The organism is Streptomyces sp. NPDC007205, from assembly GCF_040634095.1.
In the GTDB taxonomy this organism is placed as follows: domain Bacteria; phylum Actinomycetota; class Actinomycetes; order Streptomycetales; family Streptomycetaceae; genus Streptomyces.
Genome location: NZ_JBEYEW010000004.1, coordinates 1 through 57,671, shown reverse-complemented (window position 1 = coordinate 57,671; position 57,671 = coordinate 1). Strand labels below are relative to the sequence as shown.

The window sequence follows — 57,671 nt, the reverse complement described above, 5'->3', positions numbered from 1 at the left end:
CAGGAGGTGCGACCGCCACCGGTCGGAGCCCCGAGAGCGTCCTGTGGGACGACGACGGGCTGCCCCTGTTCCCGCTGCAGCCTCCGCGCACCGCTCGCGACCTGCTCACCGACCACGTCACGGCGATGGTGTGCTGCGCGGCCGTCGACACCGCCGGCGCGGTCCCCGCCCTGGACTGGCTGGACGGCCCCTCCCTGCTGCTGGGCGGCGAGCGGGCCGCCGATCTCACGCCCAGGGTGCTCAGCCTCGTCGAGGAGGGAGACCCGGGTCCGCTGCGCGACTGGCTGGCCGCGTCCGGGATACGCCCCGAGAAGCCCGTACGGCTCGTTTAACGGGAGCCTTGTCTTCCAGTTCAGGTCAATTCGCAACGAGTAGTGACCGAGCCCGTGCGTTATGTGATGTGCTGGGAGCGACCACGCACCTGGCAAAGGCGTGCGACATACGACAGCACGGCCGAGTCCGGTGCGTACAACCGAGCACGTCGAGCACCACCGAGACAGGACGACACGGGGGCATGAGGGAGGGGACGGCCATGGCCTCGGACCACATTCGCCGCTGGGAGTCCGGAGCTCTCGCGCACGCCGTCACGGATCCTTTCGGCCAGGGTCCGGTGCCCTGGCTGCGCGGAAGTGAGAGCTACTTCGACGACACCGGTCATGTCGTGCCCTGGTACGTCGACCCGGGCCCGCAGCAGCTCACCGACGGCAGGCCCCGGGTGCCCGCGCCGCGTGCGGGCGGAACCGGCCCCCGCGCGGCCGACGACGTGCACCGCCAGATCAAGGGCTTCACCTCCACCGGCGCGGTCAGGCCCGGCGAGGCGATCGACTTCCATGTCACGGTCGACCCGCCCCAGGAGTTCAGCGTCGACGTCTACCGGATCGGCCACTACGGCGGCGACGGCGCCTCCAAGATCACCACCAGCCCTCGGCTGTCCGGCATCGTCCAGCTCCCGCCGCTGGCCGCCGACCGCACGGTCTCCTGCCACCACTGGTGGCTGTCCTGGCGGCTCCAGGTGCCCTCCCACTGGCGCATCGGCGCCTATGTGGCCGTCCTCACCACCGCCGACGGCTACCGCTCCCACGTGCCGTTCACGGTCCGCGACGACCACCCCGCCGACCTGCTCCTGCTGCTGCCGGACATCACCTGGCAGGCGTACAACCTGTATCCGGAGGACGGCCGCACCGGCGCCAGCCTCTACCACGCCTGGGACGAGAAGGGCCGGCTGCTCGGCGAGGCCGACGCGGCGACCACCGTCTCCTTCGACCGCCCCTACGCGGGCGCGGGCCTGCCGCTGCACGTCGGGCACGCCTACGACTTCATCCGCTGGGCCGAGCGCTACGGCTACGACCTCGCCTACGCCGAAGCCCGTGATCTGCACGCCGGCCGCGTCGATCCCACCCGCTACCGGGGCCTGGTCTTCCCCGGCCACGACGAGTACTGGTCGGTGCCGATGCGCCGGGCCGTCGAGGACGCCCGCGACCGGGGCACGTCGCTGGTGTTCCTCTCCGCCAACACCATGTACTGGCAGGTGGAGCTGGGCCCGTCCCCGTCCGGCGTGCCGAACCGGCTGCTGACCTGCCGCAAGCGCAAGGGCCCCGGAAAGCCGGTGCTGTGGCGCGAGGTCGACCGGCCCGAGCAGCAACTGGTCGGCATCCAGTACGCGGGCCGCGTGCCCGAGCCGCACCCGCTGATCGTCCGCAACGCCGGCCACTGGCTGTGGGAGGCGACGGGCGCGCACGAGGGCGACGAGATCGAGGGCCTGGTCGCGGGCGAGGCCGACCGGTACTTCCCGCGCACCCCGCTGCCCGAGCACGACGAGCGCATCCTGCTCGCCCACTCCCCGTACACCGACAGCGAGGGCGCCCTGCGCCACCAGGAGACCTCCCTCTACCGCGCCCCCTCCGGCGCCTGGGTCTTCGCCTCCGGCACCTTCGCCTGGTCCCCGGCCCTGGACCGCCCCGGCCATGTGGACCCCCGTATCCAGCGCGCCACCGCGAACCTGCTGGACCGCATCTGCAAACGCGACTGACGACCCCCCGGCCGCGGCGGACCAGCGCATACGGGAGAATCGAGGCACTTGCACGAAACCACGGGGAGGAACCGTGTCCGGATTCGTAGAAAAGCCCGAGCCGATCCAGGTTCCGGGCCTGGTGCACCTGCACACCGGGAAGGTGCGCGAGCTGTACCAGAACGAGGCGGGCGACCTCGTGATGGTCGCCAGCGACCGCATGTCCGCCTTCGACTGGGTGCTGCCCACGGAGATCCCCGACAAGGGCCGGGTCCTCACCCAGCTCTCCCTGTGGTGGTTCGACCAGCTGCGCGACCTGGCCCCCAACCACGTCATCAGCACCGAGCTGCCCGAAGGCGCCCCCGCCGACTGGGCGGGCCGCACGCTGGTCTGCAAGTCCCTGAGGATGGTCCCGGTCGAGTGCGTGGCCCGCGGCTACCTCACCGGCTCGGGCCTGGTCGAGTACGACGAGTCCCGTACGGTCTGCGGCCTCGCCCTCCCCGAAGGCCTCGTCGACGGCTCCGAACTCCCCGCCCCGATCTTCACCCCGGCCACCAAGGCCGAGGTCGGCGAGCACGACGAGAACGTCTCCTACGAGGAGGTCGCCCGTCAGGTCGGCGCCGAGACCGCCGCCCAGCTGCGCCAGGCCACGCTCGCCGTGTACTCCCGCGCCCGGGACATCGCCCGCGAGCGGGGCATCATCCTGGCCGACACCAAGTTCGAGTTCGGCTTCGACGGGGGCTCCCTCGTCCTCGCCGACGAGGTCCTCACCCCGGACTCCTCCCGCTTCTGGCCGGCCGACCAGTGGCAGCCGGGCCGCGCCCAGCCGTCGTACGACAAGCAGTTCGTCCGGAACTGGCTGACCTCCGCCGCGTCCGGCTGGGACCGCAAGAGCGAGCAGCCCCCGCCGGCGCTGCCGCAGGAGGTCGTGGCGGCGACCCGGCAGAAGTACGTGGAGGCGTACGAGCGCCTCACGGGCATGAGCTGGAGCTAGAGACACGAAAAGACCCCGGTCCAGTGGACCGGGGTCTTTCTCCCGAGCGGACGACGAGGCTCGAACTCGCGACCTCAACCTTGGCAAGGTTGCGCTCTACCAACTGAGCTACGTCCGCGTTGCGCCGTGGCGCGAGAGCAACTATACCCAACCTCGCTCCCGTGCGAGACGCACCGCCGCATGACGGTTTTCCGCACCGAGCTTGGTGACGGCCGAGGAGAGGTAGTTCCGCACGGTCCCCGGGGACAGCGCGGCCCGCTCGGCGACCTCCGCGACCGGTGCTCCGTCGGCCGCCAGTTCCAGCACCTCGGCCTCCCGCGCGGTCAGCGGGGAATCCCCGGCGGAGATCGCGTCGGCGGCCAACTCCGGGTCGACGTAACGGCTTCCGGCGTGCACGGTCCGGATGATCTCGGCGAGCCGCCGCGCGCTGACCGTCTTCGGGACGAACCCCCGCACACCGGCCGCGAGCGCCCGTTTCAGATGGCCGGGCCGCCCGTGCCCGGTGACGATCAGCACCCGGCAGCCGGGCAGTTCGGCCCGCAGGGATGTGGCGACCTTCACACCGTCGGCGCCCGGCATCTGGAGATCCAGCACGGCGACATCGGGTGTGTGGGCCCGCGCCATCGCCAGCGCCTCGGGTCCGCTGGCCGCCTCCGCGACGACGAGGAGATCGTCCTCCAGCGACAGCAGCGCGGCCAGCGCGCCGCGGATCAGATGCTCGTCGTCGGCGAGCAGCAGCCGTACCGGGGTGCTCATGACGTGATCACGTGTTCGTGTTCGTCGTAGTGCATGAAGCCAGCGTCCCGGCGCCAGGGCCGGGTCGGCAGTGCGCGCTGTCATCGCTCGGCATGACAAATGTCAGAGGCGTGCAGGAACATGTCAGAGCCGCACGGGGAACGTGTCAGCGGCATACAGGGAACGTGTCAGCGGCACACGCAAAAAACCCCGGTCGCGATGACCGGGGCTTTCCCTGGAGCGGACGACGAGGCTCGAACTCGCGACCTCAACCTTGGCAAGGTTGCGCTCTACCAACTGAGCTACGTCCGCACTGCTCCCGACCGGCTCCCACCGATCGGTGCGAGCACCAGCCTACCTGATCCACCAGAGTGGTTGTGACCGGTGCCAGAGCGGGTGACAGGAATCGCACACTGCGCCTTCCCCCTGGAAGGGGGATGTTCTACTACTGAACTACACCCGCACGATCCTCGGGGTTTCGGCCCTTTCGGCCTCGCCCCTCGGCGTGCTCCAGACATTAGCTGATCAACAGGGGGGTCGCGCAAGTCGGCTCCCCTTGTTGCCCGGTATGCCCAAGTGCACAGCCCTCAGGGTCCGCTGACGGGCCCTGAGGACTGCCCCTTCGCGGGCTTCACTGCGCGGCGCTGAAGGCCTCGTAGACCTTCTTGGGGATGCGTCCGCGGGCCGGGACGTCCATCTTGTTGGCCTGGGCCCAGGCGCGGACGGCCGCCGGGTCGGGGGCGACCTCCGTCTGCTTGTACGCCTTGCCGGAGCGCGACCGCTTGCGGCCGGCCTCGACGTAGGGCGCGAGCGCCTTGCGCAGTTTCTTGGCGTTGGTTTCGTTCAGGTCGATCTCGTACGACTTGCCGTCGAGTCCGAAGGCGATCGTTTCCGCCGCTTCCGAGCCGTCGATGTCGTCAAAGAGCGTGACCACGACCTTTTGCGCCACGAATATCGGTCCCTTCGTGCGGCACGTCGATACAGCTCAACGGCGATGACGTGCCGAGTATCGGCTATTGCCAATTCATTTGTACAGTGCCCGGCAATGCAAAGTGAAGCCCGACTAAATCCGCCCGCGTGTCCGGACACAATAGGCGGACGGCGCGGACTGTCGAACTTTCCCAGAACTTTTCACGGCGGTACGGCTTCGACACCCGATCGTGATGCGCCTCACGTAGTTTCCTACAACTCTACTCGCGTAGAAATTTTGTGCGGGTAGTCTGAAGGAACCTGCTCAGCACCACACACCGGGAGTGCCAGTGGCACGCGTCGTAGTCGACGTCATGCTCAAGCCGGAGATCCTCGACCCCCAGGGCCAGGCGGTCCAGCGTGCGCTGCCGCGTCTGGGTTTCGAAGGGATCTCGGACGTACGTCAGGGAAAGCGTTTCGAACTGGAAGTTGACGGGCCCGTTGACGAGGCCGCGCTCGCCCGCATCCACGCTCTTGCGGAATCCTTCCTCGCCAACACGGTGATCGAGGACTTCACCGTCAAGGTGGAAGAAGTCGCGGAGGCGGCCAAGTGACCGCTCGTATTGGCGTCGTCACTTTCCCGGGCAGCCTCGACGACCGGGACACCCAGCGCGCGGTCCGCCTCGCGGGCGCCGAACCGGTCGCCCTGTGGCACAAGGACAAGGACCTCAAGCAGGTCGACGCCGTGGTTCTTCCCGGCGGTTTCTCCTACGGCGACTATCTGCGGGCCGGTGCCATCTCCCGGTTCTCGCCGGTGATGGAGACGGTCATCGAGCAGGCGAAGGCCGGCCTGCCGGTCCTCGGCATCTGCAACGGCTTCCAGGTCCTCACCGAGGCCCACCTCCTCCCGGGTGCGATGCTCGGCAACGACCACCTCCACTTCATCTGCCGCGACCAGAAGCTGCGGGTGGAGAACGCGGGTACCTCCTGGACCGGTGACTACCGCCAGGGCCAGGAGATCCACATCCCGCTGAAGAACATGGACGGCCGGTACGTCGCCGACGAGTACACGCTCGACAAGCTGGAGGCGGAGGGCCGCGTCGTCTTCCGGTACCTCGACCACAACCCCAACGGCTCGCTGCGGGACATCGCCGGCATCACCAACGAGGCCGGGAACGTCGTCGGCCTCATGCCGCACCCCGAGCACGCCGTCGAGCCGCTGATCGGTACGGGCCGTACCGACGGCCTCCCCTTCTTCACCTCGATCCTCAAGAAGCTGGTCAACGCATGAGCCGGACGCCTCTGGACACGGTCGAGCACGCGGCCGCGACCCCCGACGTCGAGCTGCCCTGGGCCGAACTCGGCCTGAAGAAGGACGAGTACGAGCGCGTGGTCGAGATCCTCGGCCGCCGGCCCACCGGTGCCGAGCTTGCCATGTACTCCGTCATGTGGTCCGAGCACTGCTCGTACAAGTCCTCCAAGGTCCATCTGCGCCAGTTCGGCGAGAAGGCACCGCAGAGCGACGCGCTGCTGGTGGGCATCGGTGAGAACGCGGGTGTCGTCGACGTCGGCCAGGGTTACGCGGTCACCTTCAAGGTCGAGTCGCACAACCACCCGTCGTACGTCGAGCCCTACCAGGGCGCGGCCACCGGCGTCGGCGGCATCGTCCGCGACATCATCGCGATGGGCGCCCGCCCGGTCGCGGTGGTCGACCCCCTGCGCTTCGGCGCCGCGGACCACCCGGACACCAAGCGGGTGCTCCCGGGCGTGGTCGCGGGCATCGGCGGCTACGGCAACTGCCTGGGCCTGCCCAACATCGGCGGTGAGGTCGTCTTCGACTCCTGCTACCAGGGGAACCCGCTGGTCAACGCCGGTGCGATCGGCGTGATGCGGCACGAGGACATCCACCTCGCCAAGGCCTCCGGCGCGGGCAACAAGGTCATCCTCTACGGCGCCCGTACGGGCGGCGACGGCATCGGCGGCGCGTCGATCCTGGCCTCGGAGACCTTCGACGACGCGAAGCCGTCCAAGCGTCCCGCGGTCCAGGTCGGCGACCCCTTCCAGGAGAAGCTCCTCATCGAGTGCACCCTGGAGGCCTTCCGGGAGAAGCTGGTCGTCGGCATCCAGGACCTGGGCGCGGCGGGTCTGTCCTGCGCCACGTCCGAGCTGGCGTCGAACGGCTCCGGCGGTATGCGCGTGACGCTGGACGACGTCCCGCTGCGCGACTCGACCCTGTCTCCTGAGGAGATCCTCATGAGCGAGTCGCAGGAGCGCATGTGCGCGGTGGTCGAGCCGGAGAAGGTCGACCGCTTCCTGGAGATCTGCGCCAAGTGGGACGTGATCGCCACGGTCATCGGTGAGGTGACGGACGGCGACCGCCTGGAGATCTACTGGCACGGCGGCAAGATCGTCGACGTCGACCCGCGCACGGTCGCCCACGAGGGCCCGGTGTACGAGCGCCCGTTCGCCCGCCCGTCCTGGCAGGACGCCCTCCAGGCCGACGACGCGAACAAGCTGCCGCGTCCCTCGTCGAGCGAGGAGCTCAAGGCCCAGGTCCTGAAGCTGGTCGGCTCCCCCAACCAGGCGTCGAAGAAGTGGATCACGTCCCAGTACGACCACTTCGTGCAGGGCAACACCGTTCTGGCCCAGCCGGAGGACTCCGGCATGATCCGCATCGACGACGAGACCGGCCTCGGCGTCGCCATCGCGACCGACGGCAACGGCCGCTACGCCAAGCTGGACCCGTACACGGGCGCGCAGCTGGCCCTGGCGGAGGCGTACCGGAACGTGGCGACGACGGGCGCGAAGCCGCTCGCGGTGTCGGACTGCCTGAACTTCGGCTCGCCGGAGGACCCGGCGGTCATGTGGCAGTTCGCGGAGGCGGTGCGCGGTCTGGCGGACGCCTGTCAGCAGCTGGGCACCCCGGTGACCGGCGGCAATGTGTCCTTGTACAACCAGACGGGCGAGGCGGCGATCCACCCGACGCCGGTCGTGGCGGTCCTGGGCGTGATCGACGACGTCGCCCGCCGCACGCCGGTCGCCTTCCAGGAGGAGGGCCAGCTGATCTACCTCCTCGGCGACACCCGTGAGGAGTTCGGCGGCTCGGCCTGGTCCCAGGTGGTCCACGACCACCTCGGCGGCCTGCCCCCGGCCGTGGACCTGGAGCGGGAACGCCTGCTGGCCGAGATCCTGGTCTCCGCCTCCCGCGACGGCATGATCGACTCCGCGCACGACCTGTCCGACGGCGGTCTGGTCCAGGCGGTCGTGGAGTCGGCGTTGCTCGGCGGCAAGGGCGCGCGTCTGGTCGTACCCGACGGCCTCGACGCCTTCACCTTCCTCCTCTCCGAGTCGGCCGGCCGGGCGATCGTCGCCGTGCCGCGCTCGGAGGAGGTCCGCTTCAACGACATGTGCGGCGCGCGGGGCCTGCCGGCCACCCGGATCGGTGTCGTGGACGGTGAGGCCGTGGAGGTCCAGGGCGAGTTCACGCTCACGCTGGAGGAGCTGCGCAAGGCGCACGAGGAGACGATCCCGGCGCTGCTGGCGTAGTCGTAGTACGCCGGTGAAGGCCCCGTCCGGGACGCCGGGCGGGGCCTGTCTCATGCGGTGACGGGTTCCTTCGCCGGTTCCGCCTCGGCCGGGCCGGCCGTCGGCAGGCGCAGGGCGAGCAGCAGGCACAGCGCCATCACCCCGGCGCCGCACAGGAACACCGTGTCCATCGCGGAGACGTACGCCTCCACCCCGGCGGAGTGCGCCGCGCCCCGCAGTGCGGCCAGCGAGCCGATGTCGCCGGGGCCGTCGTACAGGCGGTCGAGGAGGGTGCCGAAGAGCGAGGCGCCCACGGCCGTCCCGAGGGCCTGGAAGAAGCGATGGCGGTGGTGGCGACGCCGAGCTGGCGGCGGGGTGCGGCCTCCTGCACCAGTTGGATCAGCTGGCCGAGGAGCCGCTGTGGCCACGGAGGCGCCGCTGATCACAAAGGTGCGCTCGGACCAGCCGCGTTCGGTGTGAGTCGGCCGGTGGCGACACCGACCGCCATGATCCGGATGGCCACCGGGATGAGGAACAGCCTGGCGGAGGAGCTGGTGATGCCGCGCGCGACCTGAAGGTGGAGCACCACCGCCGGATCGATGCCGGTGAAACCGTCGACCAGGTGGTCGCCGACGCCGCCGAACGCGCCCGGCAGGCCTTTGCCCTGGTCGAAAACGGCCTGAAGGACTACGCGGTCAGGGCATAGGCTCACCGCCATGCCCCCGGCCAGGAAACGTGCCCGCAGCTACGACCCCGTCAGGACCCGCGCCGCGGTCCTCGCCCAGTTCGGACATGTCCGGGAAGCCGTCCGAGGCCTCCCTCGGGAGCAGCTCGCGCTGCCCACCCGGCTCGGCGAGTGGACCGTACGCGACCTGATCGCGCACATCGGGATGGCGCTCACCGCGATCCACCGGGCGCTCGCCCTGCCCGAGCCGCCGAAGGCGGACGCCGTCGTGCTCGACTGGCCCTTCGCCACCGCGGCCAACGCCGACGCCATCGACGCGTTCACCCGGGACATCGCCGCCGAACACCCCGACCTCGATGCCTACCTCGCGGACATCGAGCACTCCCTGCGCGCTCTGCTCGCGGACCACCCCGGTACCCGGATCCTCCGGACGAGCGCCGGCGCGATGCCTCTGGACGACTATCTGGTCACCCGGGCCGCGGAACTCGTCGTCCACACCGACGACCTGAACGCCGCCGTGCCCGGCCTGGACGTGCCGTACGACCGTCAGGCCCTGGCCACCGCCACCCGCCTGCTCGCCGACGCCCTCGCCGTCAAGGCGCCCGGCGGCTCCACCGAGGTGCGTGTGCCGCCGTACGCCGTGGTGCAGTGCGTCGAGGGGCCCCGGCACACCCGCGGCACCCCGCCCAACGTGGTCGAGACCGACCCGCTGACCTGGGTCCGGCTCGCCACCGGGCGCCTGGCCTGGAAAGACGCCCTTGAGGAGGCCAAGGTGAGCGCCGGCGGGGAGCGGGCGGACCTCGGGGGCCTGCTGCCGCTCATGGCGTAGGCCCCGGCAGCGGAACCGTTCGTACCGCTGGTCCGTCGTACCCGTATGAACCGGTACAAGCAGCGCATGACCCTGACGGCGGCCGCCGTGTTCGTCCCGCTCACGGTGGCCTGTGGCATCGGAAAGGCGGACAGTGGTCCGGTGGGCGTCCAGCAGTCACGGGTGACCGGCATCGACTGGCGGGTCGACAGCCTCACCGCCGGCGGTACGGCCCGGCACGCGCCCGCCGTCGCCCGCCTCCGCATCGACGAGGACGGCAAGGCGGCCGGCAACCTGGGCTGCAACCAGTTCAGCGCCCGGGCCACCGTGCACGGCGACCGGATCACCTTCGGCGACCTGCGTATGACCAGGATGGCCTGTGCCCCGGACCGCATGGACTTCGAGCGCGCCCTCGCCCGCGCGCTCACCACCGGCACCCTCGTCGCCAAGACCGACGACGGGAAGCTGACGCTCACCGACGGCGACGGCGACCGCATCCACCTCAGCCGCAGCGCGCCCGAATGATGTGCGACGCCTCACTCGCGCATCGGGCGAAAAGCGGCTGAGACCACTGCGGGGCAGACCCCCGACGGTCGCGCGGGCACCAAGCGCCCCGCGTTGACCTGCGCAGACGCGGAAACCGACAAGGTGATCGCGACCGCTGTGCCGGTCACGGCAGCGCCGACAGGTATTCCCCAATTCGGACCAGTGGTCGACCTCGCCTACACTCGGTGGCGTGCCACGTGGTGACGGTCGACTCAATCACGATCTGCTTCCCGGCGAGAAGGGCCCCCAGGACGCTTGCGGCGTCTTCGGTGTCTGGGCTCCGGGTGAAGAGGTCGCAAAGCTCACGTACTTCGGGCTCTACGCCCTCCAGCACCGGGGTCAGGAATCCGCGGGAATCGCGGTCAGCAACGGCTCCCAGATCCTCGTCTTCAAGGACATGGGCCTGGTCTCCCAGGTCTTCGACGAGACCTCGCTCGGTTCGCTCCAGGGTCATATCGCGGTCGGACACGCCCGCTACTCGACCACCGGCGCCTCCGTGTGGGAGAACGCCCAGCCGACGTTCCGCGCCACCGCGCACGGCTCGATCGCGCTCGGCCACAACGGCAACCTGGTCAACACGGCGCAGCTCGCCGAGATGGTCGCCGAGCTGCCGAACGACAACAACAGCCGCTCCACCCGGGTCGCGGCCACCAACGACACCGACCTGCTGACGGCGCTGCTCGCCGCCCAGGTCGACGAGGACGGCAAGCCGCTCACCATCGAGCAGGCCGCCCACCAGGTCCTGCCGAAGGTGCGGGGCGCCTTCTCGCTCGTCTTCATGGACGAGCAGACCCTCTACGCCGCCCGTGACCCGCAGGGCATCCGCCCGCTGGTCCTCGGCCGCCTGGAGCGCGGCTGGGTGGTCGCCTCCGAGAGCGCGGCCCTGGACATCTGCGGCGCCAGCTTCGTGCGCGAGATCGAGCCGGGCGAGTTCGTGGCCGTCGACGAGAACGGTCTGCGCAGCTCCCGATTCGCAGAAGCGAAGCCCAAGGGCTGTGTCTTCGAGTATGTGTACCTGGCCCGCCCGGACACCGACATCGCCGGCCGGAACGTGTACCTCTCGCGCGTGGAGATGGGCCGCCGGCTCGCCAAGGAAGCCCCCGTCGAGGCGGACCTGGTCATAGCGACCCCGGAGTCCGGCACGCCGGCCGCCATCGGCTACGCGGAGGCCTCCGGCATCCCCTTCGGCGCGGGTCTCGTGAAGAACGCGTACGTCGGCCGTACGTTCATCCAGCCGTCCCAGACCATCCGCCAGCTGGGTATCCGCCTGAAGCTGAACCCGCTGAAGGAAGTCATCAAGGGCAAGCGCCTGGTCGTCGTCGACGACTCGATCGTGCGCGGCAACACCCAGCGGGCCCTGGTGCGGATGCTGCGGGAGGCCGGCGCCGCGGAGGTCCACATCCGGATCTCCTCGCCGCCCGTGAAGTGGCCCTGCTTCTTCGGCATCGACTTCGCCACGCGCGCGGAACTGATCGCCAACGGCATGACCATCGAGGAGATCGGCACCAGCCTCGGCGCCGACTCGCTCGCCTACATCTCCATCGACGGCATGATCGAGGCGACCACGATCGCCAAGCCGAACCTGTGCCGCGCCTGCTTCGACGGCGAGTACCCGATGGAGCTGCCGGACCCGGAGCTGCTCGGCAAGCAGCTGCTGGAGACCGAGCTGGCCGCCGGCCCGGCCGCGACGGCCGCCGCCGACGCGATCCGCCGCCCGTAACACCCTGCACATCCCGCAGGACGACACGAAAGCTCTCACAGTCATGTCTGAGACAACTGGTGCCAGCTACGCAGCGGCGGGCGTCGACATCGAGGCGGGCGACCGCGCCGTGGAACTCATGAAGGAGTGGGTGAAGAAGACCCAGCGCCCCGAGGTCCTCGGCGGCCTCGGCGGCTTCGCCGGGCTCTTCGACGCCTCCGCCCTCAAGCGTTACGAGCGCCCGCTGCTCGCCTCCGCCACGGACGGCGTCGGCACGAAGGTCGACGTCGCGCGCCGCATGGGCGTCTACGACACCATCGGCCACGACCTGGTCGCCATGGTCATGGACGACATCGTGGTGTGCGGCGCCGAGCCGCTGTTCATGACGGACTACATCTGCGTCGGCAAGGTCCACCCCGAGCGTGTCGCGGCCATCGTGAAGGGCATCGCGGAGGGCTGTGTGCTCGCCGGGTGCGCCCTGGTGGGCGGCGAGACGGCCGAGCACCCGGGTCTGCTGGGCGAGGACGACTTCGACGTGGCCGGCGCCGGTACGGGCGTCGTGGAGGCCGACCGGCTGCTCGGCGCGGATCGCATCCGTAAGGGTGACGCGGTGATCGCCATGGCGTCCTCCGGGCTTCACTCGAACGGGTACTCCCTGGTCCGCCACGTCCTGCTGAACACGGCGGGCCTGGCCCTGGAGACGGAGGTCCCGGAGCTCGGCCGCAGCCTCGGCGAGGAACTGCTGGAGCCCACGAAGATCTACTCGCTGGACTGCCTCGCCCTGACCCGCACCACGGAGGTGCACGCCTTCTCGCACATCACCGGCGGCGGGCTCGCGGCCAACCTGGCCCGCGTCATCCCGGACGGGCTGCACGCCACCGTCGACCGCTCCACCTGGACCCCGGGCGCGATCTTCGACCTGGTCGGGAAGACCGGGAACGTCGAGCGCCTGGAGCTGGAGAAGACCCTCAACATGGGCGTCGGCATGATGGCGATCGTGCCCGAGGAGTCCACCGAGGTGGCCCTCGCCACCCTGGCCGACCGTGGTGTCGAGGCATGGGTGGCCGGCGAGATCACCGAGCGGGGCGAGAAGACGACCGGCGCCGACATGGTCGGAGACTACGCCGGCTGAACCTGCGGGTAGCACAGAAGCCGGTCGGTGGCAGTGCCACCGACCGGACAAGTGCTCAGTGCAAGGTCAAGCGCCGCGACGATGCTGTGAGGGCCCGTCGTCTTCATCCTCGTCGTCGTCCCCATAGAGGTCGGCGTAACGAGAGTAAAGATCGTCCTCTTCATTCTCATCGTCTTCGAACGGCTCGCTGTTCGGCGGCTGGCTCGAAGTCGATGCGCCCAGTTCACTGGCCAGCCGTGACAGATCAGTCCCACCGCTGTTGTACTTCAGCTGGCGGGCGACCTTCGTCTGCTTGGCCTTGGCCCGGCCGCGCCCCATGGCTCGACCCCCTCGGTGACGGGGCTTGATGGCCCCAGAGTCTGACACGCGTTCATGATCTGGAACGGACCCTCCGCGGAGAGGCCGGTCCGTAGGGCTTCCACGGTACCTGAGCCCACGCCCATACGGTACGTCGCCCGCAGCACGCGCGTGTGCCCAGGACCTTCGAGGCGCCCCGTCCTCGCTGGTCAGTGGCGATTTTAACCACTTATCGGGGAACGACCCGCCGGTGGAAGTGAGAGTTCTCTCGAAGTTCCCGCCGACGGGTACCGCTCACCTGTGCGACCGGGTCACTGCGCGGCGTGTCCCGCGCGCGCCTCGGCCATCCGCTGCTCGGCGATCCGGTCGGCCGCGGCGGCCGGCGGAATCCCGTCTTCCTTCGCACGTGCGAATATGGCCAGCGTGGTGTCGAAGATCTTCGCCGCCTTGGCCTTGCACCGGTCGAAGTCGAACCCGTGCAGCTCGTCGGCCACCTGGATGACCCCGCCGGCGTTCACCACGTAGTCCGGCGCGTAGAGGATCCCGCGGTCGGCCAGGTCCTTCTCGACGCCCGGGTGCGCGAGCTGGTTGTTGGCCGCGCCGCACACCACCTGGGCGGTGAGCACCGGGACGGAGTCGTCGTTCAGGGCGCCGCCGAGCGCGCAGGGGGCGTAGATGTCCAGCCCCTCGGTCCGGATCAGCGCCTCGGTGTCCGCGACCGCCGTCACACCGGCCGGGTACTGCTCCAGGATCCGCTGGACGGCGTCCGCGCGTACGTCCGTGACGACGACCTCGGCGCCCTCGTCGCGCAGGTGCTTCACCAGGTGGTGGCCGACCTTGCCGACGCCCGCGATGCCGACCTTGCGGCCGCGCAGCGAGGGGTCGCCCCACAGGTGCTGGGCGGAGGCGCGCATGCCCTGGTAGACGCCGAAGGCGGTGAGCACCGAGGAGTCCCCGGCGCCGCCGTTCTCGGGAGAGCGGCCGGTGGTCCAGCGGCACGCGCGGGCCACGACGTCCATGTCGGCGACGTACGTGCCGACGTCGCACGCGGTGACATAGCGACCGCCGAGCGAGGCGACCATGCGCCCGTAGGCGAGCAGCAGCTCCTCGGTCTTGTCGCGCTCCGGGTCGCCGATGATCACGGCCTTGCCGCCGCCGTGGTCGAGGCCGGCCATGGCGTTCTTGTACGACATGCCGCGGGCGAGGTTGAGGGCGTCGGCGACGGCCTCGGCCTCGGTCGCGTAGGGGTAGAAGCGCGTGCCGCCGAGGGCCGGGCCCAGGGCGGTGGAGTGGATGGCGATCACGGCTTTCAGGCCGGTCGCGCGATCCTGGCAGAGCACGACCTGCTCATGGCCGCCCTGGTCCGACTGGAACAGGGTGTGCAGGACATCAGCAGGTGCGCCAATTACGTCGGTCACTGTGGTGACTCCTGTGTAAAGAGCGGCGAGTGGGGTCGGACCCCGTACGGGTGGCGGGGTGCCGTGGCATGAGCGTAGAGCCTTGGCGCGACCACCATCCGTGCAGTGTTCAGGATCACTCTCCTGGGCCTCTGGTGCACGCATGACCGTGGCACGATTTGCAGTGGTTTTGCAGCGGTTTTCGAGCGGGGCCCGATGGGGAGGGAGCAGGCGTGCCGAAGGTGTCCTCCGTGGTCGTCCCCTATGCCGCGTACCTGCGCGTGTACGAGCCGCTGGCCGCCTTCCCGGAGCCGGAGCGCAGCCACTGGGCGCGCTACGCCCGCCGCTCCGACCGCCCCTCCTACCAGGACGAACTGCGCCGTTCCCTGGCCGACTTGCTGCCGACCCCGCCGGTCGCGGTACCGGTGCACGAGAGTGGCGACGCGTTCGTGGCGGAGGTCGACGGCGTGGTCTGCGTGTGTCCCTGGCGGACCCGGCTGCGCGGCTGGCAGGCGCTCGGCGAACTGGCGGAGGAGCTTCCGGCGCCGGTCCTGGACGCGGTGCTGCCCCCGGTCGTACGCCGCCAGGCGGCCCAGGACTACGAGCGCTGGCTCGCCCGCAACCCCGACGCCCGCCCGTGGATCCGTACGGCGACCTGGCAGGTGCCGCTGAACTGGTTCGTGCTGGTCTCCGACGAGGAGCGGCGGTACGACAAGGGCACCGCGGAGGTGCCGCCGCTGCTGCGCTACCGCACGCCGATGGTGCAGGCCCGGCGCCGGGTGGCGCGGGCGCTGCGCACGCTCAGGGACACCGTCGAGGAGAGCCCGCTGATCGACGGCCTGCTGGACGTCGGCCGCTGGCTGGAGGAGTTCCACCCGCGCTCCCTGGTGGAGCTGGACTACGGCGGCCTGGTGCACGTCCTGCCGGCCGGCGAGCTGGAGGGCGACCACTCGGCGGCGGAGGTGGCCGAGGGCATCGAGGCGCTGCGCCGGGGGGACGGGGCGGCGGCCGGAGAGGTCTATGTGCGGCTCGCGGAGCGGTGGCGGGCGGTCCGGGACCGGCGTTCCGCGAACTGAGTGACGTAACCGAGTGACGTACGTCACGGCTCGAACGGCGTCGAACGACGTACGGTCTACGGCACTTGCCCATCTGACGGGGCGTTGGTCTCGATCTGGACTTTTGTCTCAAGGGTGACGGACAGCACTTACAAGAGCCTTGCCCTAAGTGCCGCCCCTCATGCCAAAATAGGACAAGGAGTCCGGGGAGGGCTCCGTCCGTCCAACTATGCTCCACTGTGGGCGGATTCTCAGCATTGCACGCTTTGGGGGGTCTGGTGACTCCTGATCGCCCTGTGACTGATCGTCACAGTGGCGTGACTGTCCGCTATGGCATGGTCCATCGGCATCCGTCGCTGATGAACACCTGGGAGGGCAATTCCATCGGTTTGGCCGACGCGGCTGGACAGATGGTGTAGTTGTAGTGCCGAGGACAAGCCGTTCGTCCTATAACCGACTCGACTCGCGTCCGCCATTTCGGGCAACGCGGGTCAAGGTGCAGAATTTAGAGGAAAGAACCGAGAAGGTTCGGTTCTCCCGAGGAGGCCGCTCATGACCGCTCGCACCCCTGATGCCGAGCCGCTGCTGACCCCCGCTGAGGTCGCCACCATGTTCCGCGTCGACCCCAAGACGGTCACGCGGTGGGCGAAGGCCGGCAAGCTTACGTCCATCCGTACACTCGGCGGGCACCGCCGCTACCGCGAGGCCGAGGTCCGCGCTCTGCTCGCGGGCATCCCGCAGCAGCGCAGCGAGGCCTGAACCCTCGCATAACCGGGCAATGCGGCTGGTCCCCCAGCCTGTCGAGGCGCCCGGAACCCTAGCTCCAAGCGACGCGGGACCTGCCCCAACAGGCCCCTCGCCCCAGCCGAAGAGAACATTGTAGGCAGCGACACAGGGTGCGTCGTAGATCGCGCTGGACTCCGCCGGGTCCAGCGCGATCTTTTTTGTGCGCTGGTCGGGCGCTGGACGGACTGATGTGAGCGGCCTTGTCGAAGTCTGGGCAGGGCTGTCGTCACCGCTGTGCATGACCCCGGGGGCCGGTGCAATTGCACATATTAAATTGACCAGTTGTAGGCCAGGGGTAAGTACCGGCCTTTCAAAAACTCATGCGGTGACTCCCGTCACACGGCGCGGCGGTTGTTGCCGACGGCATGTGTGCGTTAGTGGAGCGACCGGTTCCAGCGTCCCCCGCGGGGCGGGCTGTTGGGGCCGGCATCGGTCAGGCGCTGCGGGGACTTTCGTCCTCGGCTTCCCCGTCGCGCGGTTCCGCGCCGCCCCGGGGGCCGGCGTCCATGGCCAGCCGCAGCAGGTGGCGACAGATGGGGCAGTGGCGGGTGAGATGCCGGTAGGACGAGGCAGCCGACAGGTGCGCCCTCAGCAGCGCCCGCGTCTCGTGCCTGGCCGATGCCGCCATACTCCACCTCCGCGGACCGCACAGGGGAACGGGCCCTGGTCCTTGGGTACCGGCGCGATGTGCCGCCGTCAAGGGCGCGGAGCTCCGCCGGCGGGCACCGGGGAGCTGACGACATGCGGAAGGGCCCGCGTCCGTTGCCGGATGCGGGCCCTTCTTTTATGCGGTCCTGACGGGATTTGAACCCGCGGCCTCCACCTTGACAGGGTGGCGAGCACTCCAAACTGCTCCACAGGACCAGGTTTCGCGGCGCTCGGCTTGCTGCGTTGCGCTGCGAGAAGAGACTGTACAGGAGGTGGGGCCGCCTGGTCGAACTCACCCCCTGTGCGCGAGCGGTTACGCTATGGCCGCGTCGATCGCCTTCACGATCCGCTTGTCGGAGACGGGGTACGCGGTGCCCAGCGCGTGGGCGAAATAGCTGACCCTGAGTTCTTCGATCATCCAGCGGATGTCCAGGACCTGCTGCGGCACCGGACGGCCCTGGGGGAGCTGTTCCAGGAGCCAGGCGTACTCGTCCTGCATCTCGTGGACCTTCTCCATGCGGGTGGTGTCCCGCTGCACGCCCGTCGGCATCTGCTGCAGGCGCCGGTCCGCGGCCACCAGATAGCGCATGAGGTCGGGGAGGCGTCGTATGCCCGCCCACGTCACGAAACCGGGCTTCACAAGGGCGTCCAGCTGCTTGCGGACGTCCGTCAGGTTTGCGAGGAGCGTGGGGCTGCGCACGGCCTTCAGACGGCGCTCACAGGCCTGCCAGGCCGCGAGGACCTGCTGCACCTGGGCGACCGCACGGACCGTCGTGTCGACGATCTCCGCGCGCACCTTGTCGTAGAGCTTCCGGTACGACTCCTCGTCCCACACCGGGCCGCCGAAGTCCGCGATCAGCTTGTCGGCCGCCGCCATCGCGCAGTCGTCGAACAACGCCTGCACGGAGCCGTGCGGGTTCGCGGAGAGCGCCAGCTTCTGGGCGTTCGTCAGCTTGTCCGACGCGAACTTCGCCGGGTTCACCGGGATGTTCCGCAGGATCAGACGGCGGATGCCCTTCCACATGGCCTCGGCCTGCTCGGCCTCCGTGTCGAAGAGCCGTACCGACACCGTGTCGCCGTCGTCCACCAGCGCCGGGTACGCCTTGACCGGCTGGCCGGCCCGGCGGGTCTCGAAGACCCGGGTCAGCGTGCCGATCGTCCAGTCGGTCAGGCCCTTGCGCTCCAGGGACTCGCCGCCTTCACGGGAGGCCGTCGCCGCTGCCGCCTGGGAGAGGGCCTCGCGGGCCTTCGGCTTCAGGCGCAGCTTCAGCGCCTCCAGGTCCTTGTCCTCGGCCAGCTTCCGGCGCCGCTCGTCGACGATCCGGAAGGTGATCCTGAGGTGGTCGGGGATCCTGGACCAGTCGAAGTCGTCCGCCTCGAAGGGCACGCCGACCATCCGCTTGAGCTCACGGGCCATGGTGACCGTCAGCGGCTCCTGCAGGGGCACCGCCTTCTCCAGGAACGTCTTCGCGTAGTTCGGCGCGGGCACGTAGTGGCGGCGGATCGGCTTCGGCAGGGAGCGGATCAGCTCCGTCACCACCTCCTCGCGCAGGCCCGGGATCTGCCAGTCGAATCCCTCGGCCGTGACCTGGTTGAGGACCTGGAGCGGGATGTGGACCGTCACACCGTCCGCGTCCGCGCCCGGCTCGAACTGGTACGTCACCCGGAACGTGAGCTGCCCCTGCCGCCAGGAGTCCGGGTAGTCGGCCTTCGTCACCGCCTCCGCCGACTCCCGGATGAGCATCTCCCGCTCGAAGTCGAGGAAGTCCGGCTGCTCGTGCCGCTTCCCCTTCCACCAGGAGTCGAAGTGCGCACCGGAGACGACGTGTTCGGGCACCCGCTGGTCGTAGAAGTCGAAGAGCGTGTCGTCGTCGACGACGATGTCCCGGCGCCGGGCGCGGTGCTCCAGTTCCTCGACCTCACTGAGGAGTCTGCGGTTGTCGGCGAAGAACTTGTGGTGCGTACGCCAGTCGCCCTCCACGAGCGCGTTGCGGATGAACAGCTCGCGGCTCGTCTCCGGGTCGATCCGGCCGTAGTTGACCTTCCGCTGGGCGACGATCGGGACGCCGTACAGCGTGACCTTCTCGTACGCCATCACGGCCGCCTGGTCCTTCTCCCAGTGCGGTTCGCTGTACGTCCGCTTGAGCAGGTGTCCGGCCAGCGGCTCGACCCAGTCGGGCTCGATCTTCGCGTTGACCCGCGCCCAGAGCCGGCTCGTCTCCACCAGCTCGGCAGACATCACGAACTTGGGCTGCTTCTTGAACAGCGCCGAGCCCGGGAAGATCGCGAACTTGGCGTTGCGGGCGCCCAGGTACTCGTTCTTGTTGCCGTCCCGTACGTCCTTCATCCCGATGTGGGAGAGCAGGCCGGCGAGGAGCGAGACGTGGACGCGGTCGGCCGGGGCGTCCTCCTCGTTGAGGTGGATGCCCATCTGCTTGGCGACCGTCCGCAGCTGGGTGTAGATGTCCTGCCATTCGCGAATGCGCAGGAAGTTCAGGTACTCCTGCTTGCACATCCGGCGGAAGGAGCTGGAGCCGCGTTCCTTCTGCTGCTCGCGGACGTACCGCCACAGGTTCAGGTAGGCGAGGAAGTCGCTCGTTTCGTCCCTGAAGCGGGCGTGCTGCTGGTCGGCCTGGGTCTGTTTGTCGGCCGGGCGCTCGCGCGGGTCCTGGATGGACAGCGCGGCGGCGATGACCATCACCTCGCGGACACAGGCGTTCTTGTCCGCTTCCAGGACCATGCGGGCCAGGCGCGGGTCGACGGGCAGCTGGGCGAGCTTGCGGCCGGTGTCGGTGAGCCGCTTGCGCACGTCCTTCTGGGTCGGGTCCAGCGCGCCCAGTTCCTGGAGCAGCTGGACGCCGTCACGGATGTTGCGGTGGTCCGGCGGGTCGATGAACGGGAACTTCTCGATGTCGCCGAGGCCGGCCGCGGTCATCTGAAGGATGACGGAGGCGAGGTTCGTCCGGAGGATCTCGGCGTCCGTGAACTCCGGGCGGGCGAGGAAGTCGTCCTCGCCGTACAGCCGGATGCAGATGCCGTCGCTCGTCCGCCCGCAGCGGCCCTTGCGCTGGTTGGCGCTGGCCTGCGAGATCGGCTCGATGGGCAGCCGCTGCACCTTGGTGCGGTGGCTGTAGCGGCTGATCCGGGCGAAGCCGGGGTCGATGACGTACTTGATGCCGGGCACGGTGAGGGAGGTCTCGGCGACGTTGGTGGCCAGAACGATCCTGCGCCCGGTGTGCGGCTGGAAGACGCGGTGCTGCTCGGCGTGGGACAGCCGGGCGTACAGCGGCAGTACTTCCGTGAAGCGGTACTTCTTCTTCTCCAGCGCGTCCGCCGTGTCCCGGATCTCCCGCTCGCCGGAGAGAAAGACGAGGATGTCGCCCTGGCCCTCGGCCTGGAGTTCCTCGACCGCATCGCAGATCGCGGTGATCTGGTCCCGGTCGGCGTCGTCGCTCTCCTCCTCCAGAAGGGGCCGGTAGCGCACCTCCACCGGATACGTCCGGCCGCTGACCTCGACGATCGGGGCGTCGTCGAAGTGCCGCGAGAAACGCTCGGGGTCGATGGTGGCCGAGGTGATGACGACCTTGAGGTCCGGCCGCTTGGGCAGCAGCTGGGCCAGGTAACCCAGCAGGAAGTCGATGTTGAGGGATCGCTCGTGGGCCTCGTCGATGATGATCGTGTCGTAGGCGCGCAGCTCGCGGTCGGTCTGGATCTCGGCGAGCAGGATGCCGTCCGTCATCAGCTTGATGAACGTGGCGTCCGGGTTCACCTGGTCGGTGAACCGCACCTTCCAGCCGACGGCCTCGCCGAGCGGCGTCCTCAGCTCGTCCGCGACCCGCTCGGCCACGGTCCGGGCGGCGATACGGCGGGGCTGTGTGTGCCCGATCATGCCGCGTACGCCACGGCCCAGCTCCATGCAGATCTTCGGGATCTGCGTGGTCTTTCCGGAACCGGTCTCACCGGCGACGATGACGACCTGGTGATCGCGGATGGCCGCCGCGATCTCGGCCTTCTTCTGGCTGACCGGCAGCTGCTCGGGGTACGTGACGGCGGGCACGCGGGCACGCCGCTCACCGATCCGTTCCTCGGCCCTGCCGATCTCGGCCTCGATCTCGACGAGGACGGCGGCACGGGCCTCCGGTTTACGGATCTTGCGCGCGCCCTCGAGCCGCCGGCCGAGCCGGTGCGCGTCGCGCAGCGACAGCTCGGTCAGACGGGGGGCGAGGGCGCCGAGGGCGGGGGCGGGATGCGTAGACATACGCGATCCAGGATCGCACCCCGTCCGAAAAACACGCGAACGATTTGCCGCGTTGTCCAGGGGGCGGCGCGATCGACCTCACCGTCTTGGACCCTGGCTCATCTCCCTGGTCCCCCGTGCAGCAGCTGTGCGATCCGTGCGTCCACCTGCGCCCGGTCGTATCCGCGCCGGACGATCTCGAAGACCGGCGGCGCCTCGGGTGCCGTACCCGAGGCCAGCCGGGTCAGATAGGCGTCCACCTGGGCGCGGTCGTATCCGCGCCGGGCGATGTCGAACCCCTGGAAGTCGTCTGTCACGGATCCCCCTGTAGGTCAGCGCGGCCCAGCCCTGAACGACGAAGGCCCCGTTCGCTGAACGGGGCCTTCTGGCTGTGGCTGGGGCCGGGGTCGAACCGGCGACCTTCCGCTTTTCAGGCGGACGCTCGTACCAACTGAGCTACCCAGCCACGGTGTTTCACGTGAAACACCAGCGGTCCTGACGGGATTTGAACCCGCGGCCTCCACCTTGACAGGGTGGCGAGCACTCCAAACTGCTCCACAGGACCAAGCTTGCGTGCAACAGTGTTGCACACGGTGTTGCGTGCCCCCAACGGGATTCGAACCCGTGCTACCGCCTTGAAAGGGCGGCGTCCTAGGCCGCTAGACGATGAGGGCTATCGGCCCGCCTGGGCGCTTCTCAGCGCGTCGGGGACGTGAGAAGCATATGGGATGGCGGGGAGTATCGCCAAAACGGTTTACGGCGAGGGCGCGGAAGAGGTGCGCGAGGGGGCCGTCGGGGTGGGTGTGGCGCCCGGTTGCTCGCGGTGGTGCCGATGACCGAGGGCCTCGTCGGCGAGGTGGCGGCTGACCTCGGCCGTCGACTCGCCCAGTCCGCCCAGTTTGATCGCGTCCCAGGCCTGCAGGCGGCGGCTGTCGCGGTCGAAGTAGAGGATCGAGGCCTCGATGGGGGCGGGGTAGTTGCCCTCCACCGCACGCAGCCCGCTTCCGCCCGTGGAGCCCTCCATGCGCAGCCGGGTGCCGTAGGGGAGCTTCTCGTCCCCTTCGTGGTGCAGATGGCCGCACAGCACCAGCGGCACCTCGCCGTCCGTCTCACGGGCCGCGACCGGCTCGTGCGCGACCGCGACATCGACCGGCTTCCCGGCCGCCCGCTGGTCGCGCAGGTCGCCGGCCAGCCGGTCGCCGGCCAGCTGCTCGGCCGCGTCTCCGCCGGGCACCACCGAGCGGTCGGGGGTGAACTGGGGATCGCCGATGCCCGCGAACCGCAGGCCCGCGACGGTCTGGGCCCGGCCGTCGTCCAGGACGCGCACGTTCTTCATCCGCTCCAGATAGCGCTGGGTGGCGCGGGAGTCGTGGTTGCCCCGCACCCAGACGTAGGGCACCCCCAGGTCCCGGATCGGGTCCAGGAAGCCGTTCTCCGCCGCCGTGCCGTGATCCATGGTGTCGCCGGAGTCGACGATCACGTTCACCTTGTACTGCTCCACCAGCGAGGAGATGATCTTCCAGCTCGCCGGGTTGAGATGGATGTCCGACACGTGCAGGACCCGGATGGTGGAGGGATCCGGCTGGTAGGCCGGGAGCGTGGAGGTGACGTCGTAGAGCTTCGTCACGTTCGTCACCAGGCGGGCCAGCTCCTGCTGGTAGACGTTGAAATCGGTGACGATGCTGCGCGCATTGCCGACCACCTGCGGCGCCGAGCTGAGCAGCCCGGAGAACTTCGGCTCCAGGATCGACTTCGGGTTCCAGGTGGCGTACGCGCTCGCCCCGGACGCCGCCAGCAGGGCCAGGGCGAGACCGCCGGCGGCCAGGGCCCGGCGGGGGCTGCGGTAGACGGCGAGGCCGAGGGCCGTGGCACCGGCGACCACGGCGACACAGGAGCGTAGGGCCAGGTCCAGTGTGCCGTGCTCGACGTCCTTGGCGACCTCGTCCTGGAGGCCGGAGATCCGCTCCGGGTGGTCGACCAGGGCCTGGGAGCGGAGCGGGTCGAGCTGGTCCACGTTCACGTCCAGGCGGACCGGTGCCACATGGCTGTCCAGGGAGAGCGCGCCCAGGGGCGAGATGTTGATCCTCGTGCCGCCGGTGAGGGACGGGCGCAGCGCCATCGTCGTGTTCATGGGGCCGACCGGGGTCCGTACGTTCCCCACGATCAGCAGGCCCAGCCAGGCGCCGAGCAGGACGACGGACGTGAGGCCGAGGGCGCGGAGCCAGGGGCGGGGGCGGGGGACGAGTTCCGGGGCGTGCAGGGAGCGGCTGCCGCGGCGGGCGGCGGGCGTGCGGTTCGTCATCGTCATGCGGTTCGTCATCGTGCGGAGTGCTGCGACCGGGACGCGGACCATTGGTGCCGTATGCCCACGGCCCGGTGCGGATATGCGGACATACGGCCCCCTTCGGCCTCGTACGGGCCTCGCCCGGCCTGTCGGGGACGTTCCCGCGAGCGCCGCGTACCGGACAATGGCCGTGTGCTGGAGATGACGCGCGAGGAGTTCGAGGAACTGGTCGCCGAGGCGCTCGACCGGATCCCGCCGGAGCTGACGCGGCTCATGGACAACGTGGCGGTGTTCGTGGAGGACGAACCGCCCGCCGACGACCCCGAGCTGCTGGGGCTGTACGAGGGGACGCCGCTCACGGAACGCGGCGAGTGGTACGCGGGAGTGCTGCCGGACCGGATCACCGTCTACCGCGGGCCCACGCTGAGAATGTGCACCAGCCGCGAGGACGTCGTCGCGGAGGCCGAGGTGACCGTGGTGCACGAGGTCGCCCACCACTTCGGCATCGACGATGCCCGACTGCACGCCCTTGGCTATGGGTGAGGCCATGGGTGAGCGGAGGGCGCGTCGCGCTGACCGGGCGGTGGCCGTGGAGGATATGTGGCTGAGCGGTGATGCGTGCGGGGATGCCGGTGGGGCGCGTGTCCTCTTGTGGGTAGCGGGAGTTGGGGAGGTTGACTCCTTTCCTCGCCTCGGAGGTGGCCGCCGTGCGCCCCTTGCCCGTACCCGTCCGGCTCACCGTCACGGTGCTGGCCCTCGCCGCTGCCGCCGGCTGTGTGAACGTGGGTGACGCCGCGGGCCCGGCCAGGCCCTCGCACTCGGCGGGGCAGCACGGCGGCAAGGCGCCCGACGGCGGCCCGGTGGCCGGTGCCGGCGGCCTCGGTCACAACGGCGCGGCGGTCGACGGGAAGCACGGCCACGACGGCAAGGCGAAGCCGGAAAAGCGGGCCTCCGCGTCGGCGACCCCGTCCGGCGAGGACAGCTCCCCCGCGGCCCCGGCGAAACCCCGCAAGACCGCAGAGCCCGTGGACCCGGAGCCGACCAGGGCCCCGTCGACCCCGCCGGTCACCTCCGCCCCGCCGGAGCCGCCCCCCTCCTCCACCCCGCCCCCGGCGACCTCCGAGCCGCCGTCCGCCGAGCCGTCCTCCTCGGCGCACGAGGGGACCGGACCGCAGCTCGTCCAGCGGGAGCCGGCGCCCACGGCCGGCGTACCGGCGTGAGCGACCGGACGGACGACGAACGGACCCGCGCCGCACCGGCTCGGCCCGGCCCGGCCCACAGGCGCCGGGCAGACCTGCGGGCGCTGAGTGAACCGGCGTTGCCGAGCCGGCCGGCGGGCGTCGAGCCGACCCACGGCTGCCAGGGTGACCTGCGACGATGAGGCTCGGTTTGCCTTCAGGGGTGGTGGGTGCGTATGGTGGTAGATCGTTTGATCCCATTTGCCCGGCGCCACCACAGAGCGCGCCGTGTGGCGCGTACTCTCCTTTGCCGTGGCGGACCGCATTGAGGCGGTCGTGAGCGAATCACGGAGTTGACGGGCGCGTGCCGAAGAGACTCCGGAAGGTTTCGCATTCGCATGTCCGTGTCCAGTGCTGATCAGATCGTCGTGTCCGAGAACGAGCTCGAGAACGAACTCGTCGACGTGACGACCGAGGTCACCGAGGCCCCCGAGGCCACCGACACCACCCAGACCCCCCAGACCACCTTCGCCGACCTCGGCCTCCCCGAGGGCGTCGTGCGCAAGCTCGCGCAGAACGGCGTAACGACCCCCTTCCCGATCCAGGCGGCGACCATCCCGGACGCCCTGGTCGGCAAGGACATCCTCGGCCGGGGCCGCACCGGCTCCGGCAAGACCCTCTCCTTCGGTCTGCCGACCCTGGCCCAGCTGGCCGGCGGCCGCACCGAGAAGAAGCGGCCCCGCGCGGTCATCCTCACCCCGACCCGCGAGCTGGCCATGCAGGTCGCCGACGCCCTCCAGCCGTACGGCGACGTCGTCGGCCTGAAGATGAAGGTCGTCTGCGGCGGCACCTCCATGGGCAACCAGATCTACGCTCTGGAGCGCGGCGTCGACATCCTCGTCGCCACCCCGGGCCGCCTGCGCGACATCATCAACCGCGGCGCCTGCTCGCTCGAGGACGTGCAGATCGCCGTGCTCGACGAGGCCGACCAGATGTCCGACCTGGGCTTCCTGCCCGAGGTCACCGAGCTGCTCGACCAGGTCCCGGCGGGCGGCCAGCGCATGCTCTTCTCCGCCACGATGGAGAACGAGATCAAGACCCTCGTCGACCGCTACCTGAACGAGCCGGTCCTGCACGAGGTGGACGCGGCCCAGGGCGCGGTGACGACCATGTCGCACCACATCCTCATCGTGAAGCCCAAGGACAAGGCGCCGGTCACCGCCGCGATCGCCTCCCGCAAGGGCCGCACGATCATCTTCGTCCGCACGCAGCTGGGCGCCGACCGCGTCGCCGAGCAGCTGCGCGACTCCGGCGTGAAGGCCGACGCGCTGCACGGCGGCATGACCCAGGGCGCCCGTACCCGCACGCTGGCCGACTTCAAGGACGGTTACGTCAACGTCCTGGTCGCCACCGACGTCGCCGCCCGCGGCATCCACGTCGACGGCATCGACCTGGTCCTGAACGTCGACCCGGCCGGCGACCACAAGGACTACCTGCACCGTGCCGGCCGTACCGCCCGTGCGGGCCGTACCGGCACGGTCGTCTCCCTCTCCCTGCCGCACCAGCGGCGCCAGATCTTCCGCCTGATGGAGGACGCCGGCGTCGACGCGGCCCGCCACATCATCCAGGGCGCCGGCGCCTTCGACCCGGAGGTCGCCGAGATCACCGGCGCCCGCTCCATGACCGAGGTCCAGGCCGAGTCCGCCGCCAACGCCGCCCAGCAGGCCGAGCGTGAGGTCGCCCAGCTCGCCAAGCAGCTGGAGCGCGCCCAGCGTCGTGCGACCGAGCTGCGCGAGGAGTCCGACCGGCTGGTGGCCCGGGTCGCCCGCGAGCGCGGCGAGGACCCCGAGGCCGCGGTGGCCGAGGCGCAGGCGACGGCGGCCGAGGAGCTCGCCGTGGCCCAGGAACCGGTGGTGCGCGAGACCGAGCGCGAGGAGCGCCCGGCGGCTTCGGCACCGTACGAGCGCCGGGAGCGGCGCGGTTTCGACCGCCGTGACGACCGTGGCGAGCGTGGCTTCGAGCGCCGTGACGACCGTGGCGAGCGTGGCGACCGGGGTGGCCGTGGTTTCGAGCGGCGTGACGAGCGCCGTCCGTTCGACCGCGACCGCTCCTTCGACCGCCGTGACGACCGTGGCGGCCGTGGGTTCGAGCGCCGTGACGACCGCCGTCCGTTCGACCGTGACCGCGCCGACCGCAGTGACCGCGGTGACCGCGGTGGCCGCTCCTTCGAGCGTCGTGACGACCGTGGCGGTTTCGACCGCCGTGACGACCGCGGTGGCCGCTCCTTCGAGCGCCGTGACGACCGCCGTCCGTTCGACCGCGACCGCACCGACCGCACCGACCGCACCGACCGCACCGACCGCACCGACCGCAGTGGCCGCTCCTTCGAGCGCCGTGACGACCGTGGCGGCTTCCGCCGGGACGAGCGCGGTGGACACCGGGGCAGCGACCGTCCGTTCAACCGCGACCGCCGCGACGACCGCCCGGGCTTCCGCTCCGGCGGCCACGAGCGCCCCTACGGCCGCCGTGACGACCACCGCGGCAACGGCTCCTTCGGGCGCCGCGAGGACAAGCCGCGCTGGAAGCGCAACGGCTGACGCCGAGTGACCCGATGAGGGCCCGTACGACTTCGGTCGTACGGGCCCTTTTCAGTCACCGGGTGACGCATGTCACGCCCCCACGGGGGGAATTGCTGGGGGCATGACAGAAGATGCGAGAGCGAACGGGAGCCACGGCCTCTCGGACGAGGAGCGGCTGGCCCAGCTCGGCTACACCCAGGTCCTCGCCCGCAGGATGTCGGCGTTCTCCAACTACGCCGTCTCCTTCACGATCATCTCGGTGCTGTCCGGCTGTCTGACCCTGTATCTCTTCGGCATGACCACCGGCGGCCCCGCGGTGATCACCTGGGGCTGGGTGGCGGTGGGCCTGCTGACCCTGTTCGTCGGCCTCTCGATGGCCGAAATCTGCTCGGCGTACCCCACCTCGGCCGGCCTGTACTTCTGGGCCCACCGCCTCGCACCACCCCGCTCGGCGGCGGCCTGGGCCTGGTTCACCGGCTGGTTCAACGTGCTGGGCCAGGTCGCGGTGACCGCGGGCATCGACTTCGGCGCGGCTTCCTTCCTGGGGGCGTACCTGAACCTCCAGTTCGACTTCGAGGTGACACCGGTCCGCACGGTCCTGCTGTTCGCGGCGATCCTCGTCCTCCACGGCCTGCTGAACACCTTCGGGGTGCGCATCGTCGCGTTCCTGAACAGCGTGAGCGTGTGGTGGCACGTAGTGGGCGTGGCGGTGATCGTCGCCGCCCTCGCCCTCGTCCCCGACCACCACCAGACGGCGTCGTTCGTGTTCACGCACTTCGTCAACGGGACGGGCTGGGGCAGCGGCCCGTACGTCGTCCTCCTCGGCCTTCTCATGGCCCAGTACACCTTCACCGGCTACGACGCCTCCGCCCACATGACCGAGGAGACCCACGACGCGTCCACGGCGGGCCCGAAGGGCATCGTCCGCTCGATCTGGACGTCCTGGATCGCCGGTTTCGTGCTCCTGCTGGGCTTCACGTTCGCGATCCAGTCCTACGACGGGGAACTGACGTCCCCGACGGGCGCGCCCCCGGCCCAGATCCTCCTGGACGCCCTGGGAGCGACGACGGGCAAACTGCTGCTCCTGGTCGTGATCGGCGCCCAGCTCTTCTGCGGCATGGCGTCGGTGACGGCCAACAGCCGCATGATCTACGCCTTTTCGCGCGACGGCGCGCTGCCGTTCTCCCATGTCTGGCACACGGTCAGCCCGCGCACCCGCACCCCCGTGGCGGCGGTCTGGCTGGCCGCCCTTGGCGCCCTGGCCCTCGGCCTGCCCTATCTGATCAACTCGACGGCCTACGCGGCGGTGACGTCGATCGCGGTCATCGGCCTCTACATCGCGTACGTCATCCCGACCTTCCTGCGGGTCCGCAGGGGCGCCGCCTTCGAACGCGGGCCGTGGCACCTGGGCCGCTGGTCGTCCCTGGTCGGTGTCGTCTCGGTGACGTGGGTCGTGGTGATCACGATCCTCTTCATGCTCCCGCAGGTCTCCCCGGTCACCTGGAAGACCTTCAACTACGCCCCCGTCGCCGTCCTGGTCGTCCTCGGCTTCGCCGCGGCCTGGTGGCTGGCCTCCGCCCGCCACTGGTTCCTGGGCGGGGAGCGGGCCGCCGCTCCGACACTGGTCGAAAAGTGATCATCCGGCCCGCTCTTCCCGTTCCGAACCCCACCCGACGCGGCCGGGTCACCGATACCCGATCGGAGACTCGGCCTCGTCCGGCTATGCTCGGACAGGCAACATCGCCTGGGCCCTTAGCTCAATTGGCAGAGCAGTGGACTTTTAATCCATTGGTTGTGGGTTCGAGTCCCACAGGGCCTACGGATGCGGGGGAGGGTTCACCCCCTCTGACCTGCTACGCAGCGTCCGGGTCGGCTTCGGTCGGCTCGGGCGCTGTCTCTTTTCCGGGGGCTTGCGTGAGCGATGCGTGAGCGGATGTGCCCGCGGCCTGCTGATCGCCCGCAGGCTGGGGCGGATGGTTCGGTGGCTGACGACGGTCGTGTGACCTGGCTGCGGCGGGACACCACGTGAATCCCTACCGGTCGCTGCTCCGTACCCCCGGCTCCCTGCGGGCGGAGGTGCTCGCCCTGCTGGCGGTGACCAGCGTCCTGGGCACCCCGACGGCCCTGTGGAGCGCGACTGGGCACAGTCTCCCGGGGTTCGTCATGGGGTGCGTGATCACCGGCGCGACCGCCCTGCCCGTGGGAGCCGGCATGAGGGCGCTGTGGGCCAAGGCCGACATCGCGGAACATCTTCGCGGTCCGGCCAACTCGCTCGAATCCGTGGGCATGGAAGTGGTCTTCGTCCTCGGCCCACCGCTCGTCGGTCTGCTCGCCGCCCCGGCGAACGGCCCCCCGCGCCGCTGTCCTGGTCGCCTGTCTTCCCTGCACCGTCGCCCGTGCGTCGTGGAGCAGCTCTGCTCCGGAAAACTCCGTCACGGCGGCCGAAGCCGTCCGCTGATCATTCGCCACCACTCCAGGAGGCTGTGAACCACCATGACATCGGGACGAGAGTTCACCGCGAACACCGAGCTCATCCTTCTCGGTTCAACCGCGGGTGGAACTCTCGTGGGAGAACAGCGGCTGAGTACGCGAACAGGCCGTGACCTCCACGGTCGACGGCCTGTCCACGCTCAAGGAGAGGTCACCAGCAGAGCTTGCTAATCGTGTGCTCATCGCAGACGTGACCGTCGGCAGCCGAAGCGGTACCGGCGGGGATCGCAAGTGCCGCAAGGAGCGCGGCGATGAAGAGGGCGGAGATGTGTCGCATGGTGAACGGTCCTTTCTGGGTCCTCCGGCAAGACAGGTGTCTTGGGGGTGAGCCCAGGCTTGCGTAGACCCGCACGCTCCGCATGTCGAACGAACACGGTCGGTGACCCTTGGCGGCGTCCGGACCGGCTGCAACCGGTCCGGGCGCCGTACTTCAAGGGGTGTCGAACGACGGCCCTTGCGGCTTGGAGTTCCGCCGACTGTGTGCGGCGTGCCGGGGCTTGGACACCTTGGATGAGACCTGCCCGACGATCTCCCAGAAACACACCAGTGCGGTGATCGGTGGAATTCCGAAGATGATCAGTGAAAGCGGTGAATGTGATGAATGACTGACGCACAGGGCGACGGCCATGGCGGAGGCGCCCAGCAGCACACCCCAGGATCTGCGCGCACTCCGACTCTGCACCGTGGCCCGCAGAATGGAAAGGGCGGCCACGAGCCACGGTCCGTACACCGTCAGCGGCCACCACTGGGCCAGTCTCATCGGCAGTACGGAAGAGGCGGTGGCGCGGAGCTGGGTATAAGAATAAGAAAACGACCAGCCCAACATGCAGATTGCACACACCGAGATCGTCGCGATCAAGAGGGTGACGTGAGCGCTGCGATTGTTCTCGGGCGAGCGGGATTCCGTGCGGATCCGCCGCCGGTTCCGCCTGTGGCTGGACCGTTCGTGCGGCGGGCTCGGCTCGGGATTCGCGCCGGACGCCGCGGACAGCATCTGGGCCAGCTCTTCGACCGGGTCCCACTCTATCTCGATCGTGCTGAACTCGGAGTCGCTGAAGATGTCTTCGTCCTGCATCCTGTCCATCAGGTAAGTCCTATAGCCCCACCATCGCCTGCAGATACTCGGTTTCCAGCTGGGTGATTCTCCTCAGGAACTCATCGAGAAGATCCGAACATCCGTCAAAGTACCCCTCCCCTTCATCGTGTTCCGCCTGAAGTGTGAGCGCCGAGCGAAGATTCCCGGCCGCGAGCCTCTCAGTCAGTGTCACGACCGCCTAACGAGCTCCTCGGGTGGCGGGGGTGTGCGGCATTCGGGTGTTTTCGTGGCCCGAAAGCAGTATCCGCCGAGTCCGATGACCGCAATTGCGAAAATGCGAGTAGCCGGGAAATTTCATTCCGCGCATATAGAGCGAACGGATCCGGCCACCGGCGGCCTTGCCGTCACGGTCGGCCCGCTCGGACCTCTGTGCGTCCGTCAGGGTGACTTGCCCGTGTCGCGACGGCCGGGATGGCGGGCGAACGGCTAGGCGCGCAGCGCGGGGCGGGCGCGAGGCCTGGCTGAAACCGATCGTCGAGCAGCCGCGGCAGGCCGACGGCATGGCAACTCCCCAGGGGGTTCAGGCGCCGTAGGCCCGCAGGAACGCCGCCACCCCGCCCCTGATGAGACGGTCCGTCTCCGCCGGCGGGAGGGCCGGTCGGTCTCGTGGTCGGTACGACGATGCAGGTCGCGGCGCGCCGGATCGACACGGTGGCGCCGCGCCGGCTGATCCCGGCCGGCATCGCGGTGGCCGCCCTCGGGATGGCACTGCTGGCCTGGTAGTCCGGGATACCCGGGGTCCCGTCCTGGCGGATCGTCACATCGGCCATGGTGATGGGCTCGGCACCGGCATGGTGCTGATGCCGACGATGACCACCGCGAGCCGGGGGCTGCCCGCGGCGAGCACCGCGCTGAGCATCAACTCCCAGCTGGGCGTCTCCGTCGGCACGGCCGTGCTGTCGGTGGTGCCGGGCTCGGCGGGCCTGCACCCGGCCGGTTTCCGCACCGCGTACACCGTCGCGGCGACCCTGCCGGCCCTGCCGGCCCTCCGCCTCCCGGGCCACCGCCGGAGCTGAGCGTCAGCCCGCGGTCAGCTCCGTCAGTTCGGCCAGGGGGAGGGTGTGGCGGGTCTGGAGGACCTTCGCGCGCAGGTAGCGGACGTTGTGGGCCGTGGTGAAGACACCGGTCGGCACGCGGTCCCGTACGACGACGCCCAGCGTGCGCAACTGCTCGGCCTTGTCGGGGTTGTTGGACAGCAGGTCCAGCTCGTCGATGCCGAGGGCGGCGAGCATCTGCGCGGCGGCGGTGTAGTCGCGGGCGTCCTCCGGCAGGCCGAGCGCGGCGTTCGCCTCGTAGGTGTCGAGGCCCTGGTCCTGGAGGGCGTAGGCGTCGAGCTTGTTGTAGAGGCCGATGCCGCGGCCCTCCTGGCGGAGGTAGAGCAGGACGCCACCGGTGGCGGCGATGCGCTCGACCGCCTCGCGCAGCTGGGGTCCGCAGTCGCAGCGGGCCGAGCCGAAGACGTCGCCGGTCAGGCACTCGGAGTGCAGGCGCACCAGCGGGACCGGGCCGGGGTCGCCGAGGACGACGGCGACATGCTCCTGGCCGTCGGCCAGGCCGTGGAAGGTGACGAGTTCGGCGTCGACGCTGTAGCCGTCGTGGAAGCGCAGCGGTACCCGGACGCGGGCGCGCGGCGTGGCGGCGGTGGTGTCGGGCATGCGGGTCCCTCCGGGAAAGTTGCTTCAGATTTGAAGCAGCGGCACGCAGGGACCCTACTGCACGCTTAAAACTTAAAGCAATCAGTTTCCGGCCGGACGGGACTCCGGGGACGCGGGCGGGGCCGACGAGGAACAGGACGACCGGCGCCGCCAGGGCACGTCCTCCGCCGCCCCGGGCTCGGTGTCGTCGCCCTGCAACCCGCGCGCGATCCCGGTGCAGATCTCCTCCAGCTGCCCGACCTGTTCCGGTGTGAGCCGGTCGAACAAAGTGGCGCGCACGGTCTGCACGTGTCCGGGTGCCGTACGCTCCAGCACGGCCAGCCCCTCGCCCGTCAGCACGGCGATGCTGCTGCGCTTGTCCCAGCGGCAGTCCTCGCGGCGCACCAGCCCGTCCCGCTCGAGGCGGGTCACCGCATAGGTCAGCCGACTGCGCGTGATCTTCAGCGTCTCGGCGAGATCGGTCATGCGCAGCCGCCGGTCGGGTGCTTCGGAGAGGTTGGCCAGCACGGAGTAGAACAGATGCGGCATGCCGGCCGTCTGCTGCAGGTTCCGGTCGATCGCGTCGTCCAGGAGCCGGGCGGCGGCCAGGTAGGCGCGCCAGGCGCGCTGCTCCTCGGGAGTGAGCCAGCGGGTCGTCATGCCGCCAGTGTAAGTTTGTTTCAAACTTGAACCAAGAGCCACTTCGCAGGGAGAGCGCGCCGATGTCGTACCCCTATGTGCTGCTGTCCGCCGCCGTCTCCCTCGACGGCTACCTGGACGACACCGGCCCCGACCGGCTCCTGCTGTCCAGTCCGGCCGACTTCGACCGGGTCGACGCGGTCCGGGCCTCCGTCGACGCGATTCTGGTCGGCGCCGGCACGATCCGCGCCGACAACCCACGGCTGCTGGTCAACTCCGCCGAGCGCCGCGCGGCCCGGGTGGCCGGGGGCCGGCCGGAGTACCCGCTGAAGGTCACCGTCACCGCCACCGGCGACCTCGATCCCGACGCCCACTTCTGGCACACCGGCGGCGACAAACTCGTCTACACGACCGACCAGGGCGCCGAACGGGCCGCACGCCTCCTCGGCGGCACCGCCGGCATCGTCCCGCTCGGCCCCGAGCTCGACTGGCACGCCCTGCTGCGGAATCTGCACGAGGTGCGCGGCATACGGCGCCTGATGGTCGAGGGCGGCGGTACGGTCCACACCCAGCTGCTCCAGCTGGGCCTCGCCGACGAGCTCCAGCTGGTGCTCGCGCCGCTGTTCGTCGGCGACCCGGCCGCCCCCCGCCTGTTCGGCCCGGGCGCCTACCAGCCCGGCCGGCTGCGGCTCACCGAGACCCGTCGCATCGAGGACGTGGTCCTCATGCGCTACGAGCCCACGGCCCCCGGCACCGGCCCGGTCCCCGCCGCCGCCGACCGCCACTGGCTGCGCACCGCCTGCGACCTGGCCGCGCTGTGCCCGCCCTCGGAGACGGCGTTCAGCGTCGGCGCGGTCGTGGTCGCCGCCGACGGTACGGAGCTGGCCCGGGGCCATTCCCGGGAGGGCGACGACCCCGTGGTCCACGCGGAGGAGGCGGCGCTGGCGAAGGTCGACCCGGCGGATTCCCGGCTGGCCGGCGCAACGGTCTACAGCAGCCTGGAGCCCTGTGCCCGGCGGGCCTCTCGGCCGGCGCCCTGCGCCGAGCTGATTCTGCGGGCGGGGGTGCGCAGGGTGGTCACCGCGTGGCGGGAGCCGGACACGTTCGTTGCCTCGGCCGACGGTACGGGGGTCCTGGCCAGGGCGGGTGCGCAGGTGGTCGTACTGCCGGAGCTGGCGGGACCCGCCAAGGCGCCGAACGGGCATCTGCTGGGGGGCTGAAAACACCCAGGGCCGGAATCCACTGGATTCCGGCCCTGGGCCTTCAGTAGCGGGGACAGGATTTGAACCTGCGACCTCTGGGTTATGAGCCCAGCGAGCTACCGAGCTGCTCCACCCCGCGTCGTTGTGACTCCAGAGTACCCCATGCGGAGGGCGGCGCGCACACCCGTTTCCCGGCCCCGCCCGGCAAGGTCACCGACGGTGACAGCTCGACCGCCGTGCGCATAACATCTGAGTCACCATCAAAAACGCCGAGACTCCTGAACGCCGGTCAACTCGCCCGTTTTGCAGCAGTCCTGGCCGGTAAGTCCACGGGTGAAATCGTTAATGATCAAGCCGAACGGCTTGGAAAGTGACCAGCAGGTCTATTAACGTTCGATAACGCAGCGCGGTCGTCCCAGCCGTCACAAGAGACGGCTCCGTGCGCACGCGCCGAATCCTGCGAGGGAACCGGGGAACCACCATCTTGGGGTGAATCGCGCGAATGCCGCAGTCGGTATACGCGCGTAGGAGACCTTCCTGCTCCGAACCCGTCAGCTAACCCGGTAGGCGGAGGAAGGAAAGGAGTACGCCCGAGTGGCGTCCAACCGGCCTGCCCCAGAAGCCCCGTCCATGCCCGCGCCGACCGAGCCCGAGACCTTCGGCTACGGCGCCTACCGTGCCGAAGAGGGCCCCTGGGAGGAGTGGAACCCCACCGAGGACTCCGTCGCCCCGGTCCGCGGCCGGCACCGCGTCGCCAAGCAGCGCGGCGGTTTCGCGCGCAGCTCCACCGTCCTCGGCGTCGGCGTACTGGCCGCGGTCGGCGCGGGCGGCATGGCCAGCGCCAACACCGGCAAGCCGCCGGTCTCCATATCCCTGCCGGACCTGGACTCCGTCGGCCACCTCTTCGGCGACGACTCCTCCGACGCGCACCAGGAGCACCCCACCGCGCTCGGCAACGTCGGCGTGACCTCGGCCGACAGCAAGGACTCCGACGCGGGCGAGGCGCTGCGCAACCGGATCATGGCCCAGGCCGAGCAGCAGCAGGGCAAGGCCGACAGCAAGGCCACCGCCGCCACGCTCGCCGCCGCCGAGAAGCAGACCGCCGACGCCGCGGCCAAGGCGGAGCAGGAGGCCGCCGCCAAGGCCACCGCCGCCAAGGAGAAGGCGGAGGCCGACGCCAAGAAGGCGGCCGAGGCCAAGCGCCTGGCCGAGCTGGCCAGGCAGTACCAGCTGCCCGTCGTCTCGTACACGATCACCGGCACCTTCGGCCAGCCCGGGGCCATGTGGTCCTCCGGCTACCACACCGGCCTCGACTTCGCCGCTCCCACCGGCACCCTCATCAAGGCCGTCCACGGCGGCACGATCACCCAGGCCGGCTGGGCCGGCGCCTACGGCTACCGCACGGTCCTCACTCTGGACGACGGCACCGAGCTGTGGTTCTGCCACCAGTCCTCGATCAACGTCAAGGTCGGCCAGAAGGTCTCGACCGGCGAGGTCATCGGCCGCATCGGCGCCACCGGCAACGTCACCGGCCCGCACCTGCACCTGGAGGTCCACCCGGACGGCCAGGCCGCCGGCATCGACCCGGCGCCGTGGCTGCGGGACAAGGGCCTCAACCCCTGACTTCCCCATGTGCGGGATCTTCGCCGGCGGTGGAATGCGATCATCCATCGCCGGCGTTGGCATAGAGCATGACTTCTCTGCGCAAACTCGGTTCCTCCGACCTTGAGGTCTTCCCGCTCTCCCTGGGCGGCAACGTCTTCGGCTGGACCGCCGACGAGGAGACCTCCTTCGCCGTCCTCGACGCCTACACGGCCGCCGGCGGCAACTTCATCGACACCGCCGACGCCTACTCCGCCTGGATCGAGGGCAACAAGGGCGGCGAGTCCGAGACGATCATCGGCAAGTGGGTCAAGGCCCGCGGCAACCGCGCCGACGTCGTCATCGCCACCAAGGTCAGCCAGCACCCCGAGTACCAGGGCCTGTCCGCGGCCAACATCAAGGCCGCCGCCGACGCCTCCCTGCGCCGCCTGGACACCGACTACATCGACCTCTACTACACCCACTTCGACAAGCCCGAGGTGCCGGTCGAGGAGATCATCGGCGCGCTGGACGAGCTGGTGAAGGCGGGCAAGGTCCGGCACATCGCCGCCTCCAACATCAGCCCCGAGCGGCTGCAGGCCTCGCTGGACTTCTCCGAGCGCGAGGGCCTGGCCCGCTACGTCGCCCTCCAGCCGCACTACAACCTCGTGTCCCGCGACACCTACGAGGGCGCGCTGCAGGACCTGGCCGCCCGCGAGGGCCTGTCCGGCGTGCCGTACTTCTCCCTCGCCGCGGGCTTCCTGACCGGCAAGTACCGCCCCGGCACCAAGGTCGACAGCGCTCGCGCGGGCCGTGCCGAGCAGTACGCCGGCTCCGAGCGCGGCCAGAAGGTCCTGGCGGCCCTGGACGAGGTCGCCGCCGCCCACGAGGTCCCCGTCGCGACGGTCGCCCTCGCCTGGCTGGCCGCCCAGCCTACGATCACGGCCCCGATCGCCTCGGCCCGCACGGTGGCCCAGCTCCCGGCGCTGCTGGGGGTGGCGGACCTGAAGCTGACGGAGGAGGACGTGGCCAGGCTGACGGACGCGTCGGCTTGATCTGTCCCGCCGCAGCGGCGCTCAGCCACGGCGCCGCGATCCGGCGGTGCCGAACCCTCGCAGCCGAAGGTCTATGACCAGTACGGGTTGTACGCGGAGTACGGCACCGCCGGACGACCGAACTGCGGAGCCCAGTAGACCGGCGCCGGAACGGTCGCCCTGGCCGCGTACTCCAAAGCCGGCCGGGCCGCCTCCCTCCGCTTCCACAGTTCGTCCAGCAGCTCCCGCTCCCGTACGACGAAGTCGGCCCCGCCCTTCCCCTTGCGCCCCCGGTGCCGCAGCGACGCCAGCGACGTCGCGTACGCCTCGTACTGCGCCACCGCGCGCGCCGCGGGCCGCCCGGCGTGGTGGCGGGCGTAGTCACGGGCCGCCCGGCGCGCCCGCATCGACCCGAGCGCGAACGGCTCGGCGGGCCCCAGCCACCCGGCCATCACATACGCCGGCAGCTCCGCCCGCACGGTCCGCAGCTCCCGCTGTCGCGTCCAGATCGCGAGCCAGGTCAGCAACCCGAACACGGGCACCATGAAGCCGCCGTAGACGGCGAAGAATCCCAGCTCGCCGAAGGTGGAGGAGCCGTTCCAGAGGGCGTGCATGCTCATCGCGAGCAGCAGACCGCACAGCGGCAGCAGCACCCGCCGGGCATGCTGCCGCTCCGCGGAGAGCGCGGCGACGCCGAAGCCGATGCCGGTGAGGGTGGTGAACAGGGGGTGCGCGAACGGGGACATCACGATGCGCACGAAGAAGGTGGCGGCGGTGACGGAGGCGATGCCACGGCCGCCGCTGAGCTGGTCGGTCCCGAAGGCCGTACCCAGATAGAGGATGTTCTCGGTGAACGCGAACCCGGTGGCGGTGATCCCGGCTATCACCACCCCGTCCACGATCCCGGTGAAGTCACGTCTGCGGAAGAGAAAGACGAGCAGGACGGCGGCGGCCTTCGCGGACTCCTCCACGATGGGCGCTATCACGGTGGCGCCCAGGGTGTCGGCCCTGGTGGGATCGGCGGTGGCTATCCACCTGGTCGCGAAGCTGTTGGCGACGATGGCTATCAGCGCCGCCGCGCACGCTCCCCAGGCGAAGGCGAAGACCAGGTTCCGCCAGGGTCCCGGCGCCACCCGGTCCAGCCACCGGAAGGCGGCCACGAGCCACGGCACGGGCAGCACGGCCAGTCCGAGCCCGACGAGAAACCCCTCCGTACCGGTCTGTCTGCGCACCATCGCGAGAATGACCAGCCCGGACAGCGCCAGCAGTGTGATCAGTGCCCCGTACCGCACCCACCTGCGCTGCCACCAGTGCGGATGGCGGAGCACAAGGCCGTCGGGGCCCGGGGGGTACGTCGGAAACGGAGGACTGGTGGCCACGGCATCGACCCTAACGGTGGCGGGGCGAGGGGCTGGAGCGTTTACCGGCCCCGATGCGGTACGCGCTATCGGTCGCTATCGGTCCTGGCTGTGCGGTACGCGCCGGAAGAGCAGATCGTTCACGACATGTCCCTTGTCCAGTCCCTGTCCCTCGAAACGGGTCAGCGGCCGGTGCTCGGGGCGCGGCGCGAAACCGCCGTCCGCCTGCGTGTTCTCGAAGCCGGGGTGCGCGGTGAGCACCTCGAGCATCTGCTCGGCGTACGGCTCCCAGTCGGTCGCGCAGTGCACGATCGCACCGGGCCTGAGCCGGGTCGCGGCGAGCGTCAGGAACTCGGGCTGGATGAGCCGCCGCTTGTGATGCCGCTTCTTGGGCCAGGGGTCCGGGAAGTACACCCGCAGCCCGTCGAGGGAGTCGGGGGCGAGCATCTCCCTGAGCAGGATGATCGCGTCCCCGTTGCCCACCCGGACGTTGCACAGGCCCTTCCGGTCGGCGAGCCCCAGCAGATTGCCCTGCCCCGGGGTGTGCACGTCGACGGCGAGGATGTTGGTGTCCGGGTCGGCGGCGGCCATCTGCGCGGTGGCCTCGCCCATACCGAACCCGATCTCCAGCACGACCGGCTTGTCGTTGCCGAACAGCTCGCCGAGGTCGATGACCCGCTGCCCGTCGATGTCGAGCCCCCACTGGGGCCACAGCCGCTGCAGCGCGTCCGCCTGTCCGGCGGTCACCCGGCTGCGCCGCGGCTGGAAACTCCGGATCCGCCGCTCGAAATGCGACCCGGCGGGATCGGCCTTGGGACCGTCCGGAAACCGCGGCTCCCCCTTGGCCCGGGTATGCCGGAGGGAGACGCCGGGGGTGTGGGGGGTCGGCGAGGGGGCTTCGGGGGCGTTGAGGAAGTCAGACACAGTGCTTCCGATTTTACGGCGCGCTGCGAGGGCGCCTTCTTGGCCGGCAGAGTCGGGCAGGCGGGTGGGAAACGGGGTCCAGGGGGCGGAGCCCCTGGTACGGCCCTACAGCGAGCCGAGCATCGACAGCACCCGGCGCCCCACTTCCCGGCCGATCGGCAGGGAAGCGGTAGCCGCGGGCGAGGGCGCGTTCAGCACATGCACGGCCCGCGCCCCCTCCCGGATGAGGAAGTCGTCGACCAGCGTCCCGTCCCGCAGCACCGCCTGCGCCCGCACCCCGGCAGGGGCCCGCACCAGGTCGTCCGCCTCCACCCCGGGCAGCAACCTGCGCACCGCCTCCAGGAACGCCCCCTTCGACAGCGAGCGGCGCAGCTCCCCCGCGCCGTATCTCCAGTGCCGCCGGGCGATCGCCCACGACCCCGGCCACGCCACCGTCCCGGCCAGTTCCCGGGGGCGTACGACTCCCCAGCCGTATCCCTCCCGGGCCAGCGCCGGCACCGCGTTGGGCCCGATGTGGACACCCCCGTCGATCCCGCGGGTCAGATGCACCCCGAGGAACGGGAACGCCGGATCCGGCACCGGATACACCAGCCCCCGCACCAGCTCCGGCCGCGCCAGCTCGTAGTACTCCCCGCGGAACGGCACGATCCGCACCCCGGGCTCGTCCCCGGTCAGCCGGGCCACCTCGTCGCAGTACAGCCCGGCGCAGTTCACCAGCACGCGCGCGCGTACGACATCCCCGGCCGAGGTGAGCACGGCCACACCGCGCTCCGGCCGCCGGTCGACCCGTACGACCCGCGCGCCGTACCGGATCTCGGCGCCTGAGGCCCGCGCGAGCTGCCGGGCGACCCCGACGAAGTCGCACACGCCGGTGGTCCCGACGTGTATGGCGGCCAGCCCCCTCACCTCGGGTTCGTACTCACCGATCTGTGCGGCGCCCAGCTCCCGCACCGGGATCCCGTTCTCGCGCCCTCTTTGCACGAGTGCGTGCAGCCGGGGCAGCTCCTCCCGCTCCGTGGCGACGATCAGCTTGCCGGTGACGGCGTGCGCGATGCCGTACTCGGCGCAGAACTTCACCATCTCGGCGGCGCCACCCACCGCGTACCGCGCCTTGAGCGAGCCGGGACGGTAGTAGATCCCGCTGTGGATGACCCCGCTGTTGCGCCCCGTCTGGTGCCGGGCCGGTCCCGGCTCCTTCTCCAGCACGGTGACCCGGGTGCCCGGCGCGGCCCGTGTGATCGCATACGCCGTGGACAGCCCGACGATCCCCCCGCCGACCACGAGCACATCACAGTCGTACGCCCCGACTGGCACCGAGCACCACCTCCACTCCCGATAGTGCACTGCGCCACTGACAATGCCTTCAAACGCAGGTGGTGACGGTTGTCATGCTGGTGCCATCAGCAGCGGCCGCGCCCTCTCCCGCAGCTCCACCACCCGCGGCTCGTCCCCGTACGGCTCCAGCCGGTGCAGGAGATCCTTCACGTACTCGGTGGTGCGCGCGGACGAGATCCGCCCGGCCACCTCCACGGCCCGCACCCCCTGCTCGCAGGCGGCGTCGAGATTCCCGGACTCCAGCTCGGCGACAGCCGAAACCACCAGCCGCAGCCCGTGCGACCGTACGAACTCCTCCGTCGGTTTCGACAGCGCCTGTTCGGTGAACCGCCGCACCTGCCGGGGCGCCTTCAGATCCCGGTAGCACTCCGCGGCATCGGCGGCGAACCGGTCGTAGCCGTAGAAACCGAGCCAGGAAGGATCGTTGTCGCCCTCCCGGGACCGCTCGAGCCACCCCTCCGCCGCCTTGAGCGCGGCGCCGGCGGCCTGCGCGTCTCCCGCACGCGCGTGTGCCCGCGCCTCCACCAGGCGGAAGAAGCTCATCGTGCGCGCGGTCGCCAGCCCCCGGTTCCGCTCCAGCGCGGCCTGCGCCAGATCGACCCCCTCGTCGCCGAAGCCGCGGTACGTCGCCTGCAGTGACATGGAGGCCAGGACGTAGCCCCCCAGGGGCACATCCGCCGCCGCGCGCGCGAGTCGCAGCGCCTGGATGTAGTACCGCTGCGCGGCCTCCTGCTGGCCGGTGTCGAAGGCCATCCACCCGGCGAGCCGGGTGAGTTCGGCGGAGGCGCCGAACAGCGCGCGGCCCACCTCGTCGGAGTAGGCGCCGAGCAGCAGCGGTGCCGCCTCCACGCGCAGGCACTCGGGCACCATCGACGAACGCCAGTCCCCGCCGCCGTACTTGGAGTCCCACCGCCTGGCGTCCTCGGCGGCCTCCCGCAGCTTGCGCACATCGCTGTGGCCGACTTTGATCGGTGCGCCGGAGCCCTCGGCGGAGTCCGCCTCCCGCGCGACCGAGCTGTCGGCGGGGGTTATCAGCCATCGTGAGGCGGGCGTTGCGTATGCGCTCACTGCGAACGATCCGGCGAGGGACTGCCAGATGCCGCCCGAGCCGGCCCGGCGCCCGGCGAGGTCGAGACGGTACAGCTCCGTCGCCGACTTCACCGCCTGTCCTACGTCTCTGGGGAAGGCGAGGCCCACTTCGGGCGCGGGATCCGCGTCCGCCAGGCCGATCTCGTGGAGCGGCACCGGGCGGCCGAGCTTCTGTCCGATGGCGGCCGCGATGAGGTGCGGCGCCGCGCCCTGCGGCACCATCCCCTTCGACACCCAGCGCGCCACGGAGGTCTTGTCGTAGCGAAGAGTCAACCCGCGTTGGGCGCCAAGGTCGTTGACGCGTCGTGCGAGTCCTGCGTTGCTGATTCCCGCGAGGGCGAGAACGGCGCCGAGTTTTTCGTTCGGCCCGCGTTGCTCCCTGGACATGCGCCACCCCTCGACACAGACGGCTGCCGCGCTGGCATAACCATGCGGCATTCGTAAACCCAGCGTAGTTCGCCGCATCCCAAGCGTTAAGGGGCATTGTTCCGGATGGCGGGATTGTGGTCCGTACGGAAGTACGGCCCTGTACGCACCGTGCACGGCCTGTCGCCCCATGCCCCCGCGCGTGTGGCCGTGCGCCCGTCCGTGCGCTCTTCTCCGGCCACCGGGGGAGCGGTTCCATGGCTCTTGCGTGGGTCGGCCCGCTGTACTGGATCCAGTGGGCTGGGGGACACCGCCACCTTCATCCCCGCGGGTGGCGGACCGGTCCGGGAGGCGATGCCCGCCTCCCGGACTGTGCGCGTAGTCCGCGCCGCCGCGCCCTGCGCAAGCCTGTACGGAGCGTGCGCATCTCCCGCTTCGCTCTGCGTATTTGGCCGAAAATCGCCCTCGTCTCTCACGGTGGACATCCGCCCCCACCATGCAACTTGACGGCGCGAAGGGCGTTTTGGGGGAGCGTACAGGGGGCGCATTCGAGTCGTACTCGTCTCGGTCCCCGTTGCGCGTCCCTCGATCGAAGCCGGTGCCGCCGCCCCTCCACAGCGCGCCCTTCATGGCAGCATGGGGATCCGGTTCGTACAGAGCACTGTTGTCCACAGCCTGTGGAGGCGTCGATGCGGTGGTTGGTGGGTTGGAGCAGCACCGCCGCGGGCGTCACCGGGATCGGCACCGCGGGCGCCACCGGTTACGACGGCGAGACCCTGCACCCGGTCGGCTCCCATCTCCTGTGGGGCGACCCGGATCCACTGTGGGCCGTCGGCGACTGGCGCCCGGACGAGGTGCGCGTGGTGCGGGCCGACGCGGACAGCCACATCGCCGTCCTCGGCATCTGCGGCGCCTCCGACGACGAGCTCAGACGCGGCCTGTTCACCGCGCGCGGGGGCGCACTGCGCCATCTGACGGCCTGGCCCGGCAGTTACACGGCGGTCGTCAAGGCCGGCCGGCGCATCACCGTCTGCGGCGATCTCGCCGGCGCCCGTCCGGTCTTCCACACCCCCTGGGCCGGCGGCACCGCCTACGCCACCGCCGCGCTGCCCCTCGCCGACCTCATCGAGGCCAACCTCGACTTCGCCCACCTGGCCGCCCTGCTCGCCGCCCCGGAGGTACCGGCCGCGGTGCGCGACAGCACCCCGTACGAGGGTGTGCGGCGCGTTCCGCCGGGGCACGCGCTCGTGCTGCGCGCCGGGGCGCGCGAGATCGCCGGATACGAGCCGGTCGCCTCCCTCGCCGTGGCCGCCGCCCCCGCCGACCCGGAACGCGCCGTTGACGCCGTACGCGACGCCCTCGTGGAGGCGGTCCGCACCCGGCTGTCGGCACCGCGGCACGTGCCCGGCCTCGACCCCGGGCCGGTGCCCGGCATGGGCCCGGCCGAGCGGCGGGCCCGGCGCGGGATGCCCGCGCCCGGCATCGGCGCCGACCTGTCCGGCGGCCCCGCCTCGGGCACCCTCGCGCTGCTGGCCGCCGGGCTGCCCGGCAGACCCGGCACGCTCCTCGGCCACGGCACCGGCGCGGGCGAACGGCTCGTCGCCGTCACCTTCAACGACCTGGCGGTGGCCGGCCGCGAGGCCGAACTCGAACGCGCCGGAGCCCTCGCCGCCAACCCCCGCCTGCACCACATGGTGGTCACCGGCGCCGAGGAGACCCTGCCGTACGCCGACCTCGACGGCCCCCTCACCGACGAACCGGGGCCCTCGCTGGTCATGGCCGCCCGGCACCGCGCCCGGCTCGCCGCCGGCAGCGCCGACCACTTCACCGGCCACGGCGCCCGGCAGGTCCTGGACGCCCACCCGGCCCGCCTCGCCGACCTCCTCATGGACCGCAAACGGCGCCATCTGGTCCGCCCGGTCGCCGCGCTCGCCAAGGCCGACGGCTCGGTGATGGTCCCCGCGCGCGTGTACGGCGCCGCCCGCCGCCTCGCCCGCACGCCCTACCGGACCGGCCTGGAGGTGCTGGCCGAGCGGCTGATGCGGCGCCGCTTCGACGAGCCCAAAGGGGCGGTCGGCGCGTCCCTCGCCGCGCTGACCTGGGCCAGACCCGGGCCGGCGGCCCGCTGGCTAACGGGGGAGGCCCTGGCTGAAGTATCGGTTCTTCTCCAGTCGGAGGCGGACCGCTCGGCAACCGGCGTCCAGCGTCCCGGCGACTACCGCGCGCGTGCCGCCCTCGCCCGCTACGCCGCCGACCTGCGCGTCCTGGAACAGGCCGCCGAGATCCGCTCCCAGCGCCTGCACGCGCCGTTCCTCGACAACCAGGTCGTCCGCGCCTGCCGCACCCTGCCCGAAGCCCTGCGCGTCCAGCCCGGCGCCCGCGCCGCCATCCTCCGTACGGTCCTGGAGGGCGCCGGCGTCACCGACCTGCCGCCCGGCTGGGGCGCCCCCTCGCACGCCTCCTCGGCGGCAGCGGCACGCGCGGGCCTGCGCGTGGCGGCCGACCCCCTGCTGGACCTCTTCTCCACGCCCCTCCTCGCCGACGCCGGCCTGGTGGAGGCGCACGTCATCCGCAAGGCGCTCCGCGGCGCCGCCGCCGGCGACCCCCTGCCCCTGGACGGCCTGGCCGACCTCATCTCCCTCGAACTCTGGCTCCACCGCCTCCTCTCCCGCCGAGGCACCTGCTGGACGGGAACCCCGGCACGCGCCCGTGCGGTGCCCTCCGGGATTCAGCCGAGGAGGGGAGCTCTGGCCTCCGGCGCTTGAGGAGGGTTGCAAAGGGCCGGTACTCCGCCGTACCCGTCTGCGGCCGCGCCGTGGCCGGCCGCGCAGTTCCCCGTGCCCCGGGCCCCGGGGGGAGCCGCAGTGCCGCCGGCCGCCGAGGCGCCGCAGCGGCACCTCTCAGCGAGCAGCGCCCGACCCCGCCCCAGCCGCAGCACAGGGCACCGAGACAGCACCCCTCGGTGAAACCCCGTCGCCCCACCCCGCACCCCCCGCCACAATGACCGGGTGCGGTACAGAATCCTGGGCGTGACCGAGGCGGCAGACGACCAGGGCACCCCCGTACCCGTCGGCGGCCCACGCCTGCGCGCACTCCTCACCGCCCTGTCCCTCCGCCCGGGCCGCACCACCACTCCCGAAACCCTCATCGAGGAGATCTGGGCCGACGCCCACCCGGACGACCGCCCCAGCGACGCTGCCGCCGCCCTCCAGGCCCTCGTCGGCCGCCTCCGCCGGGCCCTCGGCAGGCAGACCGTCAGCTCCACCCCCGGCGGCTACCGCCTGGAGGCGACCGAGGACGACATCGACCTGTTCGTCTTCGAGCGCCTCACCCACACCGGCACCAAGGCCCTCACCGAGGGCGACCCCGCCACCGCCCACCGCACCCTCACCGAGGCCCTCGCCCTCTGGCACGGCCCCGCCCTCGCCGACCTGCCCGACCGCACCGCCGCCACCCGCCCGGAGGCCCTGCGCCTGGCGGCGACCCGCGCCCGCGCCGCCGCCGCCCTGGACGTGGGCCGCGCCCCGGACGTCGTACCGGAGCTGACGGAACTCACCGCGGCCCACCCGCTGGACGAGCCCCTGCACGCCCTCCTCATCCGCGCCCTGCGCGACACGGGCCGCACCGCCGACGCCCTCGCCGCGTACGAGTCCGCCCGCCGGACCCTCGCCGACACCCTCGGCGCCGACCCGGGTCCGGAACTCAAGGCCCTGCACGCGTCGTTGCTCCAGCAGGAACCACCACAGCAGCCGGTACCCCGGTCACAGCCACCCACGTCACCCACGCCCCCGACGACGCCGGCCCCCGCCCCGCCCCCGGAGCGCACCGGCAACATCCGCCCCCGTCTGACGTCCTTCGTCGGGCGGGAACCCGAACTCGAGGCCATTCGTTCCGATGTGCACAGGGCCCGCCTGGTCACGCTCACCGGACCGGGCGGCTCCGGAAAGACCCGCCTCGCCGAGGAGGCCGCCGCAGGGCTTCCGCAGGCATGGCTGGTCGAGCTGGCCCCGCTCGACCATCCGGAGGCGGTGCCCGGCGCGGTGGTCAGCGCCCTCGGTCTGCGCGAGACCGTGCTGCTGACCAACGAGCTGGCGACCCCGCAGGCCGACCCCGTCGCCCTGCTGATCGAGTACTGCGCCCCGCGCAGCCAACTCCTGGTCCTTGACAACTGCGAACACGTCATCGGCGCGGCCGCCACCCTCGCCGAGACCCTCCTCACCCACTGCCCGGGGCTCACGATCCTCGCGACCAGCCGCGAACCCCTGGGCGTCCCCGGTGAGTCGGTGCGCCCGGTCGAGCCCCTCGTCCCGGAGCAGGCGCACCGCCTGTTCGCCGAGCGCGCGAAGGCCGTCCGCCCCGACGCCGACGCGGTGCTCGCCGACACCGAGGCCGTGGCGGAGATCTGCCGCCGCCTGGACGGACTGCCGCTCGCCATCGAGCTGGCCGCCGCCCGGCTCAGGCTGCTGACCCCACGGCAGATCGCCGACCGGCTCGACGACCGCTTCCGTCTGCTCACCTCCGGAAGCCGCACGGTCCTGCCCCGCCAGCAGACCCTGCGCGCGGTCGTCGACTGGTCCTGGGACCTGCTGGACGAGCGCGAGCGGACGGTGCTGCGCGAGGCCTCGGTGTTCGCCGGCGGCTGGGACCTCACGGCTGCCGAGGCCGTGTGCACCGGCCCGGCGGCCGACCTGATCGGCGCCCTGGTCGACAAGTCCCTCGTCGTCGCCGCTCCGGACGCCACGGGCGGCATGCGCTACCGCATGCTGGAGACCATCCACGAGTACGCCACCGAGCGCGCGGCAGAGGTCCCCGGCCTGCGCGCCACGGCCGAGCGCCGGCACCGCGCGTGGGTGCGGGCACTGGCCGAGGAGGCCGAGCCGCGCCTGCGGTCGGCGGACCAGCTGCCCTGGATCTCCCGCCTGGAAACCGAACTGGACAACGTCCGGGCGGCCCTGGACCGCTCCGTCCGCGCCGGCGACGAGGCGGAGGCGGGTGCGATCGTCCTGGCCATCGGCTGGTTCTGGTGGCTGCGCAACCACCGTCAGGAGGCGGTGTCCTGGGTCCGGCTGGTCCTGCGCCTGGGCGTGGCCCTGGACACCCGCGCGGCTTCCCGTCCCTCCGGGCCTCCTGTGGACACCGCCGGCGACCCGGAGGCGCTGATGGCCCTGGTGCAGTCGGCCGACCCGATCGGCGCCCTCGTCGCCTCCCCCGACGGCGAGGCCGGGCACCCGCTGCGGGAGCTGCGCATGGACCTGCGGATGCTCGACCTGTTCCTGACCTCCGAGTCGAACCCCGAGCACCTCGGGGCCGACCCCCGGGCCCCGGAGTACATCGCGCGCGTCCGGGCCGCCTTCGAGCACGGCGGTCCCCGCGCCGCCCGCCTCCCGGGCATCGTCTGGCCGCTGACCGCCTACTACCTGGGCGGCTCGGAGGACCTCGGCCCGGCACTGACCGGGGCCGTCGCCAACTGCCGTGCGTACGGCGGTGACTGGGAGGTCGGCGTCTCCCTGATGTACCGCACCCACACGATCGTCGACTCCGCGGGCAACCTGCGGGGCGTGGACGAGGACCTCGCCGAGCTGCGGACGCTCAGCCGGCGGGTCGGTGACCGCTGGATGCGCGCCCAGGTGTGCAGCGCGGCGGGCGAGGCGGCCATGGCGCGCGGCCGGTTCGACGAGGCACGCGGCGAGTACGAGGAGGCGCTGCGCCTGGCCTACGAGGTGGGGGCCTACGCCGAGTCGCCGTTCCTGAAGGCGCGGCTCGCCGAGATCGCCTACCGCTCCGGTGACACGAGGGCCGCGCTGGCCGCCCTGGACGAGGCGGGAGCGGCGGCCGACCGCTACGCGGTGCCGGAGTCACGCGCCTTCGTACTGCTGCTACGCGCTCACATCGCGCTGCACCAGAAGGAGACCGCTCGTGCCCGCGAGCTGTACGAGGCCACGTGCGTGGTGACACGCGGCGGTACCCCGCCGCCGCAGTTCGTGGCGGCCCTGCGCACCATCGAGGCGTTCATCGCCGCCGAGGACGCGGGCCCCGAGCACGGGCTGCCGATCCTCGCGGAGGCGCTGCGCGAGGCCGTGGCCCAGCGGTGCTCCGAGGCGATCACGGCATCGCTGGTGGACGGCGCCGCGGGGCTGCGGGCCCGGTGCGGTGATCTGGCCGGTGCGGTGCGGCTGTTCGCCGCGGCGGACCGCTGGCGCGACGGCAATCCACGTCCCGAGCCGGAGCGCGGCGAGGCCGCCCGGGTGCAGTCCGAAGCCCGTGCGGCCCTGCCAGCCGGGCGGTACGCGGCCGAGTGCGCCCGGGGCGCGTCCCTCGACGTGGCCGGTGTGCTGCGGGAACTCGGCGTGCCGAAGGCCGCCGTGGAGCGCGGCTGAGAACGGCTACCGGCAGGTGAACCGGGACTCCGCCCAGTCCGCGAGTGCCGCCCGGTCGAAGAGGTTGCTGTGCGGCCGCACGACGAGCCGTACGGTCCTGCGCCCGGTCAGGTCCACATGGACGGGCACGGCCCGGTCGTTGCCCTTGACCATCCCGGACCGCCACAGCCGGACCCCGTCGGCGTAGACCGAGAAGGACACCTTGCCGAGGCCGAGGGTCATGTCGTCCACGCCTGCCAGTGCGTCGTAGGCGGTGCACTGCCGGTTGAGGGCGACAGTGACGGAGGACTCGCCGTGCACGGTCACCCCGCGCGCGTACCGCGTGCCGCCGACCGACATGCCGTAGCGCTGCCACACCCAGCTGCTCGCGCCCAGCCGGATCTCGGGCCGGGTGCCGTCGCCGGTGAGGTCGTAGTCGAGGTCGCTCAGCTCGTAGACGGTGGGCGCCGGCGGTGGCGTGGGCTTCGGGGTCGGCTTCGGCGTGGGGTCGGGAGCCGGTGTCGGCGTGGGCGTCGGCTTGGGTGCCGGTGTCGGCGTGGGTTGCGGCGTCGCCGTCGGCGCGGGGATGGGAGTGGCCGGCTCGGGGGCCGGTACGACCGGCTCGTGAGCGGGCTTCTTCGACGGCTGCAACGGCTGCAACGGCTTCGGCGGGGGCGGCTTGGGCGGCTCGGAGCGCACGACGGGCGCGGGCGGCGACGGCTTGACCGCCTCCTTCGCCGGTGGGTGACCGTTGTTCACCAGGGCCAGCGCCACCGCGGCGGCGGCCACCGCGACCACACCGGCCGCGATCCCCGCCTTCACCGGCGCCCCGAGCGCCTCGGAGGCCGCGGCACCGCCCGCACCGCCGGACGAGCCGGAGGCCGCCGCCGCGGCACCTGCCGCCCCGGCCCCCGCGCTGCCGGCGACGATCCCGAGCGCCTTGGCGTACCCGGCGGCCCCGAACCAGCCGATGACCGCGACCGGGACGACGCCGGGGATACCGCTGGCGACCTCCTCGATCTGCGCGGCCGCCAGCCGGCACCTGGCGCATTCCTCCAGGTGTTTGCGCAGGCCCCGCTCGGCGCGGATGCGCAGTTTGCGACGGGCATAGGTGCCGAGTTGGTCGGCATAGCGGGCGCACTCCTCGTCGCCGGCGAGGGATGCGCTGACATGGGCCTGGAGATAGGCCTGCTTCAGACCCTCGCGCGCCCGGCTGGCGAGGACCCGGGTGCCGTTGGCATCCAGCCCGAACAGCACGGCGACCTCGCTCGGCGACTCGTCCTCCACCTCGGTGTGCCACAGCACCGCCTGCCAGCGCTCGGGCAGCGAGCGGAAGGCCCGCATGGCCAGGGACTGCTCGGCCTCGTGCATCGCGCGCACATCGGCGCCGGGGTCCCATGCGTCGTCGTCGGACACTTCGGAGGCACGCGAGGCCTGCCGGGAGAAGACGGCGAAGTCGTCCACGAGCTGCTCGCGCCGGGCCGACTTGGCCCAGTGCGCGGCGACGCGCCGCACGGAGGTCAGCAGATAGGCCCGGACGGCGTGTTGGGGCCCCGCTCCGCCGCGCACCGCCTGCAGCATCCGGGCGAAGACCTCCGCCGTCAGGTCGTCGGCGGTGTGCCCGTCCCGGCAGCAGGTGCGCGCATACCGCCGTACGGAGTCCGCGTGCCGCCGGTAGAGCTCCGCGTACGCGGAGTCGTCACCGCCGCGCATCCGCTCGACCAGCTCACCGTCGTCGGGCGGTATCTCCAGGGACGGCGGCAGCACACTGCCCCCGCGCTGGGCGGGCACGCTCCGCCCACCGGGGGAAGCCGGACGCCCGCCCTGGTGCGGGACCTGGGGCGGGGTCAGCCCGGCGGCCTCCGCGCTCGCGTCGTCACCGCGTGACTCGTCCCGCCCGCCAACGCCCATCGTCACCGGCTCAGGGTGTCACATTGCCCTTTGCCCAAGGACCGTGTGTTCACGGCATCCACTCATCCGAGGGCTCTGGTCAGCACAGGTCTCCGGTCACCACCGGAACGAGTGAGGGGCGCGGGGCCGTGTCGCGCACCCCGCACCCCTCAACCCGGAACCGACCCTCGAACCCCTACGCAGGCCGAGACCGCCCCTCGAACCCCTACGCAGGCCGAGACCGAAGCCCCTCCAGCAAGATATCCAGCAGCCGGGCAGAAGCCGCAGCCTGCTGAGCCGCATCCGGCAGAGACGGCGCCGCCGTGGCGATCACCAGCAGCACATCCCCCACGGACACATCCGCCCGCAGCTGACCGGCCGCCCGAGCCCGCTCCACGAGCTGCCCGACGACATCGAGCAACGCCCCGACCCCGCCGTCATCCGCGGACTCGCCCGGCACCAGCCGCAGCTCACCACTCGCCGGCTGCACCCGCTGCTGAGGCACCCGAGCCTCCTCGGCGGGCCCGGCCGAACCGGCGGAGCCGACCAGCACCTGCGGCGGCAGCAACCGGCCCGCCCCCGACGCCACGGACGTCCGCAGGAACCGCGACAGCGCCGACCACGGCTCGTCCTCCTGACCGAGCGCGGCCCGCGCCTGCTCGGTCAGCCGCGCCGTCTCCTCCTCGGCTATCCGCCGCACCAGCACGTCCTTGCTGGGAAAGCGCCGGTACACCGTGCCGACGCCCACCCGCGCGCGCCGCGCCACGTCCTCCATCGGCGCCCCGTACCCCAGCTCGCCGAAGACCTCACGCGCCGCACGCAGCACGTGCTCCAGATTGCGCTGTGCATCCACCCGCAACGGCGTTGTGCGCGCCCCGTCCGCGCGCCCGTTGCCCGCCGCCGCGCTCACCGCGCCACCGCCGGACGCGATCGCGGTTGCAGCTGACCAATGCGTGTCCTGAACATGCATGTGTTCCCCCGGTGATGACGTCTCCCCCCGGAGACTCCCCGCCACTGAACGCGGAGTGCGCGGAACATGCGTCGGTCTCGACCGGGTCCGCCCGTCGCGGCACCCGTTCGACCACAGTCCCTACACCCCGTCGACACACGAACATAGTTGAGAGGGAGTCAATTCAGAAGGGGCAGGTTCCGCACAGTGCGCCCCCCGATCGGAGTACGGGTCTCGTACGTCCCGTTTCCTCACCTTCCATCCGCCTCGCCCGCCCCCGCTGACCTGCTCCCTTTCGTCCCGCCCGGACACCGCGCCCGGCCCCGCGGGCACCCGGCCACCGGTCACACAAATTGCCGGGGCTGTGGACAAACACCTGCGCCGGGTGCGTCATGGGATGGTGAAGGAACGTGCGCGCATTCTGGTTGTCGGCGGCGGCTACGTCGGGATGTACACGGCCCTGCGTCTGCAGCGGAAGCTGAAGGGCGAGCTCAAGCGGGGTGAGGTCGACATCACCGTCGTCACCCCCGACCCCTACATGACGTACCAGCCGTTCCTTCCCGAAGCAGCCGCGGGGTCGATCTCCCCTCGCCATGTCGTCGTACCGCTGCGCCGGGTGCTGGACCAGTGCCACGTCGTCGTCGGCGAGGTCACCTCCATCGACCACGCGGTACGCACCGCAGCCGTCCACACGCTCGCCACCGCCGAGGAGGGCAGCGCGGCCGAACTCCTCGGCTACGACGAACTCGTCCTCGCCCCCGGCTCGATCTCCCGGACGCTGCCCATCCCCGGCCTCGCCGAGTACGGCATCGGCTTCAAGACCGTCGAAGAGGCCATCGGCCTGCGCAACCACGTCATCGAGCAGATGGACATCGCCTCCTCCACCCGTGACCCCGCGATCCGCGACGCCGCCCTCACCTTCCTCTTCGTCGGCGGCGGCTACGCGGGTGTGGAGGCGCTCGCCGAGCTGGAGGACATGGCCCGCTACACCGCGCGCTACTACCACAACGTCCGCCCCGAGGACCTGAAGTGGATCCTCGTGGAGGCCTCCGACCGGATCCTGCCCGAGGTCGGCGCCGAGATGGGCAGCTACACCGTCACCCAGCTGCGCCGCCGCAACATCCAGGTCCTCCTGAACACCCGCCTGGACTCCTGTGCCGACCGCGTCGCCGTCCTCAGCGACGGCCAGCGCTTCCCGACCCGTACGGTCGTGTGGACCGCCGGCGTCAAGCCCAGCCCCCTGCTCGCCGCGACCGACCTGCCGCTCACCGAGCGCGGCCGGCTGAAGTGCACCGCCCAGCTGACCGTCCAGGGCGTGGAACACGCCTGGGGGGCGGGCGACGCGGCGGCCGTACCCGACGTCACCGCCGCCGAACCCGGCACCGAGACCGCGCCGAACGCCCAGCACGCCGTCCGCCAGGCCAAGGTCCTCGGCGACAACATCGCCCACGCGCTGCGCGGCGAGCCCCTTCAGACGTACGCCCACAAGTACGTCGGTTCGGTCGCCTCCCTCGGCCTGCACAAGGGGGTCGCCCAGGTCTACGGGCGCAGGCTGAAGGGCTACCCTGCCTGGTTGATGCACCGCGTCTACCACCTCAGCAGGGTGCCCACCGTCAACCGCAAGGCCCGCGTCCTGGCGGAATGGACCCTCGCCGGGCTCTTCAAACGGGAGATCGTCTCGCTCGGTTCACTCGAACATCCGCGAGCGGAGTTCGAACTCGCGGCCGGTGGAAAGCCTCCTCACAGCCCCTCGGACAACCCGAAGGGGTCGTCCTGACCGGACCCAGGAACTACCCGGCCCGCCCAGGCGTCTGACGGATGTCGCCGCGGCGCCGCCCCTGCCAGACTGCCCCACGTCCGCGGACGGGCCACCCACCCGCCCACAGCACCCACGAGGCTTCTTCCCAAGTGAACTTCACGCGCTGGAGCGCCCGGCTCCCCGGAACGCAGCGCCGCGCCGCCGCGCGGACCGAGACCCCGGTCTCCCCGGACCGGCGGGGGGAAGGCTCCGTGCCCGCGGCCCGCGCCGAACAGCCGGCCGACGGCACACTCCCGGTGCCCGCCGTCGACGAACTGCCCGCGCGCGACGTCCTCGACCGCGTCCCCGCCCTCGTCGCGCTCGTGCACGGCCCGGACCACCGCATCGGCTACGTCAACGACGCCTACACGGCGGCCTTCGGCGCACGGCCCACGGGCACGCCCGCGCGGGAGGCGCTCCCGGAACTCGCCGAACTGGGCCTGCTCCCGCTCCTCGACCAGGTGCTGCGCAGCGGCAAGCCCCGCACCCTGAAGTCCCGCAAGGCCGACGACGGCCGCTCCTACACCTTCACCTGCACCCCCGTCGCCGAGGACGGCGACCGCGACGGCGGCGTGCTCGTCTTCGCCACCGACGTCACCGACCACGCCGAGGCCGCCGAACGCCTGCGCGCCAGCGAACGCCGCCAGCGCGAGACCGCCGTCACCCTCCAGCGCTCCCTCCTCCCGCAGGAACTGGAACAGCCCGACGACCTCCGGATCGCCGCCACCTACCAGCCCGGCGGCACCGAGGCCGCGGTCGGCGGCGACTGGTACGACGTGATCACCCTCGGCGGCGGCCGCACCGCCCTGGTCATCGGCGACGTCATGGGGCGAGGGGTGCGCGCGGCGGCCGTGATGGGCCAACTGCGGACGGCCGTCCGCGCCTACGCCCGCCTCGACCTGCCCCCGCACGAGGTGCTCCAGCTCCTCGACGGCCTCGCCACCGAGATCGACCCCAACCAGATCGCCACCTGCGTCTACGCCGTCCACGACCCCAACGAGGGCCGCCTGGTCTACGCCTCCGCCGGCCACCTGCCCATCCTGGTCCGCGACGAGAACGGCACGGTCTCCCGCGCCGACGAACCCACCGGCCCGCCGCTCGGCACCGGCGGCTGGATCCACTCCTCCGGCTCCATCGCCCTCGGCCCCGGCGCCACCGCCGTCCTGTACACCGACGGCCTGGTCGAGCGCCGCGACGAGGACCTGGACGAGGGCATCGCCGCACTCGAACGCGCCCTCGCCGGCGCCACCGGCACCCCGCAGGTCGTCTGCGACCGCCTGGTCCGCTCGGCCGGCGTCACCGCCGACCACGACGACGACGTCGCCGTCCTCGTCCTCCAGCACCCCGCCCGTACGGGCCCCGACGGCGACCTCTTCCGCAACGCCGCCCTGGAACTCCTCGGCGGCGTCGAAGCAGCCCCCCGCGCGCGTGCCTTCGCCACCGGCGTCCTCACCAGCTGGCGCTTCCCCGCCGAACTGCACGACCTCGGCGTCCTCGCCACCAGCGAACTCGTCGCCAACAGCCTCCAGCACGGCACCCCGCCCATGCGCCTGCGTCTGCGCCGCACCGACCGGCGCCTGATCATCGAGGTCACCGACGGCGACGACCATCTGCCCCGGCGCCGCCGCGCAGAACCCGGCGACGAGTCCGGCCGGGGCATCGCGATCGTGGCGACGATCGCCTCCAGCTGGGGCTGCCGTCGCACTCCGGGCGGCGGCAAGGCGGTGTGGTGCGAGTTCGTCCTGCCGAAGGGAAAGCACTGACCGGCGGGCCTACCCCGCGACCGGTGTCAAAAGCTCACTCGCCCGGCTGATCCGCGACCAGCTCGCCGACCACACCGCCCCGGACGGCACAGCGACGCCTCCGTTCACCGCCGGCCTGGTCACGGCGACCCGCTGACCCGTACGCGAAAACGGCCGCCACCCGAAAGTGACGGCCGTCGCGGACCACGAGGGGCTCACGCCTCCGCGGCAACCGGCTCGGCAGGAGCCCCACCACGGGTGACCACCCGGGACCCGCGCGCCGGCCACGGCCGGTCCTGTACGGGGGTGAGCCGTCGCCCGAGCCGCAGCGCCAGGACGGTGATCCCCAGCGAGAACAGCAGGAAGGTCACGATGTACGGCGCGTGCAGCGAGGCGCCCAGGGGCCCGCCCACCGCCGGACCGACGGCCAGCGCCAGCTGCTTGACCAGCGCGAACGCCGAGTTGTACTGACCGGCCATGCCCTCCGGCGCCAGATCGGCGACCAGCGGCGCGACCGTCGGCGACAGCATCGCCTCACCCAGCCCGAACAGCGCGTACGTCGACACGAAGGCGGCCGTCGCCATCTCCTGGCTGCCGTGCCCCAGCCCCGCGTACCCGGCGGCCAGCCAGGCGACGGCCCAGATCAGGCCCACCCCGGCGATCACCCGGGACCGCCGACGCCGCTCCACGAACTTCAGCACGGCGAACTGGGCGACCACGATCATCAGCGTGTTCGCGGCCAGGGCCGTCCCCAGCGCGGAGGTGGATATCCCCGCGGCCTCGACGCCGTACGCGCTCAGCCCGGACTCGAACTGGCCGTAGCAGGCGAAGAACAGCACGAAGCCCAGCACACACAGCTGCACCATCGCCCGGTTCCCGAGCAGCTGCTTCCAGCTGCCCTTCGCCGACCCCGCGGGGGCCTCCTCCATCCGCGGCGAGTGCGGCATCCGCACCGTCGCCATCACACCGACCAGCAGCAGGAACATCGCCGCCTCGATCGCGAACAGCAGCGTGAACGACGACACGCGCGTGGTGTCGACGAGATGACCGCCGATGAGGCCACCTATGCCGAGCCCCAGGTTCTGCAGGAAGAACTGCGTCGCGAACGCCCGGGACCGGGTGTCGGCCGAAGAGCAGTCCACGATCATCGTCGCCAGCGCCGGCTGCATCACGGCCTGCCCGGCGCCGAGCGCCGCGGCCGACAGCAGTACGGCGGCGGCACTGCTCGCCAGACCCAGGCTCAGCGCGCCGAGCGCGGCGGTGACCAGGGCGGCGAGCAGGACCGGCAGCGGGCCGCGCCGCACGATCGCCCTGCCGGCGAACGGCAGGACGATCAGCGCGGCCACGGCGAAGACGGCGAGCACGAGTCCCGCCGTCATGGCTCCCAGGCCCCGCACCTGCGCCACATAGACGTACAGGTACGGGACCGTGAAGCCGAGCCCGAACGCGCTGAGTGCGTTGCCCACGTGGATCCGGCGCATCGCTGCGCCCATCGCCCTGGTCACGTTCACCTCTCTCAGTAGTTAGGAGTGAAGACTTCGAAGCTAAAGTTCGAAGCTAAAGAGTACACATCGAAGGACTTCAAGGCAAAGCTGCCGCGTGCGATACTGCGGCCATGGCCGACACAGCCCCCGACGTCACAGAGCCGACACTCGAAGAGCAGATCGCCGCCTACCAGCGCGAGTTCCGGGACCTCGATCCCCAGGTCGAGAAGATCGTCTCGGCGCTGTCCCGGCTCAACCGCCGCATGAACGTCGCCTACGGCCGCCAGACCGCCGCCCTCGGCATCAGCAACGCCGAGTGGGAGGTCCTCAAGGCACTCGTCCTCTCCGGCGCCCCCTACCGCATGGGCCCCGGCGACCTCGCCAAGCGCCTCGGCCTCACCCCGGCCGCGATGACCCACCGGATCGACCGCATGGTCTCCGAAGGATTGGTCACCCGGGAACGGGACGAGTCCAACCGCGTCCGAGTCATCGTCGAGCTGACCCCGGAGGGACGAGAGAAGTGGCTGGAGGCAATGCGCCTGGCGACCGTCTTCGAGGAGGACCTGCTCCAGGACCTCACACCGGCGGAGCGAGCGGTCCTCGGCGAGGTCCTGACCAGGCTCCTGATCAGGGTGGAGCACGCCCAGCCGGACGCCGGCGGTCGCCTCAGCGACCTCGACTGAGGGCACGGAAAAGATCTTGACAGGGGCGGGTTGACACACCCCTCCCCGTTCCGTAAAGTTCTTCGGGTTGCCACGGAGGCGTAACGGTTCCGCAGCAACACCTCAGCCGCCCCGAGCGGCACCCCTCACACCATCAGCACGATCTCCCACACGGGTTGATTTCGGCGTGCCCGAATTCAATTCGAATGGGAAGCCCGGTGACCCGATTGGGAATCGCCGAGCGGATCCGCTAAGGTTTGAGACGTCGGAACGGCCCAGCGGCCGGGAAGACAAACCCCCCTGACTGGGAGTCAGACGCCGAAAGGATCTGATAGAGTCGGAACCGCCGGAAAGGGAAACGCGAGAGCGGGAACCTGGAAAGCACCGAGGAAATCGGATCGAGAAAAGATCTGATAGAGTCGGAAACGCAAGACCGAAGGGAAGCGCCCGGAGGAAAGCCCGAGAGGGTGAGTACAAAGGAAGCGACCGTTCCTTGAGAACTCAACAGCGTGCCAAAAATCAACGCCAGATATGTTGATA

Annotated in this window: 48 protein-coding genes, 9 tRNA genes and 1 riboswitch (1 of these 58 running past the window's edge); of the genes, 27 read left to right on the top strand and 30 right to left on the bottom strand. The window is 71.1% G+C overall.

Features of this window, described 5'->3' with window-relative positions; all coding sequences use genetic code 11:
- The 3 genes from ABZ624_RS08970 to ABZ624_RS08960 all read left to right on the top strand — a co-directional run.
- A protein-coding gene (locus tag ABZ624_RS08970) for a hypothetical protein (RefSeq protein ID WP_360084168.1) crosses the window boundary here: on the top strand, positions 1-332 show its 3' end. Its footprint begins 1,498 nt before the window's first position; only the last 332 of its 1,830 coding nucleotides appear in the window; its start codon lies off the left edge, out of view; it ends in the stop codon at positions 330-332.
- A gap of 200 nt (positions 333-532) precedes the next feature.
- Positions 533-2,029, top strand: a complete 1,497-nt coding sequence (locus ABZ624_RS08965) for a N,N-dimethylformamidase beta subunit family domain-containing protein (protein WP_360084166.1) — start codon at positions 533-535, stop codon at positions 2,027-2,029.
- Between the two features lie 73 nt (positions 2,030-2,102).
- Positions 2,103-3,002, top strand: a complete 900-nt coding sequence (locus tag ABZ624_RS08960; RefSeq protein WP_360084164.1) for a phosphoribosylaminoimidazolesuccinocarboxamide synthase — start codon at positions 2,103-2,105, stop codon at positions 3,000-3,002.
- Between the two features lie 45 nt (positions 3,003-3,047).
- Here ABZ624_RS08960 and ABZ624_RS08955 read toward each other — a convergent pair.
- The 5 genes from ABZ624_RS08955 to ABZ624_RS08935 form a co-directional block, all read right to left on the bottom strand.
- A tRNA-Gly gene (locus ABZ624_RS08955) sits at positions 3,048-3,120 on the bottom strand.
- Between the two features lie 23 nt (positions 3,121-3,143).
- Positions 3,144-3,758, bottom strand: coding sequence for a response regulator transcription factor (locus ABZ624_RS08950; RefSeq protein ID WP_360084162.1), 615 nt, complete (start codon positions 3,756-3,758; stop codon positions 3,144-3,146).
- Positions 3,759-3,973: 215 nt separating this feature from the next.
- Positions 3,974-4,049, bottom strand: a tRNA-Gly gene (locus ABZ624_RS08945).
- A 79-nt stretch (positions 4,050-4,128) separates the two neighbouring features.
- A tRNA-Gly gene (locus ABZ624_RS08940) sits at positions 4,129-4,200 on the bottom strand.
- A gap of 168 nt (positions 4,201-4,368) precedes the next feature.
- Positions 4,369-4,686, bottom strand: coding sequence for an Lsr2 family protein (locus ABZ624_RS08935; protein ID WP_031164632.1), 318 nt, complete (start codon positions 4,684-4,686; stop codon positions 4,369-4,371).
- 310 nt (positions 4,687-4,996) lie between these two features.
- Here ABZ624_RS08935 and purS point away from each other — a divergent pair, with 310 nt between their 5' ends.
- The 3 genes from purS to purL are packed head-to-tail and all read left to right on the top strand — an operon-like array spanning position 4,997 to position 8,192.
- The gene (gene purS, locus ABZ624_RS08930; protein WP_360084160.1) at positions 4,997-5,260 is read left to right on the top strand and encodes a phosphoribosylformylglycinamidine synthase subunit PurS; all 264 of its coding nucleotides are present in this window, start codon (positions 4,997-4,999) and stop codon (positions 5,258-5,260) included.
- The gene (gene purQ, locus ABZ624_RS08925) at positions 5,257-5,937 is read left to right on the top strand and encodes a phosphoribosylformylglycinamidine synthase subunit PurQ (RefSeq protein WP_360084158.1); all 681 of its coding nucleotides are present in this window, start codon (positions 5,257-5,259) and stop codon (positions 5,935-5,937) included. The genes purS and purQ overlap by 4 nt, the downstream gene beginning before the upstream one ends.
- Positions 5,934-8,192, top strand: a complete 2,259-nt coding sequence (gene purL, locus ABZ624_RS08920; protein WP_360084156.1) for a phosphoribosylformylglycinamidine synthase subunit PurL — start codon at positions 5,934-5,936, stop codon at positions 8,190-8,192. The genes purQ and purL overlap by 4 nt, the downstream gene beginning before the upstream one ends.
- A 50-nt stretch (positions 8,193-8,242) precedes the next feature.
- Here purL and ABZ624_RS08915 read toward each other — a convergent pair whose 3' ends face one another.
- Together ABZ624_RS08915 and ABZ624_RS08910 are read right to left on the bottom strand one after the other, a co-directional pair.
- Complete coding sequence (locus ABZ624_RS08915; RefSeq protein WP_360084154.1) at positions 8,243-8,485, bottom strand: hypothetical protein; 243 nt, start codon at positions 8,483-8,485, stop codon at positions 8,243-8,245.
- A 128-nt stretch (positions 8,486-8,613) separates the two neighbouring features.
- The gene (locus ABZ624_RS08910; RefSeq protein ID WP_360084152.1) at positions 8,614-8,883 is read right to left on the bottom strand and encodes a hypothetical protein; all 270 of its coding nucleotides are present in this window, start codon (positions 8,881-8,883) and stop codon (positions 8,614-8,616) included.
- A gap of 4 nt (positions 8,884-8,887) precedes the next feature.
- Here ABZ624_RS08910 and ABZ624_RS08905 point away from each other — a divergent pair, with 4 nt between their 5' ends.
- From ABZ624_RS08905 to purM, 4 genes are all read left to right on the top strand, one after another.
- Entirely contained in the window at positions 8,888-9,685 is a 798-nt protein-coding gene (locus tag ABZ624_RS08905; RefSeq protein WP_360084150.1) for a sterol carrier family protein, read from the top strand.
- Positions 9,686-9,751: 66 nt separating this feature from the next.
- Complete coding sequence (locus ABZ624_RS08900) at positions 9,752-10,189, top strand: META domain-containing protein (RefSeq protein ID WP_360084148.1); 438 nt, start codon at positions 9,752-9,754, stop codon at positions 10,187-10,189.
- A gap of 211 nt (positions 10,190-10,400) precedes the next feature.
- A complete protein-coding gene (gene purF / locus ABZ624_RS08895) occupies positions 10,401-11,930 on the top strand; it encodes an amidophosphoribosyltransferase (RefSeq protein ID WP_360084146.1) in 1,530 nt (509 codons plus the stop codon).
- Positions 11,931-11,973: 43 nt separating this feature from the next.
- Entirely contained in the window at positions 11,974-13,041 is a 1,068-nt protein-coding gene (purM, locus tag ABZ624_RS08890) for a phosphoribosylformylglycinamidine cyclo-ligase (protein WP_360084144.1), read from the top strand.
- A 66-nt stretch (positions 13,042-13,107) separates the two neighbouring features.
- On the opposite strand, the gene ABZ624_RS08885 is transcribed toward purM, so the two are convergent.
- Positions 13,108-13,359, bottom strand: a complete 252-nt coding sequence (locus ABZ624_RS08885; protein WP_360084142.1) for a DUF3073 domain-containing protein — start codon at positions 13,357-13,359, stop codon at positions 13,108-13,110.
- A 290-nt stretch (positions 13,360-13,649) separates the two neighbouring features.
- Positions 13,650-14,756 carry a Glu/Leu/Phe/Val dehydrogenase dimerization domain-containing protein gene (locus ABZ624_RS08880; RefSeq protein WP_360084140.1) on the bottom strand — a complete coding sequence of 369 codons (1,107 nt, stop codon included), beginning with the start codon at positions 14,754-14,756 and terminating at the stop codon, positions 13,650-13,652.
- A gap of 212 nt (positions 14,757-14,968) precedes the next feature.
- Between ABZ624_RS08880 and ABZ624_RS08875 the strand changes: the two genes are divergently transcribed.
- Positions 14,969-15,811, top strand: a complete 843-nt coding sequence (locus ABZ624_RS08875; protein ID WP_360084138.1) for a hypothetical protein — start codon at positions 14,969-14,971, stop codon at positions 15,809-15,811.
- 531 nt (positions 15,812-16,342) lie between these two features.
- The gene (gene bldC, locus ABZ624_RS08870; RefSeq protein WP_003949541.1) at positions 16,343-16,549 is read left to right on the top strand and encodes a developmental transcriptional regulator BldC; all 207 of its coding nucleotides are present in this window, start codon (positions 16,343-16,345) and stop codon (positions 16,547-16,549) included.
- Positions 16,550-17,009: 460 nt separating this feature from the next.
- Here bldC and ABZ624_RS08865 read toward each other — a convergent pair whose 3' ends face one another.
- From ABZ624_RS08865 to ABZ624_RS08830, 8 genes are all read right to left on the bottom strand, one after another.
- On the bottom strand, positions 17,010-17,204 hold the full coding sequence (locus tag ABZ624_RS08865; RefSeq protein WP_360084136.1) for a DUF6274 family protein: 195 nt from the start codon (positions 17,202-17,204) through the stop codon (positions 17,010-17,012).
- A gap of 161 nt (positions 17,205-17,365) precedes the next feature.
- A tRNA-Asp gene (locus ABZ624_RS08860) sits at positions 17,366-17,440 on the bottom strand.
- Between the two features lie 97 nt (positions 17,441-17,537).
- Entirely contained in the window at positions 17,538-21,482 is a 3,945-nt protein-coding gene (gene hrpA / locus ABZ624_RS08855) for an ATP-dependent RNA helicase HrpA (protein ID WP_360084134.1), read from the bottom strand.
- 98 nt (positions 21,483-21,580) lie between these two features.
- Positions 21,581-21,778 carry a DivIVA domain-containing protein gene (locus ABZ624_RS08850; RefSeq protein WP_360084132.1) on the bottom strand — a complete coding sequence of 66 codons (198 nt, stop codon included), beginning with the start codon at positions 21,776-21,778 and terminating at the stop codon, positions 21,581-21,583.
- Positions 21,779-21,853: 75 nt separating this feature from the next.
- Positions 21,854-21,927, bottom strand: a tRNA-Phe gene (locus ABZ624_RS08845).
- Positions 21,928-21,951: 24 nt separating this feature from the next.
- Positions 21,952-22,026 (bottom strand) — tRNA-Asp (locus tag ABZ624_RS08840).
- Positions 22,027-22,062: 36 nt separating this feature from the next.
- A tRNA-Glu gene (locus ABZ624_RS08835) sits at positions 22,063-22,135 on the bottom strand.
- A gap of 80 nt (positions 22,136-22,215) precedes the next feature.
- Complete coding sequence (locus tag ABZ624_RS08830) at positions 22,216-23,763, bottom strand: metallophosphoesterase (protein ID WP_360085173.1); 1,548 nt, start codon at positions 23,761-23,763, stop codon at positions 22,216-22,218.
- A gap of 174 nt (positions 23,764-23,937) precedes the next feature.
- Between ABZ624_RS08830 and ABZ624_RS08825 the strand changes: the two genes are divergently transcribed.
- The 6 genes from ABZ624_RS08825 (at position 23,938) to ABZ624_RS08800 (ending at position 29,989) form a co-directional block, all read left to right on the top strand.
- Positions 23,938-24,288, top strand: coding sequence for a metallopeptidase family protein (locus ABZ624_RS08825; protein ID WP_360084130.1), 351 nt, complete (start codon positions 23,938-23,940; stop codon positions 24,286-24,288).
- Between the two features lie 131 nt (positions 24,289-24,419).
- The gene (locus tag ABZ624_RS08820; RefSeq protein WP_360084128.1) at positions 24,420-24,965 is read left to right on the top strand and encodes a hypothetical protein; all 546 of its coding nucleotides are present in this window, start codon (positions 24,420-24,422) and stop codon (positions 24,963-24,965) included.
- A gap of 356 nt (positions 24,966-25,321) precedes the next feature.
- Positions 25,322-27,520 (top strand): DEAD/DEAH box helicase, encoded by a 2,199-nt coding sequence (locus ABZ624_RS08815; protein ID WP_360084126.1) that lies wholly within the window; start codon positions 25,322-25,324, stop codon positions 27,518-27,520.
- A gap of 103 nt (positions 27,521-27,623) precedes the next feature.
- The gene (locus ABZ624_RS08810; RefSeq protein ID WP_360084124.1) at positions 27,624-29,138 is read left to right on the top strand and encodes an amino acid permease; all 1,515 of its coding nucleotides are present in this window, start codon (positions 27,624-27,626) and stop codon (positions 29,136-29,138) included.
- A 110-nt stretch (positions 29,139-29,248) separates the two neighbouring features.
- Positions 29,249-29,321, top strand: a tRNA-Lys gene (locus ABZ624_RS08805).
- Between the two features lie 206 nt (positions 29,322-29,527).
- Positions 29,528-29,989, top strand: a complete 462-nt coding sequence (locus ABZ624_RS08800; RefSeq protein ID WP_360084122.1) for a hypothetical protein — start codon at positions 29,528-29,530, stop codon at positions 29,987-29,989.
- A gap of 433 nt (positions 29,990-30,422) precedes the next feature.
- Here ABZ624_RS08800 and ABZ624_RS08795 read toward each other — a convergent pair whose 3' ends face one another.
- Together ABZ624_RS08795 and ABZ624_RS08790 are read right to left on the bottom strand one after the other, a co-directional pair.
- Positions 30,423-31,076: a DUF2637 domain-containing protein gene (locus tag ABZ624_RS08795; protein ID WP_360084120.1), complete on the bottom strand. Its 654-nt coding sequence runs from the start codon at positions 31,074-31,076 to the stop codon at positions 30,423-30,425.
- Positions 31,077-31,086: 10 nt separating this feature from the next.
- Positions 31,087-31,260: a hypothetical protein gene (locus ABZ624_RS08790; RefSeq protein WP_351249866.1), complete on the bottom strand. Its 174-nt coding sequence runs from the start codon at positions 31,258-31,260 to the stop codon at positions 31,087-31,089.
- A 628-nt stretch (positions 31,261-31,888) separates the two neighbouring features.
- Here ABZ624_RS08790 and ABZ624_RS08785 point away from each other — a divergent pair.
- On the top strand, positions 31,889-32,104 hold the full coding sequence (locus ABZ624_RS08785; protein ID WP_360084118.1) for a hypothetical protein: 216 nt from the start codon (positions 31,889-31,891) through the stop codon (positions 32,102-32,104).
- Between the two features lie 3 nt (positions 32,105-32,107).
- Here the strand turns inward: ABZ624_RS08785 and ribA are convergent, their stop codons facing one another.
- Both ribA and ABZ624_RS08775 read right to left on the bottom strand, forming a co-directional pair.
- The gene (gene ribA, locus ABZ624_RS08780) at positions 32,108-32,743 is read right to left on the bottom strand and encodes a GTP cyclohydrolase II (protein WP_360084116.1); all 636 of its coding nucleotides are present in this window, start codon (positions 32,741-32,743) and stop codon (positions 32,108-32,110) included.
- An 81-nt stretch (positions 32,744-32,824) separates the two neighbouring features.
- A complete protein-coding gene (locus ABZ624_RS08775) occupies positions 32,825-33,382 on the bottom strand; it encodes a MarR family transcriptional regulator (RefSeq protein WP_360084114.1) in 558 nt (185 codons plus the stop codon).
- Between the two features lie 62 nt (positions 33,383-33,444).
- On the opposite strand from ABZ624_RS08775, the gene ABZ624_RS08770 reads away from it, so the two are divergent.
- Entirely contained in the window at positions 33,445-34,581 is a 1,137-nt protein-coding gene (locus tag ABZ624_RS08770) for a dihydrofolate reductase family protein (RefSeq protein ID WP_360084112.1), read from the top strand.
- 47 nt (positions 34,582-34,628) lie between these two features.
- On the opposite strand, the gene ABZ624_RS08765 is transcribed toward ABZ624_RS08770, so the two are convergent.
- A tRNA-Met gene (locus ABZ624_RS08765) sits at positions 34,629-34,702 on the bottom strand.
- A gap of 299 nt (positions 34,703-35,001) precedes the next feature.
- Positions 35,002-35,150: riboswitch (cyclic di-AMP (ydaO/yuaA leader) on the top strand.
- Between the two features lie 7 nt (positions 35,151-35,157).
- On the opposite strand from ABZ624_RS08765, the gene ABZ624_RS08760 reads away from it, so the two are divergent.
- A complete protein-coding gene (locus ABZ624_RS08760) occupies positions 35,158-36,186 on the top strand; it encodes a M23 family metallopeptidase (RefSeq protein ID WP_360084110.1) in 1,029 nt (342 codons plus the stop codon).
- Between the two features lie 68 nt (positions 36,187-36,254).
- Positions 36,255-37,199 carry an aldo/keto reductase gene (locus ABZ624_RS08755; RefSeq protein ID WP_360084108.1) on the top strand — a complete coding sequence of 315 codons (945 nt, stop codon included), beginning with the start codon at positions 36,255-36,257 and terminating at the stop codon, positions 37,197-37,199.
- Between the two features lie 71 nt (positions 37,200-37,270).
- On the opposite strand, the gene ABZ624_RS08750 is transcribed toward ABZ624_RS08755, so the two are convergent.
- From ABZ624_RS08750 to ABZ624_RS08735, 4 genes are all read right to left on the bottom strand, one after another.
- Entirely contained in the window at positions 37,271-38,557 is a 1,287-nt protein-coding gene (locus ABZ624_RS08750) for a PrsW family intramembrane metalloprotease (protein WP_360084106.1), read from the bottom strand.
- Positions 38,558-38,632: 75 nt separating this feature from the next.
- Positions 38,633-39,460 carry a tRNA (guanosine(46)-N7)-methyltransferase TrmB gene (gene trmB, locus ABZ624_RS08745; protein WP_360084104.1) on the bottom strand — a complete coding sequence of 276 codons (828 nt, stop codon included), beginning with the start codon at positions 39,458-39,460 and terminating at the stop codon, positions 38,633-38,635.
- A gap of 105 nt (positions 39,461-39,565) precedes the next feature.
- Complete coding sequence (lhgO, locus tag ABZ624_RS08740) at positions 39,566-40,774, bottom strand: L-2-hydroxyglutarate oxidase (RefSeq protein WP_360084102.1); 1,209 nt, start codon at positions 40,772-40,774, stop codon at positions 39,566-39,568.
- A gap of 72 nt (positions 40,775-40,846) precedes the next feature.
- The gene (locus ABZ624_RS08735; RefSeq protein WP_360084100.1) at positions 40,847-42,271 is read right to left on the bottom strand and encodes an MFS transporter; all 1,425 of its coding nucleotides are present in this window, start codon (positions 42,269-42,271) and stop codon (positions 40,847-40,849) included.
- Between the two features lie 668 nt (positions 42,272-42,939).
- On the opposite strand from ABZ624_RS08735, the gene ABZ624_RS08730 reads away from it, so the two are divergent.
- Entirely contained in the window at positions 42,940-45,015 is a 2,076-nt protein-coding gene (locus tag ABZ624_RS08730) for an asparagine synthase-related protein (RefSeq protein WP_360084098.1), read from the top strand.
- Between the two features lie 264 nt (positions 45,016-45,279).
- Complete coding sequence (locus ABZ624_RS08725) at positions 45,280-48,627, top strand: BTAD domain-containing putative transcriptional regulator (RefSeq protein WP_360084096.1); 3,348 nt, start codon at positions 45,280-45,282, stop codon at positions 48,625-48,627.
- 6 nt (positions 48,628-48,633) lie between these two features.
- Here ABZ624_RS08725 and ABZ624_RS08720 read toward each other — a convergent pair whose 3' ends face one another.
- Positions 48,634-50,517, bottom strand: coding sequence for a sigma-70 family RNA polymerase sigma factor (locus ABZ624_RS08720; RefSeq protein WP_360085170.1), 1,884 nt, complete (start codon positions 50,515-50,517; stop codon positions 48,634-48,636).
- Between the two features lie 205 nt (positions 50,518-50,722).
- Complete coding sequence (locus ABZ624_RS08715) at positions 50,723-51,466, bottom strand: helix-turn-helix domain-containing protein (protein ID WP_360084094.1); 744 nt, start codon at positions 51,464-51,466, stop codon at positions 50,723-50,725.
- Positions 51,467-51,842: 376 nt separating this feature from the next.
- Here ABZ624_RS08715 and ABZ624_RS08710 point away from each other — a divergent pair, with 376 nt between their 5' ends.
- Positions 51,843-53,222, top strand: a complete 1,380-nt coding sequence (locus ABZ624_RS08710) for an NAD(P)/FAD-dependent oxidoreductase (RefSeq protein ID WP_360084092.1) — start codon at positions 51,843-51,845, stop codon at positions 53,220-53,222.
- A gap of 131 nt (positions 53,223-53,353) precedes the next feature.
- Positions 53,354-55,006: a SpoIIE family protein phosphatase gene (locus tag ABZ624_RS08705; RefSeq protein ID WP_360084090.1), complete on the top strand. Its 1,653-nt coding sequence runs from the start codon at positions 53,354-53,356 to the stop codon at positions 55,004-55,006.
- Positions 55,007-55,200: 194 nt separating this feature from the next.
- Here the strand turns inward: ABZ624_RS08705 and ABZ624_RS08700 are convergent, their stop codons facing one another.
- Positions 55,201-56,490 (bottom strand): MFS transporter, encoded by a 1,290-nt coding sequence (locus ABZ624_RS08700; protein WP_360085167.1) that lies wholly within the window; start codon positions 56,488-56,490, stop codon positions 55,201-55,203.
- Positions 56,491-56,600: 110 nt separating this feature from the next.
- Between ABZ624_RS08700 and ABZ624_RS08695 the strand changes: the two genes are divergently transcribed.
- A complete protein-coding gene (locus ABZ624_RS08695) occupies positions 56,601-57,152 on the top strand; it encodes a MarR family transcriptional regulator (protein WP_351249887.1) in 552 nt (183 codons plus the stop codon).
- Between the two features lie 290 nt (positions 57,153-57,442).
- On the opposite strand, the gene ABZ624_RS08690 is transcribed toward ABZ624_RS08695, so the two are convergent.
- A partial coding sequence (locus tag ABZ624_RS08690) for a hypothetical protein (protein ID WP_360084088.1) occupies positions 57,443-57,671 on the bottom strand: 229 nt, incomplete at its 5' end.

Coding starts and splice junctions, on each gene's coding strand:
- ABZ624_RS08720 (WP_360085170.1), bottom strand. CDS start 50,517: ATGGGCGTTGGCGGGCGGGACGAGTCACGCGGTGACGACGCGAGCGCG.
- ABZ624_RS08795 (WP_360084120.1), bottom strand. CDS start 31,076: ATGGACAGGATGCAGGACGAAGACATCTTCAGCGACTCCGAGTTCAGC.
- hrpA (WP_360084134.1), bottom strand. CDS start 21,482: ATGTCTACGCATCCCGCCCCCGCCCTCGGCGCCCTCGCCCCCCGTCTG.
- ABZ624_RS08785 (WP_360084118.1), top strand. CDS start 31,889: ATGCCGACGATGACCACCGCGAGCCGGGGGCTGCCCGCGGCGAGCACC.
- ABZ624_RS08900 (WP_360084148.1), top strand. CDS start 9,752: ATGACCCTGACGGCGGCCGCCGTGTTCGTCCCGCTCACGGTGGCCTGT.
- ABZ624_RS08815 (WP_360084126.1), top strand. CDS start 25,322: ATGTCCGTGTCCAGTGCTGATCAGATCGTCGTGTCCGAGAACGAGCTC.
- ribA (WP_360084116.1), bottom strand. CDS start 32,743: ATGCCCGACACCACCGCCGCCACGCCGCGCGCCCGCGTCCGGGTACCG.
- purM (WP_360084144.1), top strand. CDS start 11,974: ATGTCTGAGACAACTGGTGCCAGCTACGCAGCGGCGGGCGTCGACATC.
- ABZ624_RS08830 (WP_360085173.1), bottom strand. CDS start 23,763: ATGACGAACCGCACGCCCGCCGCCCGCCGCGGCAGCCGCTCCCTGCAC.
- ABZ624_RS08865 (WP_360084136.1), bottom strand. CDS start 17,204: ATGGCGGCATCGGCCAGGCACGAGACGCGGGCGCTGCTGAGGGCGCAC.
- ABZ624_RS08810 (WP_360084124.1), top strand. CDS start 27,624: ATGACAGAAGATGCGAGAGCGAACGGGAGCCACGGCCTCTCGGACGAG.
- ABZ624_RS08965 (WP_360084166.1), top strand. CDS start 533: ATGGCCTCGGACCACATTCGCCGCTGGGAGTCCGGAGCTCTCGCGCAC.
- ABZ624_RS08770 (WP_360084112.1), top strand. CDS start 33,445: ATGTCGTACCCCTATGTGCTGCTGTCCGCCGCCGTCTCCCTCGACGGC.
- ABZ624_RS08775 (WP_360084114.1), bottom strand. CDS start 33,382: ATGACGACCCGCTGGCTCACTCCCGAGGAGCAGCGCGCCTGGCGCGCC.
- ABZ624_RS08885 (WP_360084142.1), bottom strand. CDS start 13,359: ATGGGGCGCGGCCGGGCCAAGGCCAAGCAGACGAAGGTCGCCCGCCAG.
- ABZ624_RS08950 (WP_360084162.1), bottom strand. CDS start 3,758: ATGAGCACCCCGGTACGGCTGCTGCTCGCCGACGACGAGCATCTGATC.
- ABZ624_RS08710 (WP_360084092.1), top strand. CDS start 51,843: ATGGTGAAGGAACGTGCGCGCATTCTGGTTGTCGGCGGCGGCTACGTC.
- ABZ624_RS08730 (WP_360084098.1), top strand. CDS start 42,940: ATGCGGTGGTTGGTGGGTTGGAGCAGCACCGCCGCGGGCGTCACCGGG.
- ABZ624_RS08715 (WP_360084094.1), bottom strand. CDS start 51,466: ATGCATGTTCAGGACACGCATTGGTCAGCTGCAACCGCGATCGCGTCC.
- purL (WP_360084156.1), top strand. CDS start 5,934: ATGAGCCGGACGCCTCTGGACACGGTCGAGCACGCGGCCGCGACCCCC.
- ABZ624_RS08755 (WP_360084108.1), top strand. CDS start 36,255: ATGACTTCTCTGCGCAAACTCGGTTCCTCCGACCTTGAGGTCTTCCCG.
- ABZ624_RS08905 (WP_360084150.1), top strand. CDS start 8,888: ATGCCCCCGGCCAGGAAACGTGCCCGCAGCTACGACCCCGTCAGGACC.
- bldC (WP_003949541.1), top strand. CDS start 16,343: ATGACCGCTCGCACCCCTGATGCCGAGCCGCTGCTGACCCCCGCTGAG.
- ABZ624_RS08695 (WP_351249887.1), top strand. CDS start 56,601: ATGGCCGACACAGCCCCCGACGTCACAGAGCCGACACTCGAAGAGCAG.
- ABZ624_RS08735 (WP_360084100.1), bottom strand. CDS start 42,271: ATGTCCAGGGAGCAACGCGGGCCGAACGAAAAACTCGGCGCCGTTCTC.